The organism is Dickeya ananatis (assembly GCF_019464615.1).
Taxonomy (GTDB): domain Bacteria; phylum Pseudomonadota; class Gammaproteobacteria; order Enterobacterales; family Enterobacteriaceae; genus Dickeya; species Dickeya oryzae.
The window spans coordinates 2,187,319-2,244,989 of record NZ_CP040816.1 but is presented as its reverse complement, the minus strand read 5'-3'; the positions used below and the strand labels follow the sequence as shown (position 1 = coordinate 2,244,989).

The 57,671-nt window shown below is 53.0% G+C and carries 52 protein-coding genes (2 of these 52 only partly in view); 28 read left to right on the top strand and 24 right to left on the bottom strand.

Features of this window, described 5'->3' with window-relative positions:
• Positions 1-416, bottom strand: partial view of a CobW family GTP-binding protein gene (locus tag FGI04_RS09885; RefSeq protein WP_407273565.1) — the 5' end (the start) only. The gene continues 562 nt to the left of window position 1, outside the view; the window shows 416 of its 978 coding nt (coding positions 1-416); its start codon is at positions 414-416; its stop codon lies off the left edge, out of view.
• Positions 417-495: 79 nt separating this feature from the next.
• A complete protein-coding gene (yeiP, locus tag FGI04_RS09880) occupies positions 496-1,068 on the bottom strand; it encodes an elongation factor P-like protein YeiP (RefSeq protein ID WP_016942532.1) in 573 nt (190 codons plus the stop codon).
• A gap of 284 nt (positions 1,069-1,352) precedes the next feature.
• Here yeiP and FGI04_RS09875 point away from each other — a divergent pair, with 284 nt between their 5' ends.
• Complete coding sequence (locus FGI04_RS09875) at positions 1,353-1,607, top strand: YkgJ family cysteine cluster protein (protein ID WP_153508731.1); 255 nt, start codon at positions 1,353-1,355, stop codon at positions 1,605-1,607.
• A 50-nt stretch (positions 1,608-1,657) separates the two neighbouring features.
• On the opposite strand, the gene FGI04_RS09870 is transcribed toward FGI04_RS09875, so the two are convergent.
• Positions 1,658-2,839, bottom strand: coding sequence for a sugar efflux transporter (locus FGI04_RS09870; RefSeq protein ID WP_407336651.1), 1,182 nt, complete (start codon positions 2,837-2,839; stop codon positions 1,658-1,660).
• Between the two features lie 335 nt (positions 2,840-3,174).
• Between FGI04_RS09870 and fruB the strand changes: the two genes are divergently transcribed.
• The 4 genes from fruB (at position 3,175) to FGI04_RS09850 (ending at position 7,817) form a co-directional block, all read left to right on the top strand.
• Positions 3,175-4,320 carry a fused PTS fructose transporter subunit IIA/HPr protein gene (gene fruB, locus FGI04_RS09865; protein WP_342700593.1) on the top strand — a complete coding sequence of 382 codons (1,146 nt, stop codon included), beginning with the start codon at positions 3,175-3,177 and terminating at the stop codon, positions 4,318-4,320.
• Positions 4,317-5,255: a 1-phosphofructokinase gene (gene fruK, locus FGI04_RS09860; protein WP_016942527.1), complete on the top strand. Its 939-nt coding sequence runs from the start codon at positions 4,317-4,319 to the stop codon at positions 5,253-5,255. Before fruB ends, fruK begins: the two co-directional genes overlap by 4 nt.
• 16 nt (positions 5,256-5,271) lie before the next feature.
• A complete protein-coding gene (gene fruA, locus FGI04_RS09855) occupies positions 5,272-6,957 on the top strand; it encodes a PTS fructose transporter subunit IIBC (protein ID WP_342700595.1) in 1,686 nt (561 codons plus the stop codon).
• A 149-nt stretch (positions 6,958-7,106) separates the two neighbouring features.
• The gene (locus FGI04_RS09850) at positions 7,107-7,817 is read left to right on the top strand and encodes a hypothetical protein (RefSeq protein WP_342700596.1); all 711 of its coding nucleotides are present in this window, start codon (positions 7,107-7,109) and stop codon (positions 7,815-7,817) included.
• Positions 7,818-7,858: 41 nt separating this feature from the next.
• Here the strand turns inward: FGI04_RS09850 and nfo are convergent, their stop codons facing one another.
• Both nfo and FGI04_RS09840 read right to left on the bottom strand, forming a co-directional pair.
• A complete protein-coding gene (gene nfo, locus FGI04_RS09845; RefSeq protein WP_342700597.1) occupies positions 7,859-8,719 on the bottom strand; it encodes a deoxyribonuclease IV in 861 nt (286 codons plus the stop codon).
• A gap of 96 nt (positions 8,720-8,815) precedes the next feature.
• Positions 8,816-9,898 (bottom strand): YeiH family protein, encoded by a 1,083-nt coding sequence (locus tag FGI04_RS09840; RefSeq protein ID WP_407273562.1) that lies wholly within the window; start codon positions 9,896-9,898, stop codon positions 8,816-8,818.
• Positions 9,899-10,003: 105 nt separating this feature from the next.
• Between FGI04_RS09840 and yieE the strand changes: the two genes are divergently transcribed.
• Together yieE and FGI04_RS09830 are read left to right on the top strand one after the other, a co-directional pair.
• A complete protein-coding gene (gene yieE, locus FGI04_RS09835; RefSeq protein ID WP_168365537.1) occupies positions 10,004-10,882 on the top strand; it encodes a DNA-binding transcriptional regulator YeiE in 879 nt (292 codons plus the stop codon).
• A 163-nt stretch (positions 10,883-11,045) separates the two neighbouring features.
• Positions 11,046-12,518: an amino acid permease gene (locus FGI04_RS09830; RefSeq protein WP_342700599.1), complete on the top strand. Its 1,473-nt coding sequence runs from the start codon at positions 11,046-11,048 to the stop codon at positions 12,516-12,518.
• A 69-nt stretch (positions 12,519-12,587) separates the two neighbouring features.
• Here the strand turns inward: FGI04_RS09830 and FGI04_RS09825 are convergent, their stop codons facing one another.
• A complete protein-coding gene (locus FGI04_RS09825; RefSeq protein WP_342700600.1) occupies positions 12,588-13,775 on the bottom strand; it encodes a sugar transporter in 1,188 nt (395 codons plus the stop codon).
• A 184-nt stretch (positions 13,776-13,959) separates the two neighbouring features.
• Between FGI04_RS09825 and FGI04_RS09820 the strand changes: the two genes are divergently transcribed.
• Entirely contained in the window at positions 13,960-14,433 is a 474-nt protein-coding gene (locus tag FGI04_RS09820) for a 2-oxo acid dehydrogenase subunit E2 (protein WP_407273560.1), read from the top strand.
• Positions 14,430-15,503 (top strand): alpha/beta hydrolase, encoded by a 1,074-nt coding sequence (locus FGI04_RS09815; protein WP_407273559.1) that lies wholly within the window; start codon positions 14,430-14,432, stop codon positions 15,501-15,503. The genes FGI04_RS09820 and FGI04_RS09815 overlap by 4 nt, the downstream gene beginning before the upstream one ends.
• A gap of 170 nt (positions 15,504-15,673) precedes the next feature.
• On the opposite strand, the gene FGI04_RS09810 is transcribed toward FGI04_RS09815, so the two are convergent.
• Both FGI04_RS09810 and FGI04_RS09805 read right to left on the bottom strand, forming a co-directional pair.
• Positions 15,674-16,594 carry an ABC transporter permease gene (locus tag FGI04_RS09810; protein ID WP_407274762.1) on the bottom strand — a complete coding sequence of 307 codons (921 nt, stop codon included), beginning with the start codon at positions 16,592-16,594 and terminating at the stop codon, positions 15,674-15,676.
• 83 nt (positions 16,595-16,677) lie between these two features.
• Complete coding sequence (locus FGI04_RS09805; protein ID WP_407273558.1) at positions 16,678-18,189, bottom strand: sugar ABC transporter ATP-binding protein; 1,512 nt, start codon at positions 18,187-18,189, stop codon at positions 16,678-16,680.
• A 260-nt stretch (positions 18,190-18,449) separates the two neighbouring features.
• Here FGI04_RS09805 and FGI04_RS09800 point away from each other — a divergent pair, with 260 nt between their 5' ends.
• Positions 18,450-19,538 (top strand): oxidoreductase, encoded by a 1,089-nt coding sequence (locus FGI04_RS09800; protein WP_407273557.1) that lies wholly within the window; start codon positions 18,450-18,452, stop codon positions 19,536-19,538.
• A gap of 59 nt (positions 19,539-19,597) precedes the next feature.
• Here the strand turns inward: FGI04_RS09800 and FGI04_RS09795 are convergent, their stop codons facing one another.
• From FGI04_RS09795 to FGI04_RS09780, 4 genes are all read right to left on the bottom strand, one after another.
• Complete coding sequence (locus FGI04_RS09795) at positions 19,598-19,810, bottom strand: KTSC domain-containing protein (protein WP_342700607.1); 213 nt, start codon at positions 19,808-19,810, stop codon at positions 19,598-19,600.
• A gap of 360 nt (positions 19,811-20,170) precedes the next feature.
• Positions 20,171-21,016, bottom strand: a complete 846-nt coding sequence (gene fghA, locus FGI04_RS09790; RefSeq protein ID WP_342700608.1) for an S-formylglutathione hydrolase — start codon at positions 21,014-21,016, stop codon at positions 20,171-20,173.
• Positions 21,017-21,036: 20 nt separating this feature from the next.
• Positions 21,037-22,158: an S-(hydroxymethyl)glutathione dehydrogenase/class III alcohol dehydrogenase gene (locus FGI04_RS09785; RefSeq protein ID WP_342700609.1), complete on the bottom strand. Its 1,122-nt coding sequence runs from the start codon at positions 22,156-22,158 to the stop codon at positions 21,037-21,039.
• A gap of 101 nt (positions 22,159-22,259) precedes the next feature.
• Positions 22,260-23,123 carry a LysR family transcriptional regulator gene (locus FGI04_RS09780; protein WP_342700610.1) on the bottom strand — a complete coding sequence of 288 codons (864 nt, stop codon included), beginning with the start codon at positions 23,121-23,123 and terminating at the stop codon, positions 22,260-22,262.
• A 602-nt stretch (positions 23,124-23,725) separates the two neighbouring features.
• Between FGI04_RS09780 and FGI04_RS09775 the strand changes: the two genes are divergently transcribed.
• The 5 genes from FGI04_RS09775 (at position 23,726) to folE (ending at position 32,746) form a co-directional block, all read left to right on the top strand.
• On the top strand, positions 23,726-25,345 hold the full coding sequence (locus FGI04_RS09775) for a methyl-accepting chemotaxis protein (protein WP_407336650.1): 1,620 nt from the start codon (positions 23,726-23,728) through the stop codon (positions 25,343-25,345).
• A 602-nt stretch (positions 25,346-25,947) separates the two neighbouring features.
• Entirely contained in the window at positions 25,948-27,612 is a 1,665-nt protein-coding gene (locus tag FGI04_RS09770; RefSeq protein ID WP_407273555.1) for a methyl-accepting chemotaxis protein, read from the top strand.
• Between the two features lie 511 nt (positions 27,613-28,123).
• Complete coding sequence (locus tag FGI04_RS09765; RefSeq protein WP_407273554.1) at positions 28,124-29,788, top strand: methyl-accepting chemotaxis protein; 1,665 nt, start codon at positions 28,124-28,126, stop codon at positions 29,786-29,788.
• A 390-nt stretch (positions 29,789-30,178) separates the two neighbouring features.
• Positions 30,179-31,864, top strand: coding sequence for a methyl-accepting chemotaxis protein (locus FGI04_RS09760; protein WP_407336649.1), 1,686 nt, complete (start codon positions 30,179-30,181; stop codon positions 31,862-31,864).
• Positions 31,865-32,077: 213 nt separating this feature from the next.
• Positions 32,078-32,746, top strand: a complete 669-nt coding sequence (gene folE / locus FGI04_RS09755) for a GTP cyclohydrolase I FolE (RefSeq protein ID WP_012885004.1) — start codon at positions 32,078-32,080, stop codon at positions 32,744-32,746.
• Here the strand turns inward: folE and FGI04_RS09750 are convergent.
• The gene (locus FGI04_RS09750) at positions 32,737-32,883 is read right to left on the bottom strand and encodes a hypothetical protein (RefSeq protein WP_342700614.1); all 147 of its coding nucleotides are present in this window, start codon (positions 32,881-32,883) and stop codon (positions 32,737-32,739) included. The genes folE and FGI04_RS09750 overlap by 10 nt on opposite strands.
• Between FGI04_RS09750 and yeiB the strand changes: the two genes are divergently transcribed.
• Positions 32,859-34,040, top strand: coding sequence for a DUF418 domain-containing protein YeiB (yeiB, locus tag FGI04_RS09745; RefSeq protein WP_496111672.1), 1,182 nt, complete (start codon positions 32,859-32,861; stop codon positions 34,038-34,040). The genes FGI04_RS09750 and yeiB overlap by 25 nt on opposite strands.
• A 3-nt stretch (positions 34,041-34,043) precedes the next feature.
• On the opposite strand, the gene sanA is transcribed toward yeiB, so the two are convergent.
• On the bottom strand, positions 34,044-34,799 hold the full coding sequence (gene sanA, locus FGI04_RS09740; protein ID WP_342700616.1) for an outer membrane permeability protein SanA: 756 nt from the start codon (positions 34,797-34,799) through the stop codon (positions 34,044-34,046).
• 188 nt (positions 34,800-34,987) lie between these two features.
• Positions 34,988-36,391, bottom strand: coding sequence for a 30S ribosomal protein S12 methylthiotransferase RimO (gene rimO / locus FGI04_RS09735; protein ID WP_342700617.1), 1,404 nt, complete (start codon positions 36,389-36,391; stop codon positions 34,988-34,990).
• Between the two features lie 269 nt (positions 36,392-36,660).
• On the opposite strand from rimO, the gene FGI04_RS09730 reads away from it, so the two are divergent.
• Entirely contained in the window at positions 36,661-37,788 is a 1,128-nt protein-coding gene (locus FGI04_RS09730; protein ID WP_407336647.1) for a PQQ-dependent sugar dehydrogenase, read from the top strand.
• A 69-nt stretch (positions 37,789-37,857) separates the two neighbouring features.
• Here the strand turns inward: FGI04_RS09730 and FGI04_RS09725 are convergent, their stop codons facing one another.
• A complete protein-coding gene (locus tag FGI04_RS09725) occupies positions 37,858-38,475 on the bottom strand; it encodes a glutathione S-transferase family protein (protein ID WP_342700619.1) in 618 nt (205 codons plus the stop codon).
• Positions 38,476-38,762: 287 nt separating this feature from the next.
• On the bottom strand, positions 38,763-39,581 hold the full coding sequence (locus FGI04_RS09720; protein ID WP_342700620.1) for an alpha/beta fold hydrolase: 819 nt from the start codon (positions 39,579-39,581) through the stop codon (positions 38,763-38,765).
• A gap of 520 nt (positions 39,582-40,101) precedes the next feature.
• On the opposite strand from FGI04_RS09720, the gene FGI04_RS09715 reads away from it, so the two are divergent.
• Positions 40,102-41,310 (top strand): serine hydrolase, encoded by a 1,209-nt coding sequence (locus FGI04_RS09715; protein ID WP_342700621.1) that lies wholly within the window; start codon positions 40,102-40,104, stop codon positions 41,308-41,310.
• A gap of 49 nt (positions 41,311-41,359) precedes the next feature.
• Here FGI04_RS09715 and deoR read toward each other — a convergent pair whose 3' ends face one another.
• Positions 41,360-42,130 carry a DNA-binding transcriptional repressor DeoR gene (deoR, locus tag FGI04_RS09710; RefSeq protein WP_342700622.1) on the bottom strand — a complete coding sequence of 257 codons (771 nt, stop codon included), beginning with the start codon at positions 42,128-42,130 and terminating at the stop codon, positions 41,360-41,362.
• 533 nt (positions 42,131-42,663) lie between these two features.
• Positions 42,664-44,352, bottom strand: a complete 1,689-nt coding sequence (locus tag FGI04_RS09705) for an aspartate:alanine antiporter (protein ID WP_342700623.1) — start codon at positions 44,350-44,352, stop codon at positions 42,664-42,666.
• Positions 44,353-44,697: 345 nt separating this feature from the next.
• Here FGI04_RS09705 and FGI04_RS09700 point away from each other — a divergent pair, with 345 nt between their 5' ends.
• Positions 44,698-45,069 (top strand): inner membrane protein YbjM, encoded by a 372-nt coding sequence (locus FGI04_RS09700; protein ID WP_342700624.1) that lies wholly within the window; start codon positions 44,698-44,700, stop codon positions 45,067-45,069.
• A gap of 80 nt (positions 45,070-45,149) precedes the next feature.
• Here FGI04_RS09700 and FGI04_RS09695 read toward each other — a convergent pair whose 3' ends face one another.
• Positions 45,150-45,407 (bottom strand): GrxA family glutaredoxin, encoded by a 258-nt coding sequence (locus FGI04_RS09695; protein ID WP_012884992.1) that lies wholly within the window; start codon positions 45,405-45,407, stop codon positions 45,150-45,152.
• Positions 45,408-45,905: 498 nt separating this feature from the next.
• Here FGI04_RS09695 and nfsA point away from each other — a divergent pair, with 498 nt between their 5' ends.
• The 9 genes from nfsA to rlmC all read left to right on the top strand — a co-directional run bounded on the left by nfsA (position 45,906) and on the right by rlmC (position 54,501).
• Positions 45,906-46,628: an oxygen-insensitive NADPH nitroreductase gene (gene nfsA / locus FGI04_RS09690; RefSeq protein ID WP_407321323.1), complete on the top strand. Its 723-nt coding sequence runs from the start codon at positions 45,906-45,908 to the stop codon at positions 46,626-46,628.
• Between the two features lie 12 nt (positions 46,629-46,640).
• A complete protein-coding gene (rimK, locus tag FGI04_RS09685) occupies positions 46,641-47,543 on the top strand; it encodes a 30S ribosomal protein S6--L-glutamate ligase (protein ID WP_012884990.1) in 903 nt (300 codons plus the stop codon).
• 151 nt (positions 47,544-47,694) lie between these two features.
• Positions 47,695-48,174 (top strand): YbjN domain-containing protein, encoded by a 480-nt coding sequence (locus FGI04_RS09680; RefSeq protein WP_012884989.1) that lies wholly within the window; start codon positions 47,695-47,697, stop codon positions 48,172-48,174.
• Between the two features lie 401 nt (positions 48,175-48,575).
• Positions 48,576-49,685, top strand: coding sequence for a spermidine/putrescine ABC transporter substrate-binding protein PotF (gene potF, locus FGI04_RS09675; RefSeq protein ID WP_342700626.1), 1,110 nt, complete (start codon positions 48,576-48,578; stop codon positions 49,683-49,685).
• A gap of 116 nt (positions 49,686-49,801) precedes the next feature.
• Entirely contained in the window at positions 49,802-50,929 is a 1,128-nt protein-coding gene (potG, locus tag FGI04_RS09670; RefSeq protein ID WP_023639861.1) for a putrescine ABC transporter ATP-binding subunit PotG, read from the top strand.
• A 14-nt stretch (positions 50,930-50,943) separates the two neighbouring features.
• Entirely contained in the window at positions 50,944-51,903 is a 960-nt protein-coding gene (gene potH / locus FGI04_RS09665; protein ID WP_407273551.1) for a putrescine ABC transporter permease PotH, read from the top strand.
• The gene (gene potI / locus FGI04_RS09660) at positions 51,900-52,745 is read left to right on the top strand and encodes a putrescine ABC transporter permease PotI (RefSeq protein WP_012884985.1); all 846 of its coding nucleotides are present in this window, start codon (positions 51,900-51,902) and stop codon (positions 52,743-52,745) included. Before potH ends, potI begins: the two co-directional genes overlap by 4 nt.
• Positions 52,746-52,853: 108 nt before the next feature.
• Positions 52,854-53,306, top strand: a complete 453-nt coding sequence (locus FGI04_RS09655; RefSeq protein ID WP_038906371.1) for a YbjO family protein — start codon at positions 52,854-52,856, stop codon at positions 53,304-53,306.
• Positions 53,307-53,370: 64 nt separating this feature from the next.
• Positions 53,371-54,501 carry a 23S rRNA (uracil(747)-C(5))-methyltransferase RlmC gene (rlmC, locus tag FGI04_RS09650; protein ID WP_407321324.1) on the top strand — a complete coding sequence of 377 codons (1,131 nt, stop codon included), beginning with the start codon at positions 53,371-53,373 and terminating at the stop codon, positions 54,499-54,501.
• 124 nt (positions 54,502-54,625) lie between these two features.
• Here rlmC and artJ (FGI04_RS09645) read toward each other — a convergent pair whose 3' ends face one another.
• The 4 genes from artJ (FGI04_RS09645) to artJ (FGI04_RS09630) form a co-directional block, all read right to left on the bottom strand.
• On the bottom strand, positions 54,626-55,360 hold the full coding sequence (gene artJ / locus FGI04_RS09645) for an arginine ABC transporter substrate-binding protein (protein ID WP_407336646.1): 735 nt from the start codon (positions 55,358-55,360) through the stop codon (positions 54,626-54,628).
• A 276-nt stretch (positions 55,361-55,636) separates the two neighbouring features.
• Entirely contained in the window at positions 55,637-56,308 is a 672-nt protein-coding gene (gene artM / locus FGI04_RS09640; RefSeq protein ID WP_210175797.1) for an arginine ABC transporter permease ArtM, read from the bottom strand.
• On the bottom strand, positions 56,308-57,024 hold the full coding sequence (gene artQ / locus FGI04_RS09635) for an arginine ABC transporter permease ArtQ (protein WP_016943735.1): 717 nt from the start codon (positions 57,022-57,024) through the stop codon (positions 56,308-56,310). Before artQ ends, artM begins: the two co-directional genes overlap by 1 nt.
• A gap of 15 nt (positions 57,025-57,039) precedes the next feature.
• Positions 57,040-57,671, bottom strand: the 3' portion of a protein-coding gene (artJ, locus tag FGI04_RS09630; protein WP_023639856.1) for an arginine ABC transporter substrate-binding protein. The gene runs 100 nt beyond the window's last position; 632 of the gene's 732 nt are visible here — the last part of the coding sequence; its start codon lies beyond the right edge, outside the window — the gene reads right to left on this strand; the stop codon is at positions 57,040-57,042.

Sequence of the window (57,671 nt, the reverse complement as noted above, 5' to 3'; positions counted from 1 at the left end):
AAGTTTTCATTGTCGGTATAACGGCTGTCGCCGAGCTGGCGTGGATCCAGTAAACACAAGGTGGCCTGTAGCTGGAGCCATGACTGGTAGGCTTCAGAGGTCAGCAGTGTCAGAATTTGCTTCGGGTGACCCAGGCCGGTTGGTTCAATCAGTAACCGATGTGGTTTTTTCTGCAACAGCATGTTGAGCCCGACTTGCATCGGCAGGCCGTTGACACAGCACATGCAACCGCCAGGGATCTCTTTGAGCAGTGCGCCAGTGTTGCTTAACAGCGCGCCGTCGATACCGATTTCACCAAACTCATTAACCAGCACCGCCCAGGTTTCGCCTTCGGGTTTATGAGAGAGCAGGTGCCTGATGGTGGTGGTTTTGCCGCTACCGAGGAAGCCGGTAATCAGGTTTACTTTCGTCAACACAGGAGTCTCCTTGCGTGTGCGGGAAGCGTCTGACATCGCCTGCCAGACGCGGGGAAGGGGCTTGGTTTGGCTAACTCATTCAGTCCGCACGACCCATATAGCGGCGCTCAGGGATGTGAATACGGATTTTTTCACCTGCACTCAGGTATTCCGGCACCTGAATCACCAGACCAGTAGTCAGTGTGGCCGGTTTGTTGCGGGCGCTGGCTGAAGCCCCTTTGATGCCCGGTGCGGTTTCGACAATTTCCAGATCGACAGTCTGCGGCAGTTCCAGCGCCAGCAACTGACCCTCCATCGTCAATACCTGAATACCCGGCATGCCGCCTTCCGGGATAAACAGCAGTTCGTCTTCGATCTGCTCTTTTTTGAAGGTATACGGGGTGTAATCTTCCTCGTCCATAAAGATGTATTCGTCGCCATCAATATAAGAGAAGGTGACAGAGCGACGGGTCAGGGTGATGGTGTCCAGAATGTCATCACCTTTGAAGCGCTCTTCTACTTTCAGTCCGGTGCGAACGTCAGCGAAACGCATTTTGTACAGTGTGCTGGCACCACGGGCGCTGGGGCTTTGGATATCAATGTCTTTTACCAGCAGCAGTTTACCGTTGTAGTTAACGGCCATGCCGCGTTTGATCTCATTCGCTCTTGCCATGAAATGTACCTTAAATAAAGAAGAGAAATTTTTGTGGCGACACGTTACTCGTCAGGATGGGTTCAGGCAAGAGGGATTTGTGGCTGTCTGGCACCAGACAAATTACCTGAGGGATAAACACAGCAGAAATGAAAACGATGCTAAACCGGCCGCGAATGGCACGGATAGCACGAATAGAGGCACGAATAGAGAGAATAACGATAATAGAGAGTAGTAGCCTTGCGGCCGCCAGCCTGTTAGGCTCTGCGGCCAGCAATAGCGAGGGGAATCCCCGGAGGTCACTGATGGAATGTCGTTCTGATTGTGGAGCCTGCTGTACCGCACCGTCTATCTCCAGCCCGATCCCCGGCATGCCGCAGGGAAAACCCGCCAATACGCCCTGTATTCATCTTGATGAGCGTATGCGTTGCGGCCTGTTCTTTTCGCCCTTACGTCCGGCGGTGTGTCGTGGGTTGCAACCCAGTTGTGACATGTGCCGCAACAGTCGTGATGAGGCGATGCAGTACCTTATCGAGCTGGAAGACGCCACCGCGCCCTGAGTGCACCAAACGCCTGTGCATCCATCCTCTATATACTAAACAGCGCTGCCTCAAACGTCGCGGATGCGCCACATGCAGACGGCAGCGCCAGCCAGCATCGCGATAGCGATGACAAAACCAGCATGATAACTCCAGACTTCGGCCACCATCCCAGCCAGTGAGCCGGAAATGATCCAGCCAACCCGGGTGGTATTGGTAAATAGCGTTGTGGCGGCACCGGCCTGACCTGGCATCAGATCCTGAAAATACAGCATGCCCATTCCGGCCAGAATACCGATGAAAATCGCATTCAGCAGTTGCAGCGCCAGCAATGCCCAGCCACTGTTCAGCAACGTCAGGCCGGTATAGAAAACCAACCCGGCTATCACCGCTAAACGCATCAGCAGGCGTTTTCCCAATCGACTGGCCAGATACCCTGCCAGCAGCATCACCGGAATTTCCAGCCCGGCGGCGGTCCCCATCATCACCCCGGCCAGTTTCTCCGGTAACTGTAATTCATGCACCAGATATAACGGCATATTGATCAGATAAATACCGTTGCAGGTCCACATCAGGGTACAGGCACTAAACAGTAAGAGCGTATCGCGCCGGTTTTGCCGCGGCGATTCCAGCGTAGCGGCGGATTTAACCCGGGTCTTCGGCATAGAGGGCAGTAACAGCCATACCAACACCCCACATAAGACGAACACCGCTGCTGCCGTCAGGTACATTACCGGGAACCCGAATCCCAACACTAACGCGAAAGCAACCGGCGGCCCGATGACCCATGACAGCGAAATCTGCGCTCGCATCACGGAGCTGAACATGGCCGCGCCCCGGCCGGTGCGATCAGCGTGTTCCCTTGCCAGCGCAAACAGCTGTGGGTTGGCGGTGGAACCAAAGCTCGACAGCAATACGCCGATGAACAGTAAAACAAAGTAGTTGCGGTTCCAGGCATACAGCAGGCAGGAAAGCGCACCCAGCAGGCAACATTGCAGGATCAGCGTTTTGCGGTCGCCCTGGCGATCGGAATAGGTTGCTAAAACCTGGCTGACGACGATGCCGATCACCGCGCTGCCGGTATAAAACAGCCCCACCATGACGGGGCGAACCTGGACTTCTGTTGACAAAAACAGGCTCAGTGTGGGGAGTTGCAGCGCACCGGCAATCCCGGTCAGGAAGGCAATCATCAGGAATGCCGAGGATGTCAGGTCGGGCAGACGCCGGGCTACACGGGTGGAAGAAAATGTCATGCTGAATTCAGGTCAAAAAAAGAACAGAAAGAAAACTGAACGCGCTATCTTACGCTGATAGGGTAGAAACGAAAGCCCGTTTCAACTTTTTTTCTTCAGCACCTATTCAGCACAAGTGTGACAACCTGTTAATGCGCACTGAATTTTCGAGTGAAAATGTGCGTGACCTCTAAGATCTGTTATTTCATCCATGCAGAATGCTTGCATCGCCATAATGAAAAACGCAGAATTTTTGAAACGTTTCAGCGAGGTTTTGCTGAAATTACCCTGAGCGAGTCAGCAAATTATTTCTCATAAAAGCTGAAACGATTCAAGTTCAGCAAGAGAGGAGCATTATGTTTCAGTTGTCACAGCACGACATTCATTTAGGTGCTTCCGCCGGTACGAAAGAGGAGGCCATCCGTCAGGTGGCCGCCGCTCTGACCGAAGCGGGTTGCGTGAGCGAGGGCTATGTCGCGGGGATGCTGCAGCGTGAGCAGCAGACATCGACCTATCTTGGCAGTGGTATCGCCATCCCGCATGGCACGACCGATACGCGAGATCTGGTGAAGAAAACCGGTGTTCAGGTATTCCAGTTCCCGCAGGGCATTGCGTGGGGGGAAGACCAGACCGCCTATGTGGTGCTGGGCATCGCTGCCCGTTCTGACGAACACCTGGCGCTGTTACGTCAACTGACCCATGTGCTGAGCGATGACCGCGTTGCGGCCCGTTTGGCCAGTACCACCTCCGCTGACGAACTGCGTGGGTTGCTGATGGGTGAACAACTGGCGGGTGCGTTCCGCTTTGATACGTCGCTGATTAACCTGAATGTGGCGACGGATAACCTGATGACCTTGCAGGCGCTGAACGCTGGTCGTTTGCAGCAGATTGGCGCAGTTGACGCTAGTTTCGTCAGCCATGTTGTCGCCACTAAACCGACCCATCTGGGGCAGGGTATTTGGCTGAGCGATAGTCTGAACGGCAACCTGGTGAGCGCGCTGGCGGTAAGCCGCCCAGCCCAGCCATTCGCACTAGACGGTGAAACCGTTGCGCTGTTGCTGACCGTGTCGGCTGCCGACGAGCAAGTATTTGCATCGCTGGATTATCTCAGCAATTTGTTGATTGCTGGTAAAGCTGACAGCCTGCTGTCTGCTGACGAAGCCACGTTGTTGGCGTTGTTGACCAGTGATGAGGCAACCGAAGGTGAAGCCGAGAGCGACGCACTGGAAGCCGAATTTACTGTACGCAATGAGCATGGCCTGCATGCCCGTCCCGGCGCGATGCTGGTCAACGTGATTAAACAGTTCTCCAGCGAGATAACGGTGACGAATCTTGACGGCACCGGTAAACCCGCCAACGGCCGCAGTCTGATGAAAGTGGTGGCGCTGGGGGTTAAAAGCGGCCACCGTCTGCGCTTTACCGCCCGTGGCGAAGATGCTGAAGCGGCGCTGAAAGCGATTGGCGAGGCCATTCAGTCTGGTCTTGGGGAGGGCGCAGCATGAGCAGACGCGTTGCCACCATTACCCTGAATCCCGCCTATGATTTAGTAGGGTATTGCCCGGAAATTGAACGGGGTGAGGTGAATCTGGTCCAGACTACGGGGCTGCATGCCGCAGGTAAAGGCATCAACGTTGCTAAGGTACTCAAAGACCTCGGCATTGATGTCACCGTCGGTGGGTTCCTGGGCAAAGATAATCAGGACGGCTTTCAACAGTTGTTCAGCGAGTTGGGCATCGCCAACCGTTTCCAGGTGGTGTCGGGGCGTACCCGTATTAATGTCAAACTCACCGAGCAGAATGGCGATGTGACCGACCTGAATTTCTCCGGTTTTGAAGTGACCCAGCAAGACTGGCAGCGTTTCGTGAACGATTCGCTGAGCTGGTTGGGGCAGTTTGACATGGTAGCTGTCAGTGGCAGCCTGCCGAGTGGTGTTGACCCGGATGCGTTTACCGACTGGATGTCGCGTCTGCGTAGCCAGTGTCCGTGCATTATTTTCGACAGCAGCCGCGAAGCGCTGGTAGCAGGCCTGAAAGCCTCGCCGTGGTTGGTGAAACCTAACCGCCGTGAGCTGGAAATTTGGGCCGGGCGTAAATTACCTACGCTGGCGGATGTGGTAGATGCAGCGCATGCGTTGCGTGAACAGGGTATTGCTCATGTCGTGATTTCGCTGGGAGCGGAAGGCGCGCTGTGGGTCAATGCGTCCGGTGCCTGGCGTGCAATGCCGCCAGCCTGTGAAGTGATCAGTACGGTAGGTGCGGGTGACTCCATGGTGGGGGGATTGATTTATGGCTTATTGATGCGTGAGTCCAGTGAACATACGTTGCGTTTGGCCACTGCGGTAGCAGCACTGGCCGTTAGCCAGAGTAACGTTGGCATTAGCGATCGTCCGCAGCTGGCTGCGATGATGGCGCGTGTTGATCTACAACCCTTTAATTGACAGCAGGAGATAAACAATGAAAACGCTGCTGATACTCGATAAATCACTGGGACTGGCGAAAAGCCGTCTGGTGAAGAATTTGCTCGGTGCTGCCGCAGCTAACGCAGGACTTACCCTCACTGAGCAACTTGCTGATGCGGAGCTGGCGATCGTGCTGGGTGCTTCCGTACAGGCAGACAGTGGATTGAATGGCAAGAACGTGTTTGCCGGGGATGTGGAGTTGGCGTTGAGTCAGCCTGCTCAGTTCCTGGAAAAAGCGAAAGCTGAGGCGAAGCCGTATCAGGCTCCGGCAACGGCAGCTCCAGCGGCTGCGCCGACTACGGCCAAGCGTATTGTGGCGGTGACAGCCTGCCCGACCGGGGTGGCTCACACCTTCATGGCGGCTGAAGCAATTGAAAGTGAAGCGAAAAAACGTGGCTGGTGGGTGAAAGTGGAAACCCGCGGCTCCGTAGGTGCAGGTAACCCGATTAGCCAGGAAGAAGTCGAACAGGCGGATTTGGTTATCGTGGCGGCGGACATTGAAGTTGACCTCAGTAAGTTCGCCGGTAAAAAAATGTATCGCACCTCGACAGGTCTGGCGTTGAAGAAGACGGCGCAAGAGTTTGATAAAGCGCTGTCTGAAGCGGTGGTCTTCCAGCCCTCTGCCCAAAGTGGCGCGGCGGCTGACTCGGCTAAAAAAGGCGGCACAGGTCCGTATCGTCACTTGCTGACCGGCGTGTCGTACATGTTGCCGATGGTGGTGGCAGGTGGTCTGTGTATTGCCTTGTCGTTCGTATTCGGGATTACCGCGTTCAAGGAAGAAGGGACGCTGGCCGCGGCGCTGATGAAGATCGGTGGCGGTTCTGCGTTTGCACTGATGGTGCCGGTATTGGCGGGTTACATTGCGTTCTCCATTGCTGACCGTCCGGGTCTGACTCCGGGTCTGGTTGGCGGTATGCTGGCTGTCAGCACCGGCGCGGGTTTCCTTGGCGGTATCATCGCCGGGTTCCTGGCAGGTTATCTGGCGCGTGCCATCAGCAACCATGTGACGTTGCCGCAGAGTATGTCGGCGCTAAAACCGATTCTGATTATTCCGCTCTTCGCGACGCTGATAACCGGTCTTATCATGATTTACGTGGTCGGTACCCCGGTTGCGAAAATCCTGACTGGCCTGACGGGCTGGCTGCAATCCATGGGTACGGCGAATGCGGTCATTCTGGGTGCCATTCTGGGCGGCATGATGTGTACCGATATGGGTGGCCCGGTAAACAAAGTGGCGTATGTGTTTGGTACCACGCTGCTCAGTAGCCAGGTGTATGCGCCAATGGCTGCCGTTATGGCTGCTGGTATGGTGCCGCCGCTGGCGATGGGACTGGCGACTTTCATTGCTGCTAAGAAATTCACGGCCAACGAACGTGAAGGTGGTAAAGCGGCGGTGGTGCTGGGACTGTGCTTCATCTCCGAAGGGGCCATTCCTTATGCTGCCCGTGACCCGATGCGTGTACTGCCGTGCTGTATTCTGGGTGGTGCGTTGACAGGTGCCATTTCTATGGCGATTGGCGCTAAGCTGATGGCTCCGCACGGTGGTCTGTTCGTCCTGCTGATTCCAGGTGCGATCACACCGGTACTGGGCTACCTGCTTTCCATCGTGGCAGGTACGGTTGTGGCTGGCGTGCTGTACGCTGTGCTGAAACGTCCGGAAGAGCAACTGGCTAAAGCCTGACACGTAATGATAATGCAGTGATAAAAACGCCGGTGCGATGTACCGGCGTTTTTTTACGTTTTTTCCGCGAGTTTAGTTTTTCCCGTGAGATAGTGCACTCAACAGCGGTATGATTTCGTCATGCTAGGGTCGCTGAGAAGGAGAATGCCATGCCGCGTCATCATGCCAGCCGGGGGATTTTGGTGCTGGAGTCGCCTTGGGAACTGGATGCGCTTGATGCCAACCGCTCATCCGTCGTGCCGTTCATTGAAGGTATTGCCAAGGTCGCCGGTGACACCGAGGTGTATTGCGCCAATTTCTACGACAAGACCAGTTTTCGCACCGCGTTACAGTGTTTGTGCAAGATCTCATTCAAAAACATCATTATTTATGTCGCCGCGCACGGTCAGGGGAAAAGAGTAGGGGGCACGCACATTCGGGATGTACTGCTACCTATCGGCGAATTGTCGCATCAGTTCAATATTACCGGATTGCTGCTCGGTGCCTGTTTTGTGGGGGCACATACCGAGTTAATCGAAACCTTTACTCGCGGCAACCAGTTACGCTGGTGTGCCGGGTATGCCTGTGAAACCGAATGGCTCACTGGTACTTTGATCGACTGCGCTATCATCAATCAGATGCTGTCGGTAAAGAAGAACGCCTTCTCTTATCGCGATACGATTATTGATAATCTGGCGCTGGCGATTTCGCCCTTTCACGATAAATACGCTATCGGGCGTGATGAGCAGGGAAAAGCAATGCAACTGCGTGATGCATTTCAGTGCGTTGTGCAGCCTGACGGGCAGGGGCATAAACCACGCACGGTATCAAACCGAATATTCGAGCGGGCAGCGCAATTACGGCGGGAGGAAACGGCCTGATTACGCCGTGTAGCGGCCAGTATCTGGCCGCGATTTCTGTGTCAGCAAACGATGTTGACTGGCGATTGTTGTGATTTGAGCCAGGCGATTTCCTGCGCCCAGATATCTGGATTGATGGTTTCCAGAATCAGTGGAATGCCGTCAAAGCGCGAGTCGCGCATAATATAGCTGAACACGGTTTTGCCGATGTTGCCTTCACCCAGACTGTGGTGACGGTCCACCCGGCTATTAAACTCGCTTTTGGCGTCATTCAGGTGCATGCCGCGCAAATAGCGGAAACCGACGATTCGCTCCAGTTCAGCAAAGGTCCGCTCACAGTCGGCCTCGGTGCGCAGGTCATAACCGCCTGCGAACGCATGGCAGGTATCGATACAGACGCCGACCCGACTTTTGTCTTCCACCTGACTGATGATTTCTGCCAGATGCTCAAACCGAAATCCCAGGTTGCTACCCTGACCGGCGGTGTTTTCTATCACTGCGGTGACGCCGCTGGTTGCTTCCAGCGCCAGATTGATGGACTGGGCGATGCGGCGCAGGCAGGTGCTTTCGTCTATCTGACGCAGGTGGCTACCGGGATGAAAATTCAGTAATGTCAGCCCCAGTTGCTGGCAACGCGTCATTTCGTCGATAAATGCCGCCTGCGATTTGCCTAAAGCCTCGTCATCCGGATGACCCAGATTGATCAGATAGCTGTCGTGCGGCAGTATCTGCGCCGGGGTAAATTGATACCGGGCACAGGCAGCCTGAAAACGGTCAATCACCTCTGCCGTTAATGGCGCAGCCTGCCACTGGCGCTGGTTTTTGGTAAACAGCGCGAACGCGGTGGCACCGATGTCGTGGGCGCGGGCAACCGCCTGATCCACACCGCCAGATGCGCTGACGTGGGCTCCGACATATTTCATGGTTTTCTCCTTTTTATGCCCGCGCATTATGACATTACCGCGTCACGGTCTGTAGTCCTGTTTCACCCAGACGTTATTTCATCCTGATGGGTTCATTCAGGCAAAAAGATGCTGTATCGCCAGATTGATAGCCGCACCGCCTGCCACCAGCCAGATGAACAGCACTGCCGCCAGCAGTAAGGGTTTGACCCCCGCCTGTCGCAGCGTGCTCAGGCGGGTGGCTATCCCCAGTGCGACCATCGCCATGGTCAACAGCACGTTATCCAGTTGCGTGATCAGGGCGACCCAACGAGCGGGCAGCCAGTTCAGCGAATTAAAGCCACACATCAATACGAAGCCCAACGCAAACCACGGATAACCGGCGGTAGCGGATGTCGCAGTCTGGTGGGCAGGCTGACGTTGCTTGACCCACAAGCCAAGCAGGAACAGGAACGGTGCCAGCATCATGACGCGTAACATTTTACCGATGACCGCCGTATTCTCCGTCTCCGGGCTGATAGCGTGACCCGCGGCGACCACTTGCGCCACTTCATGCACGGTGGAACCGAGGTAGAGTCCGAAAGTCTGCGGGGTAAATAACCAGCCGCTATACTGGATAAAATGTTGGTACATCCATGGGTAAAGAAACATGGCGGTGGTACCGAACAGGACGACGGTGGATACCGCAACCGCGACTTTATCGGCGGTACTTTTCAGTACCGGGGCGGTGGCCAGTACCGCTGCGGCGCCGCAAATGCTGCTGCCTGCGCCAATCAGCAAAGCGGTATGTCCGTCCAGTTGAAACCAGCGCCGCCCCAGCCAATAGGCGAGCAACAAGGTAGAGGTCAGCGTCAGCACATCGATAACCAGACCGGCGCTACCGACGGCGGTGAGTTGCTGGAAGCTCAGTCGGAAGCCGTACAGGATGATGCCCCAGCGCAGCAGGTAATGCCGAGACCACTGGACGCCGGCATCACACCAGGGTTGCAGGTGAGAATAAGCCGTATTGCCCAGTATCATGCCAACCAGTATCGCCAACGTCAGGGAACCGAACCCCAATCCGGCAATGGCTGGCAGGCCGGATAACCATAAGATGCCACGGGTCAGCAGGCCAATCAGGATGATGCCAGTCAACAGATGGCCCACCGAGGATAAAGGGGAAAGTCGTTGTACCCTGGAAGAAAATAAAAACATAGCCATACCCGCTATCAATGTAAGGTTGAGGGCACAGCCTATGATCAGCGCGCTTAAAATAGAAATTGATTATATATTTATAACCTATAGATATTTACGATAAGAGCCCCTATGCACATTACGTTACGTCAACTGGAAGTGTTTACCGAAGTCCTGAAAAGCGGTTCAACCACACAGGCATCGGTGGTGTTGTCGCTGTCACAGTCCGCCGTCAGCGCGGCGTTGGCTGACCTCGAAAGCCAACTGGGGGTACAGCTGTTTGATCGTGTGGGTAAACGGCTGGTGGTCAATGAACACGGTCGCCTTTTATACCCTAAAGCGTTGGCTTTGCTGGAACAGTCAGCGGAAATTGAACAGCTTTTCCGGCGTGATAACGGCGCGCTGCGCATTTATGCCAGCAGTACCATCGGTAATTATTTGATGCCGGCGATGATTGCCCGCTATCGTCAGGATTTCCCAGCCATTCCGCTGGAGCTGTATGTGGGTAATACCCAGGATGTGGTCAATGCGGTGTCTGAGTTTCGGGTTGATTTGGGCCTGATAGAAGGGCCGTGTCATCACCCGGACTTGGTCACCCAACCCTGGCGGGAAGATGAACTGGTGGTGTTTTGCGCCCCCGGCAATCCGCTGATTGACCATGATTTTTCGTTACAGACGCTGGCGGATGCGCCGTGGATCCTGCGTGAGCACGGCTCAGGTACGCGTGAAGTGCTGGATCATTTGCTGCTGGCTCGTCTGCCGCATTTCCGGCTGGTGATGGAGCTTGGCAACTCAGAGGCCATCAAGCACGCGGTACGACATGGCATTGGGATCAGCTGCCTGTCGCGTCATGTGATAGCCGAGCAGCTCGCTACCGGGGTGTTGGTGGAGTTACCGGTGCCCTTACCGAGACTGAGCCGCACGTTATACCTGGTACACCATCGCCAAAAGCACTTATCGGGCGTGCTGCAATGTTTTCTGGAGTATTGTCGGGGAGAGGAACGTCCTTAACAGCCCGGCAACATCAATGTTGCAAACCTGGCGTGTGTTCCAGAGGGATTACTTATGATTCCGGGCGAGTTATGAAGGTCTCTTATAATCCGCGCTATGCGCTATTCAGCAGGTAGCAGATTGCCTACAATCCGCCCTCAAATTTTCAAGGGCATGGATTGTAATGGCTCAACATGATACTGACCTCGCGCAATCGCGGGGAACCACGCTACGCCGTGAGCTGAAAGCGCGGCATTTGACGATGATCGCCATCGGCGGTTCTATCGGTACCGGGTTATTTGTCGCTTCTGGTGCGACGGTATCGCAAGCCGGGCCGGGCGGGGCGCTGTTGTCGTATGCGCTGATCGGCCTGATGGTCTATTTCCTGATGACCAGTCTTGGCGAGCTGGCGGCATTTATGCCGGTGTCTGGTTCGTTCTCCACCTATGGCGCACGTTACGTGGAAGAGGGATTCGGTTTCGCGCTGGGGTGGAACTATTGGTACAACTGGGCGGTTACCATCGCCGTTGACCTGGTGGCGGCACAACTGGTCATGGGATACTGGTTCCCATCGGTGCCCGGTTGGGTCTGGAGTGCGTTGTTCCTGTCGCTGATGTTTTTGCTGAATTACATTTCGGTGAAAGGCTTTGGTGAAGCAGAATACTGGTTCTCGCTAATTAAGGTGACCACCGTGATTCTGTTTATTGCCGTTGGGGTGCTGATGATTATCGGTATTCTGCGCGGTGGTGAACATGCAGGCTGGCATAACTGGCAGATTGGCGATGCGCCGTTTGCTGGCGGATTCTCCGCGATGATCGGTGTCGCCATGATCGTCGGCTTCTCGTTTCAGGGCACCGAATTGATTGGTGTGGCGGCGGGGGAATCGAAAGATCCGCAGACTAACATTCCGCGTGCTATTCGTCAGGTATTCTGGCGTATCCTGCTGTTTTATATCTTCGCGATTCTGATAATCAGCCTGCTGGTGCCTTATACCGACCCTAATCTGCTGCGTAACGATGTGAAAGATATCAGCGTTAGCCCGTTCACGCTGGTGTTTGAGAATGCAGGCTTGCTGTCGGCTGCTGCCGTCATGAATGCGGTTATCCTGACGGCGGTGTTGTCGGCAGGTAACTCCGGTATGTATGCCTCTACCCGCATGTTGTTCACGTTGGCGCAGGAAGGGAAGGCACCGGCGTGCTTTGGCAAACTCTCACAAGGCGGGGTACCACGTAATGCGTTGTACGCAACGACGGTGGTCGCAGGGTTGTGTTTCCTGTCGTCGATGTTCGGCAATCAGACGGTGTACCTGTGGTTGCTGAATACCTCCGGTATGACCGGGTTTATCGCCTGGCTGGGCATTGCCATCAGCCACTACCGTTTCCGCCGCGGTTATGTCGCACAAGGGCATGACTTGAAGGCACTGCCGTACCGCTCTGGCTTTTTCCCATTAGGGCCTATCTTTGCTTTCATACTCTGCCTGGTGATTACGTTGGGGCAGAATTATCAGGCGTTTCTGGCTGATAAGATTGACTGGTATGCCGTGACGGCGACGTACATCGGTATTCCACTGTTTCTGGCTATCTGGCTGGGCTATCGTCTGGTGAAAAAATCACGGGTAGTGAAATACAGTGAGATGACCTTCCCGGAATACAAGTAACGGTTTTATAGACAAAAAAGCCAGTCGGTAACCCGACTGGCTTTTTTTTACGCCTAAAAGAAGTCGTATTTAAATGCGGGAATGCACCAGTCTCACATTGCGATAAACCGTGAGCAGCAGCGCGACCAGTGCGAACAGCACCAGCGGTGCGCCGACATAACCGATTTTATCCATGCCCAGATGCAGACTCACCTGGCTCCCCAACAGTGCGCCCCCGCCGATACCGAGGTTGAACAAGCCGGAGAAAATCGACATGGCGACATCGCTGGCATCCGGCGCCAGTGACAATACTTTGGCTTGCATCGCCAGACCAATCGCCATCATCGCCAGTCCCCAGACCAGACACAGCAGCGTCAGGCTGAAGGGGTGAGCAGACAGCGGCATCAGCAGTGTCAGACAGCCTAGCAACAACAACATGGCCGTCACCAGAAACGCCAGCGGGAAACGCTCGCTGTAGCGGCTGTAGAGCATACTGCCCACAATGCCGGCACACCCGAATAGCAACAGAATCAGGGTAGTGAAGTTTTCCGGCAGACCGGCCACGGTCTGGATAAAGGGTTCAATATAGCTGTAAGCCGTGAAGTGTGCCGTCACGACCACCACCGTTAGCAGGTAGATACCGACCAACGCCGGGCGGCGGAACAGTTTCGGCACACTGGACAACGAACCGGAATGCTCGCTCGGCAGTAATGGCAGCAAACGCGCCAGCAGGATCATGGCAACGGTCGCGCCTGCGGCGATGGTCAGGAAGGTGATTCGCCAGCCGAGGTATTGACCGATAACCCGTCCCAGCGGCAGCCCCAGAACCATCGCCAGTGACGAGCCGGTGGCGATGAGCCCCAATGCCTGCGCCCGCTTGCCGTGGGGGGCCATTCGAATCGCCAGGGAGGCGGTAATAGACCAGAATACCGAGTGCGCCAGCGCGACACCGGCTCGGGAAAGGACCAGCACGGTAAAGTTCCAGGCAACGGCAGACAGCAAATGGCTGAGAATAAACAGACTGAACAGCCCGATCAGTAACTTGCGGCGCTCAATGCCGCTGGTCAGCAACATGCAGATCAGCGAGGCGAGCGCCACTATCCAGGCATAAATGGTGATCATCAGCCCAACATCTTCGGTTTTCATGGCAAAGGTATTGGCGATGTCACTCAGCAGCCCCACCGGAATAAACTCCGTGGTGTTAAAAATAAACGCGGCCACGGCCAGCGTCACCACGCGTAACCAGGCGGTGGCGCGTGAAGGGGAAGCGGATGTCATAGCAGGATCCTGAACGGGGGTGACGAGCATGCTATTGTAGTGAAGTGTGGGTAAAAATGCGATTACGATCACATTTCAGTCAGAAGACAGCATCGTGCAGCGCAGGCGCGCCTCGTGATAACGCACTGGCCGCACATCATGCAGACACTGTGGTAAAAGCACCCGGGTCACGCTGGAAAAGACGTTGAACGGCGTATCCGGGGTCTATTCCCGGGTCATCAAGCATACCGAAAAGCTGTCTGTTGCCGATATCGGGCGGACGCTGCAACAGTTCAAGCAAGAGGACGCGGCGACCAGCGAGCATTACAAAAAAATTCGTTTTATTCAGCGTTTGCCGACGTGGCTCGCCGGTTTGCTGCTGCGTTTGGCCATGTTGTCGCCAAAACTGCAGGCGGAGACCTGGGGGAGCTTTACCGTGACATCGCTGGGGAAAAACGGCCCTGATGCCTGTATCCCGATTTCCGGTTCCACGTTCACATTCACGGTGGGAGTGATCAACGAAAGGGTGTCGCGGCCTTCACATGACATGGCGGTGTCACAGGTGGTGAACCTGACCATGGTTTTCGACCACCGGGTACTGGACGGCAGACTGGCATCGGAATTTCTGACACGGATAAAAAGCAACATGGAAGGTTTTGCACTGGAGTCATCATCATGATGCTTGATGAACTCAAAAATTTTGTACTGCTACACAGCTATGTGTTGAACGTCGGTGCGGAAACTCGCGCCATTCTGCCAGATATTCATCATCTGGGTGATGATGCGCCGCATAGCTGGAGCCAGATGTTTTACCATCAGGCGCAACAGCATGAAAAGCAAGGCGAGTGGCTCAAGGCCTGTTCGCTTTACAATCTGGCGCGTTTTCCCTATCCAGAAACACCACTTCAGCATGAATGCAACCAGCATTGCCAGCGGTTGTTTCATCAGCAGTATATCGAGAGTGGTGTGGTAACGCGGGTCAGCCTGTCGCAGGGACGGCAGGTGTGCTACGTCAGGAAAAAGAACACCAATAACGTCATCATTATCAATGGGGGCATCATCTCGCTAAAAGAGCAGTGGGTGAATCTGGTGGGGCTGTTCGAGCGTTTCGACGTGACCGTGGTGCTGACAGAAATGCCGGGGGTGGGAGAAAACCAACTGCCGTATAACGAACAGTCTTTTCGCATGTACAGCGATGTGCTGGATTATCTCGCACAGGATCGCGCGGACATACGCTGCCATATTTTCGGCCTGAGCTTCAGTGGGTTTATCGCCTACAAAAACAGCCTGACCGACAATCGTATCGTGGGCATCACCATGGCTGGCACACCGCTGGATTCGTTGTACCACGACAGGGAGGTCTATCGGCGGTTGCCTTACGTGACACGGTTGGTCATCGGGCACAACGTGGGGAAAACACACCCGGAACTCGATGATGACGACAAGATATTTCAGTATCTCGATAGCACCTTCGTGATGCATCCGGGGGATATTAATCACGGAGTCAGGCTGTATTACGTTCAGAGTCTGCGTGATGAGGTGATCCCAAATATGGAAGCAGACACTATCCGCCGCTTATCCAACAGGACTCATATTTTGTCGCTGGATGATGTCCATGGTTCACCCAGTTACGGCAAAACCGTGCGGGTGTATCTACTGTGGTCACTGCTGAATTCACTGAATCTGTCCCAACTGCTGTCCGGCGTCGCCAGGCTGGGGGTCAGTGTTCTGCGGCGTTTGAAGCGTTAGACGATGTCTGGCTACACAGTGCGTTAGCGTGTAAGCGGTTTAGCCCTTTGCCTTTTTGGGGCGGTGATCCCAGCCCCATTTTTTTTTATATGCAGCGCTGTGGTGTCGAACAGCGTGAAGGAAGAACGTGACCGATACAAACAAACGTCAGCGTCTATGAGGTACAAGCGTTAGCGTTTATGAAAATAAGTCATCGCCAGCGCCAGTGCCAGTACTGAGCCTTTGATGATGTCCATCGCGTAGTAGGGCACGGACAGCATGACCAGCCCGTTTTGCAATACACCGAGGATCACGGCACCCACCAGCGTACCTAATGCATTCGGTTTACCGGAGCCCGCCAGCGAAAAGCCAATATAAGCCGCCGCGACGGCGTCCATCAGATAACCGCCCCCCGCGTTGACCTGCGATGAACCGATACGGGATGCCAGCAAAATACCGCCCAGTGCCGCTAACAGCGATGAAAGCAGATAGGCCAGCACCCGATAACGCGCGGTGCGGATCCCAGCCAGACGTGCCGCCTCCGGGTTGCCACCAATGGCATACATACGTCGGCCGTGTTTGGTGAGCGACATATATAACTGCACCAGAATGGTTACAGCTAGCATGATCACCACAATCACCGGTACATGGCCAAGGGTGGAGAATACCTCGGGGATCACGCCGTCTGCTATCTCACCGCTCGGCAACAGCATATTCTGGGTGATGGAGCCGCCGTAACTGTAGGTCATGGCGACTCCCTGAATCACAAAGAGGCTCGCCAGTGTTGCCAGCATGTCCGGAATACGCAGAATCACGATTAAAAAGGCATTAAACAGCCCGACTAACAAACACAAGGCCAGCGTCAGAACGATAGCGCCGGTGGTGCTAAAGCCGTGCCAGACGAACAGCGATATCACCAGCGCATTCGCCAGCGAGGCGGTCGACCCGACCGACAGATCAAATCCACCCACTGACAGCGAAATGGACACCGCTATCGCTATCACCGTGACGATGGCGATAGAGCGCAGGATGTTGATGATGTTGTTCGGATCCAGAAAGTTGTCCGATGCCAGCCCAAACAGGGCAATCAACAAGACGACGGTAATCAGCATTCCCCATTTATAAAACAGGTCGAACAGACGATGGTGAAAGGGGATCGCGTCCTTAGGGGCGCTGTTGGATACGATTGGCTGACTCACGCGGGAGTTCCTCCGGTTGAATAAAGTAACAACGTTTCTTCGTCGGCATCGGCACCGTCGAGTTCAGCGACGATGCGTCCATCCCACAGTACACAAATGCGATCGCACAGCCCGACCAGTTCGGAGAACTCGCCGGAAGCATAAATCACGCCTTTGCCCTGTCGGGCCAGGGAGTCGATCAGGGTGAACAAGTCCTGCTTGGCTTTGATATCCACGCCTTTAGTGGGCTCATCCAAAATCAACACTTGCATGTCGCTGCGTAACCATTTGCCGATAGCGACCTTTTGCTGGTTGCCGCCGGACAGGCGTCGCAAGCGCTGTTGTGGCCCGCTGGTACGGATGGTCAACCGCTGGATCAGGGAGCGGGCCCAGGCCAGCGCCTGACCGTGTCCGAATAGCCCGTAGCGGGAAAAACTGTCGCAGTCGCTGATGCTGAGATTCATGGTGACGGAATCGTCAATAAAAATACCTTCTTTGCGCCGTTCTTCTGGTACCAGCGCAATCCCCTGCTGCACCGCGTCAGCCGGTGAGGTGGGGCGCCAGGGCTGGCCCAGATAGTACCCGGCGTCAACCCGACTACGGGTTGCACCGAATAGCGCTTTGCACAATTCCGTCTTGCCGGCACCGGCGAGACCGGCGATGCCAAGGATTTCCCCCTTGCGCAGCCGCAGCGAAATGTTGTGCAACAAAGTGTCATCGTGTAGGCCGTCTACCTGCAACAACACACTGCCGTCATGCTGCTGGCGACGTGGTGGGAAAATATCATCCAACTGATGGCCCAGCATGCGCTCAACAATTTCTTCACCGCTGAGTCCTTGCATCGGACTGCAACTGACGAACTGCCCGTCACGCAGCACCGTCAATGTGTCGCAGATAGCGCTCAGCTCATGAATGCGATGTGAAATGAAGACGATGCCGATACCGTCTTGTTGCAGGCGACGAACCACCGCAAACAAACGCGCGCTTTCTTCCTGATCAAGCGGTGCGGTGGGTTCATCAAGAATTAAAAAGCGGCAACGATGAGAGAGGGCACGCGCCAGCAGGATTTGCTGCTTTTCCGCCAGCGTGCAGCGTTCCAGCCGCTGGCGAACGTTGATACTGACCCCTAACTGTGTCAGCAGCGCCTGTGCCTGTTGATAGAGCGCAGGCCAGTTGAGTACATGGCCGCTTTGCGCCAACCGGTCCAGCATAATGTTCTCCGCGACCGACAACGTCGGCACCAGTGCGGCGTCCACTTCTTGCTGTACCAGATGAATGCCGTAGCGTTTGGCATCTCGTGGAGAATGAATTGCGACTTTTTCGCCATCCAGCAGAATATCTCCACTGTAATGGTCATAAGCACCAGAAAGAATCGCCATCAGTGTGGATTTTCCCGCGCCATTAGCGCCAGTCAACGCATGGATAGAACCGCCTTCCAGCGTGAAATTCACCTGTCTGAGGGCCGGGAATCCGGCAAAAGAGATGGAAATGTAGCGCATTTCCAGACGCGAACGCGGGTTTATGGACATAATTGACAACAACGTGTTCTTAATAGCGATAATGACGAGATGTCGACGTTGAAAAATATCACATTAACCGCAGAATGGAATGCCTGAATGGCGCTCCAGACGTCTTAAGACAGAAATGAAAAAGCATAACTTAAGCAAAAACGTTATTAACACGGTGATCCGTTATCCCTAAATATGGTTTTCAATGTGTTATCTCCGAACAGGGTTTCCGGGTAAACCGGGCGTTTATCCCTCACTAGTCGAACAGGAACGTATCCGTAATGAGTACAACTGATATCCGCGTCCAGGTAGGGCCGGCCAACTATTTTTCTTTTCCAGGGGCGATTGACCAACTCAGCGAATTTTATCCACACGAGAGACTGTCGCGTGCATTTTGGATTCACGGTGAGCGTGCACTGGCGGCAGCCCGGCCTTATTTGCCAGCAGCGTTTTCTGCGCCGACGTCTCGCACGGCCTGCTTTTCCGCGCATTGCAGCGAAAATGAAGTTGCGCGATTAACTGCGGCGGCGGGCGATGATCGCACGGTGGTGATTGGTGTGGGGGGCGGAGCGGTATTGGATACCGCCAAGGTGGTGGCGCGTCGTCTGGGCTTGCCGCTGGTGGCGATACCGACTATCGCAGCGACCTGTGCCGCCTGGACGCCGCTGTCTGTCTGGTATAACGAAGCCGGGCAGGCGCTGCGGTTTGAGATTTTTACTGATGCCAATCATCTGGTACTGGTGGAGCCGCGCATTCTGCTGGCGGCACCGGCGGCGTATCTGTTGGCGGGCATTGGTGACACGCTGGCCAAGTGGTATGAGGCGGTGGTGCTCAGCCCCGAGCCACAGACGTTATCGCTGACTGTGCGGCTCGGGTTGCAAACCGCACAGGACATCCGTGATGTGCTGCTGCGCCAGAGTGAATCGGCGCTGAAGGCGGTGAATGCGGCCACGCTGAATCAGGATTTTCTGGATGTTGTCGACGCGATTATTGCCGGGGGCGGAATGGTCGGGGGGCTGGGCGAGCGTTATACCCGGGTGGCGGCGGCGCATGCGGTGCACAATGGGCTGACAGTGTTGCCGCAAACAGAGCCATTTCTGCATGGGACCAAGGTGGCATACGGTATTCTGGTGCAATGCGCGTTGCTGGAGCAGTTTGATACGCTGCGCCAGTTGAAAACGGCGTTCCGGGTGTTCGGGTTGCCGGTGTCGCTGGCGGAGTTGGGCGTGGATATTGAAGATAACGCGTCAATCCAGGCGGCTATCACGCGAACATTGCAGGCAGGCGAATCCATTCATTATTTACCCGGTGTGCTAGATGCCGGTACGCTGCTGGCGGCGTTTCACGCGGTAGAACAGACAGACGCGTGACGTGATAAAACAACGGGGCGGTTTACTCCCTCGCCCCGTTGGTGTGGTGTCTGGCAGGGTTACTGCAACTTGTCATACGGAAAGGAGTTCCTGATGTAACGTGCGTAGTACCGTGCTTTGGCGTTAGATGCCATCAGCTCTTCATAAATCATCCGTGCCACGTTTTTGTACTGATACAGACTACCGTTCAGTAATTCTACTTCTAATATGCGGTTTTCCGAATCGTACCCCACGGCAAACAGCTCGGTGGAAGATACTCGTTTGCGTTCCAAAACAAATTACTCCCTGTTAGTGGTTGCAATATAACGTTAAATACAACAGTGATGTTACACGCTGTGGTGTTTTGATCAGTTCCGGCCTCCAAAGGGCCGGTATGCACCATAAAAACAGACAAAAAATGAGAAAAATATCTCCTTGTTTTTTTAATCTGTACTCCGACACTGCACGCTAGCAGAGGATGCCACAGCGACAGGCATCTATACCGACGTCAATGATGACCTTCAGAGTAGATTCCCATCAATCAGTGGCGATCACACTGATTAAATACTACATCTTAATACTACATCACCACAGATCGCGATAGCCCACGATAAACCGTCCCGTGCTGTGGTGGTGTTATTAAACAACTCCGTTTAGTTTTCATGCAAGTGTTTTGCATGAAAACGCAGATGATCTTCAATAAAACTCGCGATGAAATAATAACTATGGTCGTAATCTGGCTGTATACGCAGCGTCAACGGCCACTGACGGGCATGGGCGATGGTCTCTAGCTGCTCGGGCTGAAGTTGCACAGGCAAGAAACTGTCACCATCGCCTTGATCGATAAGCGTGGGTAGTGGCGAGTCGCTGTGGGCGAGCAAGTGACAACTGTCATAGTCCAACCAATGCTGCGGGTCATCCCCCAGATAAGCGCTGAAGGCTTTTTGACCCCATGGCACCTGCGTTGGGTTGACGATAGGGGCAAAAGCCGATACGGAACGAAACCGGCCGGGATGGCGCAGTGCCATCATCAGTGCACCGTGCCCACCCATCGAATGACCGCTGATGGAAAGCCTGCCGCTGGCGCTGATGTGTTGACGTACCAGAGCAGGTAATTCATCGCTGATATAGTCGAACATACGGAAGTGTCGATCCCAGGGCGCCTGGGTAGCATTGACGTAAAAGCCTGCGCCTTTACCCAGGTCATACTGCGCATCGTCCGGTACGTTGTCGCCGCGGGGGCTGGTGTCCGGCATAATCAGCACCAGCCCCAGCTCGGCTGCGAAGCGCTGAGCACCGGACTTGGTGGTAAAGTTCTCGTCGTTGCAGGTAAGCCCCGACAGCCAGTACAACACGGGCGGCGGGGTATCTCCGGCCAGAGGCGGATAAAACACGCCGAAGGTCATGTCACAATTCAGCGTGGTGGAAGCATGGCGATAGCGCCGTTGCCAGCCGCCGAATAACCGGTGTTCTTCCAACAATTCCAGTGATGTTGTCATGGCGAGTGAGTTCTCCGTCGTCAGTTGAAATGCACCACAGAACGGATGGATTTGCCTTCGTGCATCAGATCAAATGCCTCATTGATTTGCTCAAGTGGCATGGTGTGAGTAATAAAGTCGTTGAGCTGGAACTCGCCATCCAGATAGCGTTGGACAATCCCCGGTAGTTGGCTGCGACCTTTGACGCCGCCAAACGCAGAGCCGCGCCATACACGCCCGGTCACCAGTTGGAATGGTCGGGTTGCGATCTCTTCGCCTGCGCCTGCCACACCGATAATCACCGATTCCCCCCAGCCTTTGTGACAACACTCCAGCGCGGAGCGCATCACGTTGACATTGCCGATACACTCGAAAGAGAAATCCACGCCGCCGTCGGTCATCTCGACAATCACTTCCTGAATCGGCTTGTCGTAGTCATTCGGGTTGATGAGATCGGTCGCGCCCAGTTTGCGTGCCAGATCAAATTTGCTGGTGTTGATATCGATACCGATAATACGCCCGGCTCCGGCCATTTTAGCGCCAATAATGGCAGACAGCCCGATCCCCCCGAGACCAAATACCGCTACCGTATCACCGGCTTTCACTTTAGCGGTATTGGTCACCGCGCCCATCCCGGTCGTGACGCCGCAACCTAACAGACAGACTTCTTCCAGCGGAGCGTCTTTGCTGATTTTTGCCACCGAGATTTCCGCCACGACGGTACGTTCTGCAAACGTTGATGTCCCCATGTAGTGGAAAATCGGTTTGCCGTCTTTAAAGAAACGGTGGGTGCCGTCAGGCATCAGGCCTTTACCCTGTGTGGCGCGAATAGCCTGACACAGGTTGGTTTTACCTGAGCGGCAGAATTTGCATTCCCCACATTCAGGGGTATAGAGCGGGATAACGTGATCACCGACAGCGACACTGGTGACGCCTTCTCCTACTGCTTCGACGATGCCAGCACCCTCATGACCGAGGATCACCGGGAACACGCCTTCCGGGTCTTTGCCGGATAACGTGTAGGCATCGGTATGACAGACACCGCTGGCGAGGATGCGCACCAGGACTTCACCTTTTTGTGGCGGCATCAGGTCCACTTCTTCGATTGACAACGGTTGGTTGGGGCCCCAGGCGACAGCGGCACGGGTTTTGATCATTTGCATGGTGAAGCTCCTTGTTCAGGTATAGTGAGGTATATAAACAGTATTCAATATAGAGATATCGCTCAGAGAGATATCACGTCGTGTCTGCCATCACTCAGCTCTCAGGTGCCGAGTTCAATCATCAGTTTTTTCAGTGCCTCGACGTTGGGGCCAAACGCGTCCCGTCGCCAAATAAGCCAGGTAGTGACCGACGCAACGTCTCCCGGTAATTGGTGGGGCTGAACCTGCTGTCCGGCAGGCAGTGCGTCCAGAACGTCGATCGGTACCATCGCCACGCCACTTCCTACTGCTACGCTTGCCAACAGCGCGCTATACGATGGCATTTCCACGATAGCGACCGGGGTGATGCCTTGCCCACGAAACCAGCCTTCCAGTCGCTGTCGGTAGCCGCACCCGGCGGAGAATGTCAGCAAAGGCAGGTGTTTGACCTGTGAGGCCTGGGACACGGGAGGAATGCCTGCCGCGGTAATCAGCACTAACTGCTGTGAAAAGATGCGGCAACTGTTGATGGCATCATGGGTGACCGGGCCGGTGATCAGCGCGGTTGCCAGATCGCCCGCATTCACGGCTTCCAGCAATGCACTACAGGTATCGCTACGCAGTGCTACCTGAACCTGGGGGTAACGGCGATGGTATAGCGCCAGTAGTCCAGGTAGCGCTGTGATAAGCAGGCTTTCTACCACCCCCAACGCAAACAGACCGGCAGGTTCACTGGTGTGCGCCATGGCTAACGCTTCATCACTGAGTGACAGTATACGTTGGGCATAACACAGAAAATTATGGCCTGCCGGTGAAAGACGGACACGTTGGCGTTCACGAATAAACAGATCGGTCCCCAGTTCTTGTTCCAACTGGCGCAGTCGGGTGGTGAGGTTAGACGGCACGCGTCCAAGCTGGGCGGCAGCACGCACCAGAGAACCGGTTTCCGCCACCAGACAGAACATACGCAGTTGAGTCAGGTCCATGTATTCTCTTTTCGTGAACAAGTTGTATTAAGTTGTTTATTTCTATTGAGTGTAGCGGTTGTGACGGCGGCTGACAACCCGGGTATGTGCTAGCCTGCTGATATACACACCCAGGCGTTTTATTGGAATCGATTCTGTGAGCACGGCATATTTTTAATAACGTAAGTGATTACCCGATTAATGCCCCTGACATGTAGAGGGTAAATAACCGATGTGAGCCGCTCATATTTATTTTTTGTGACATTTAAATTCGCCACAAGGTAACAGGACGGCTTTTTTTTTATCACAAAGTGAGGATAAGATGAGATCCGGGTTTTGGCATGGAGCCTGGTTACCGCTCTTTATTTCTTATGACATCCTATGGACGGCTTGGCAGTTAGTATTGACTGCTTTCCTACCCGTTATACCCCCCTATTTCAGGTCGCAGATGCATGATGCAGTCTTGGCTGCTTACCCATGTAAGTGACTGGAAAATCATGCAATCGCTTGCTTGATGCGACCCGGATTATTCAAGGGAAATACCTTATCCATATTCGCGCCATCGCGTTTTCCTGCGTTGTGGATAGGTCATTATTCAAACTACACATAATTATCTGGATATCATGATGAGCATTTTAAAAAATATCACTATCAGGGCTATGTTATTAATCATACTCACCGGATTTACTTTAATCTGGGGAGGTAGTGCGATTACGACGATCATGTCGCTCAATAAAGTCGAATCATTATTGGATACGAATCAGACTGAGAAAAAAAACTACACTATTCTGGCTAATGGTCGGGAGGCTTTTACCCAGTCAATCGCGTTACTTAATCGCAGTACATTATTCCAGCAACGAGGAGATACGGCGCAAGTTCAGGCTTTATTGCAAAAGGTGCAGAGTAACCTCGATACGACCCGCTCGCTGCTGAGTACTTTTCGTGCCGCCAGTCAGGACGGCATCAACCCTACACTGGCGGGGAAAATCAGCGATTCCTGGGAAAACGCGATTTCCCAGGCGCTGATTCCGATGCTCAATGCCAGTCGGGCAGGGCACTTTGACGAATACCAACATGACTATCTGGATGTTTATCCCGCGCTGGCGCTGGCATTTGGCAATAATGTGGCGCAGTACGGCGAAACGATACAGGTTGATAACTCATTAGAGAAAGCAAACCATCTGGCGGCTATCAGTCGAAATGTGCTAAGTACGGCACTGGTGCTGGGGATTCTGATGCTGCTGTTGTGCGATCGTTATTTGGTTAACTATCTGGTTAAACCGATAGGCGACATCAAACGTCATATGACCGCGTTGACGCAAGGGCGTCTTGGCGTTGAGTTGCAAGAGTTCGGCCGTAATTGTATCGGGCAATTGATCCCATACGTCCGTCATATGCAAAGCAATCTGCGCGACACGGTGAGCGTTATTCGTGATAACTCGGCGGCATTGTATGTTGGGGCAAGTGAAATCAAAAGCGGTAACGATGAACTCGCCAGCCGTACAGAGCAGCAGGCCGCTTCATTACAACAAACGGCGGCTAGCATGGAGCAATTGAGCGCTACCGTTATCCACAACGCAGATAATCTGAAACAAGCCAGCCAACTGGCACAGGATGCGACGAAACGGGCCGTTACCGGCGGTGAGGTTGGAAAAGCGCTGGAAGCGATGATGGCAGGGATATCCAGCAGTTCCCGTCAGATTAGCGACATTATTACCCTTATCAACGGTATCGCTTTTCAGACCAATATCCTGGCGCTGAATGCGGCGGTGGAGGCCGCTCGGGCTGGTGAGTCTGGCCGAGGGTTTGCCGTGGTGGCAGGTGAAGTGCGTAATTTGGCGCAACGTAGCGCTCAGGCCGCCAAAGATATCAGTGCGCTGATCAGCGATTCCGTTCAGCGTGTGGAGAAGGGTTCTGCGCAATTGGCGCAGGCGGGAGCGGCGATGGGAGATATCATCAGCGGCATTATGGGTGTGGATGCGTTGATCCGGGATATTGCGTCAGCATCAGAAGAGCAAAAGCGTGGCATCGTGCAGATCGGTCAGGCCGTGACGGAAATGGACAGTGTGACGCAGCAGAATGCCTCACTGGTGGAGGAAGCGGCATCGGCCGCCGCCTCGCTGGAGCAACAGGCAGGGCAACTGGCCGATGCCGTCGCTGTGTTCAGCTTGTCGGAAGAGGATGGTCACTCGTATTACGCGCCGTCATCACCTCTGGCATTGAAGGCGCTGTCATCCCGGTAAACTCGCAATACCAGCCATCACCGCGTTATGCGGTGATGGCTGGTCTATGGCATTGCATAGACACTCCGTCCGTTTCTCTTCTTCTTATTATTATGACGGCTGCGGTACCGCTTGCTCGATTTCCCCTCATTGCCACAGCACCACGAGCGATAATGTCCTTACGCATTTTAATTTAACGGGAATAGCGATTGCAGTAATCGGTATGACCGATGAAATTAAAAAATCAATGATATTAATGAGATAAAAATAAGACCGTTAGAGATCACCATTTTTATGTTGATAATTATTGATGTTAAGGCTCGCTTAATTTTCATTGTTTACTCTTTAAAGTGAAAATTGTCGAGATTCGAATTTTTTTTTCGAGTGACAAAATAGATAAGTCAGACTTTTTATTTGTCATTATTGGCAATGATTCATAAAAGAGCGGTAAGCGTTATGGCTGTAAAAAAGCCATTGTTGTCCACTCTACCAGGGATTTTCTTATCACTATGCGAGTGCAAGCAAGTAATGTGTGCTGAAGATTTTTTGCATGCATTCAGCATAGCTGGCGTGGGTGATGATGAAAATACGTGCTGAGCGTAAAAAATAATTCGGAGCCTGCCATGATGTTTTTGAAAAATATTACCGTCAGAAGAATGATGTTAATCATTCTTGCCTTATTCAGTATTGTGTGGGGAATTGCCTCTTCTTTTACATTATATTCGTTGGGTAATGTCAGCCGATTATTAAACGATAATCAGGATCAGAAAAGAAGTTATTCCATTCTGGTTAAAGGTAATGACCAATATTTTCGCGCGGTAACGCGTATGTCGCGTGTACCGGAGTTTATCCAGCAGGGTGAACTGGATAACGCACAAAAAACACTGGTGAGTGCGGCAGAGGCACTTAAAAATACCCAAGATGCGTTGGCGCAATTCAAAAATAGTCGGCAGATAGGCGTTGGCAATGAACAGGTTCAGAAATTAGTGACATCGTGGGAGCAGATTCTTGCTAATGCGGTAGAACCGATGATAGCAGCGTTGCAAGCGGGACGAACAGACGAATTTAAGCGAATCTATCTGAAGCAATATCCGCCAATGAGTGTGGAACTCAGCGAGTTGACTGAAAAATATGCTGCGGCCATTCAGGCTGATAATACCATTATCGATGTAGAGCATTATATTGCCATGAGCAAAAGTACGTTGCTGGTTGCGTTGATCATTGGCATTGCTGTGTTGTTCCTGAGCGACCGTTATCTGGTGAACTATCTGGTGAAACCGATTGGTCAGATCAAACGGCATCTGGAACTGCTGACCAGTGGCAAACTGGGTGTGGAACTGGAAGAGTTCGGCCGTAACTGCGCCGGTCAGTTGATCCCCTACATCCGGGCGATGCAGCACAGCCTGCGAGATACGGTGCAGACCATTCACGACAGCTCGGCGGTGATTTATACCGGTACCAGTGAAATCCGCCAGGGGAATGACGAACTGTCACGCCGTACCGACCAGCAGGCGGCTGCGCTGCAGGAAACCGCCGCCAGCATGGAAGAACTGACATCAACGGTAAGAAATAACGCCGATAACGTGCGTCAGGCGCGGCAGATTTCGGAAGAAGCACAGCAGATGGCACGCCAGGGCGGGAACATTACCGACAGCGTGGTCACCACCATGCAGGGCATTTCGGACAGTTCCCGCAAGATAGCCGATATCACCAGCGTCATTAACGGCATTGCCTTCCAGACCAACATTCTGGCGCTGAACGCGGCGGTGGAAGCGGCGCGGGCTGGCGAGCAGGGGCGTGGTTTCGCGGTGGTGGCGGGTGAAGTGAGAAATCTGGCGCAGCGCAGTGCGCAGGCGGCGAAAGAGATTGAAACGCTGATTGGCGAATCGGTCAGCCGGGTAGATACGGGTTCGACACTGGTACGCGAGGCGGGCAGCGCGATGGAGGGGATTATCTCCTCAGTCTCCCGGGTGCATGACCTGATGGGTGAGATTTCGGCGGCGTCAGACGAGCAGAGCCGGGGTATCGAGCAAATCGGTCAGGCAGTGACGGAAATGGACGGTGTGACGCAACAGAACGCGGCGTTGGTGCAGGAAGCCTCTGCGGCGGCGGCCTCGCTGGATGAGCAGGCGCAGAGTCTGGCGACAGCAGTGGCGTCGTTTGACCTGGGAGCCGCGTCGGCGGCGTTACACACGCCCCGCACTGTGACACCGGCACTGAAACGACCGGCTCCGAAAACGGCGGCGCTGCCAGCCCGGTCATCGCAAGGCGACTGGGAAACCTTCTGAGCCTGCACAGACCCTCCTGTTTGACACGAAAATGCACCGGCAAACCGGTGCATTTGGCTGTTTGTGGGGCAGGTGAGTCACACAGAAACATGTCTCAACCATTTAAGGTTCATTTAAGATTCACAAAAAAGTAACGTGGGAAATTAAAAATAAAATTGTTAAAAGTAAGATAACGTGATCATTGTCATTTTTATTTTATTTATTTAAGGCTCACTTAATTTTTGTCCTGTAACGTTAACCATGAAAACACAGTGAACGTGTTGGCAGACGTGGTAGAATGAAAGTGAATAGATAAAAAGGAAACACGGTTTTATTTAACCGCACTACATGCCGGAATTAAAAAAAGTATCATTCGGTTTTTAAGAAAATTTAGCTGGGGTTTTTCTTGTCACGATACGAGTCAGGTGAACAGCTTAAAAAGTTGCTCATTATTTAAACTGGGGAATAACCAAACACCGGTGGCCATGACTAAGCAAGCGCTAAAGGCGCGACTAATTATCCGGAGTCTATTATGAATATTTTAAGACACATCACTGTCAGAAGAATGTTGTTAATTATCCTGACGCTGTTTACTGTTATCTGGGGAATGGCATCTGTCTATACACTGAGTTCATTTGGCGACATGAATGATCTGCTGAATGACAACATGTCACAAAAAAGAAGTTACTCCATGCTGGTCAAAGGCAACGATCAGTATTTTCGCACCGTCACCCGGATGCTGCGCGCGGTGGACTATCTGCAGTTGGGTGATACGGAGAATGCTCAGAAAACATTGAGTGCCGCTGACACGGCCTTGAAAAATAGCCAAGAGGCGTTGGAGCAGTTTAAGCGCAGCGAGCACATCGGGGTCGACAAAGCGGTCGTACAGCAAATGAACGAGGTCTGGGGCCGGTTATTGCAAAGCGCGGTAGAACCGATGCTGACGGCGATTAAAGACGGTCGTATTGAGGAATTTCGCCAGATGTTCCGTAAACAGTATCCGCCATTGAGCGTGGAGTTTGGTGCCATCGCGGAGAAATATGCCACGGCTATTCAGTCTGACGATGTCATCATCCAGGTCTCAAACCATATCACCATTAACAAAAATCTGTTGCTGGCGGCACTGATTCTGGGGGTTATCGTGCTGTTCCTGAGCGACCGTTATCTGGTGAACTATCTGGTGAAACCGATTGGTCAGATCAAACGGCATCTGGAACTGCTGACCAGTGGCAAACTGGGTGTGGAACTGGAAGAGTTCGGCCGTAACTGCGCCGGTCAGTTGATCCCCTACATCCGGGCGATGCAGCACAGCCTGCGAGATACGGTGCAGACCATTCACGACAGCTCGGCGGTGATTTATACCGGTACCAGTGAAATCCGCCAGGGGAATGACGAACTGTCACGCCGTACCGACCAGCAGGCGGCTGCGCTGCAGGAAACCGCCGCCAGCATGGAAGAACTGACATCAACGGTAAGAAATAACGCCGATAACGTGCGTCAGGCGCGGCAGATTTCGGAAGAAGCACAGCAGATGGCACGCCAGGGCGGGAACATTACCGACAGCGTGGTCACCACCATGCAGGGCATTTCGGACAGTTCCCGCAAGATAGCCGATATCACCAGCGTCATTAACGGCATTGCCTTCCAGACCAACATTCTGGCGCTGAACGCGGCGGTGGAAGCGGCGCGGGCTGGCGAGCAGGGGCGTGGTTTCGCGGTGGTGGCGGGTGAAGTGAGAAATCTGGCGCAGCGCAGTGCGCAGGCGGCGAAAGAGATTGAAACGCTGATTGGCGAATCGGTCAGCCGGGTAGATACGGGTTCGACACTGGTACGCGAGGCGGGCAGCGCGATGGAGGGGATTATCTCCTCAGTCTCCCGGGTGCATGACCTGATGGGTGAGATTTCGGCGGCGTCAGACGAGCAGAGCCGGGGTATCGAGCAAATCGGTCAGGCGGTAACGGAAATGGACGGTGTGACGCAACAGAACGCGGCGTTGGTGCAGGAAGCCTCTGCGGCGGCGGCCTCGCTGGATGAGCAGGCGCAGAGTCTGGCGACAGCAGTGGCGTCGTTTGACCTGGGAGCCGCGTCGGCGGCGTTACACACGCCCCGCACTGTGACACCGGCACTGAAACGACCGGCTCCGAAAACGGCGGCGCTGCCAGCCCGGTCATCGCAGGGCGACTGGGAAACCTTCTGAGTCTGTACAGACCCTCCTGTTTGACACGAAAATGCACCGGACTACCGGTGCATTTTTTTATTGAAGATGAATACATGATAAATAAATAGCGAGAGTGTGACTGTCGCGTGATATTGCTGTTTTTCTGACGTGGTTTTTATACGAATAACCGGTTGCGCCATCTCATTTTTTCTATCCCTGCCTATACTTGCTGATAAATCAGAACGTGTGTGCACATAGTGCTCATCCTGCTTATAACTACCAACCGGTATCATTTGCGCTATATGACGAACCGCGTGGTGATATTTGGTGCCGTGCGTTCTGATAGAGCGACTGTCGTATTAATGAGTAAAGGACACTCTGCTACTCAGCGAACCCTGGAAAACGTCAAATAACATTCGGGAGTTAATTATGTCTTTTCTAAGAAATATCCGTATAAGAGTCATGATGTTATTTATTATGGGATTTTTTGTGGTGCTCTGGGGGAGTGTATCCGGTTACAGCCTGTACTCGTTAAAGCAGGTCACGTTGCTGTTAAATGATAACTCGACCCAAAGTAAAACCCAGAGCTATCTCACCTACGGCAATGACCAATATTTCCGCTCTGTTACCCGAATGGCGCGGGTGATGGATTATCTGCAATTCAGCGATACAGAGAATGCTAAAAAGACATTGGATATGGCGTTCACAGCCATAAATAATAGCAAAGATGCACTGGGGAAATTTAAGACGGCACCACAAATTGGTGTGGATAAAAAAATTACTGATGACATGGTATCAAGCTGGTCGGCATTGATTTCGACGGCGATCGATCCGATGTATACCGCGCTGCAGAAAAATGATCTGGAGGCGTTTCGCAGTATATTTCGCAAAGTGTATCCGCCAGCCAGTTGGGCATTTGGTGATGCGGCACAGAAATACACGGCGGCGGTGACGAATACGGATTTTCTGGGGGCAGTGAATATCCATAACGACTGGACCCGAAATACCCTAATACTGGCGCTGATTATCAGTGTGATCATTTTCCTGGTCAGTGAACGCTACCTGACCCGGTATCTGGTAAACCCTCTCTCTGTCATTCAGGCGCACCTTGGGAAACTGATCGCGGGTCGACTTGATCAGCATCTGGATGAATTCGGCCGTAACTGTGCCGGGCGTATGATTCCCGACATCAAAAAACTGCAACTGAGTTTGAAAGATACCGTCTCGTTGATTCGTGATACCGCCGAGGCGATTTATCAGAGGGCGACCGAAATCCGGCAAGGCAATAATGATCTATCCGGACGAACTGAGCAGCAAGCATCGGCATTGCAGGAAACTGCTGCCAGCATGGAGCAACTGAGCTCTACCGTGCAGCACAACGCAGAAAACGTCCATCAGGCCACCAAGCTGGCGCAGGAGGCCTCCAACGCCGCGATACAAGGCGGGAAAATCACCAATAATGTGGTGGAAACGATGGATAGTATTACCGCCAGCTCCCGCAAGATTGCCGATATTACCTCGGTCATTAACGGTATTGCCTTCCAGACCAATATTCTGGCGCTGAACGCGGCGGTGGAAGCGGCCCGTGCTGGCGAGCAGGGGCGGGGGTTCGCTGTGGTCGCGGGCGAAGTGCGCAGTCTGGCGCAGCGCAGCGCTCAGGCAGCCAAAGAGATTGAAGGCTTGATTGCAGAGTCGGTATCCCGGGTGGATGTGGGCTCAACACAGGTCAAGCAAGCCGGGGAAGCGATGCAGACGATTATCAACACGGTATCGCACGTCAGTAATCTGATTGGTGAGATTGCCTCTGCGTCAGATGAACAGAGCCGCGGGATTTCGCAAATTGGTCAGGCAGTCAATGAAATGGATGGTGTGACCCAGCAGAATGCGACCCTGGTGCAACAGGCGATGGCGGCGATTGCCTCACTGGAAGAGCAGGCCCGGCAACTGACGCAGGCGGTGGAAGTCTTCCATCTTGGCACCGAGTACCGCTCAGCGGCGAGAAATCAGGGGCAGGCCGACAACCTGGCACTCAAACGCCCGTCACTTAAAGCAACGACACCGGCTTTGCCACCAGCCGGTAAAAGCGGTGGGCAGGATAACTGGGAGAAATTCTAACGTCACCATGGGTCAACGTCTGCCGCATTCATCCGTGTGAATGCGTCAGGACATGTCACGATGGCAGAGGAGCGTGATGGCTGGATGGCAAGTTGAAGTCTTTTCATCAGCCATGACACACAATCGCTGGATAATCATCAGGCACTCCATTAGAGTTGTGGCCGACGTTGGCCTCAGGCGACGTAAGAGTGAGAACACCTGCTGGAGAAAAACATGTCGGCTGTATTAACAAAAGAAGCGGCCCTGGTTCACGAGGCGTTACTGGCGCGTGGACTGGAAACCCCACTACGCGGCGAAATGCTGGAACGTGAAACCCGTAAGCGCCTGATTGCTGAGCACATGACGGAAATCATGAACCTGCTGAACCTCGATCTGGAGGATGATAGTCTGGCTGAGACCCCTCACCGCATCGCCAAAATGTATGTGGAAGAGATCTTTTCCGGCCTGGATTACGCCAATTTCCCGAAGATCACTATCATCGAAAATAAGATGAAAGTCGATGAAATGGTGACGGTACGTGACATCACACTGACCAGTACATGCGAGCACCATTTTGTGACGATTGATGGCAAAGCCACCGTGGCATACATCCCGAAAGACGGTGTGATTGGGTTGTCTAAGATCAATCGGATCGTACAGTTTTTCTCTCAGCGCCCACAGGTTCAGGAACGTCTGACGCAGCAAATTCTGGTTGCGTTGCAGACACTGCTTGGCACCAATAACGTGGCGGTATCGATTGACGCGGTACATTATTGTGTTAAAGCACGCGGAATTCGTGATGCCACCAGTGCCACCACGACAACGTCGTTGGGTGGTCTGTTTAAATCCAGTCAGAATACCCGTCAGGAATTTCTGCGCGCGGTGCGCCACCATCATAATTGATCGGCATTGCCGATGTTTTTCTGGCGGTTAATCGCCATCGCCAGAAAAGCGTGGGCATTTGTTGTCCCAGTCACTACAATTTGCGCACACGTCCCGGTATTTGCTGAAAACCATGTCGCCAACGCCGCCTTCTTCATCTCGTATCCCTATGCTGGACTTCGCCCGTGGGCTGGCGATGCTTGGCATTCTATTGATGAACATCGTTTCATTCGGTTTGCCCCATGCGGCTTATCTTAACCCGGCATGGCAGGGGCCGCCTGCTACGGCGGATGTCTGGGCGTGGGCGTTGATGGACATGCTGGCGCAGGGAAAATTTCTCACGGTGTTTGCCCTGTTGTTTGGTGCCGGGTTGCAACTGTTGCTAAGGCGCGGTAAGCGCTGGATTCATGCCAGATTGTTTTGGCTGATGGTTTTCGGCCTGTTACATGCGATTTTCATGTGGGACGGCGACATTCTGCTGGATTATGGCCTGATTGGGCTGGTGTGTTACGGCATGCTGCGTCATGCCGACAGCACCCGCATGCTACTGCATACCGGTGGGGTGCTGTATCTGATGGGGCTGGCGATGCTGGTGGTCTTGAGTCAGGTGCTGAGCCAGGATGGTGGCAGTTTCTGGCAACCTGGGGTTGCCGAGGTGAATTATGAAGCCTGGTGGTTAATACAGGGCGGGCCGGAGGCCTGGCGCAACCGTCTGTCATTACTGAATGAAAGCCTGCTGTCGTTGGGGATTCAGTATGGCTGGTTGCTGGCCGGATCGATGTTGCTGGGGGCCGCGTTAATGCGCAGCGGTTGGTTGCGAGGCCAGTTTAGCCTGCGGCATTATCGGCGCGTTGCCCTGTGGTTGTTGCCGCTGGCGCTGCTGATTAATGGGGCTGGTGTGATCGCGCAGTGGCAACTGCAGTGGGACTATCGCTGGTGTGGTCTGTTGCTGCAAATTCCGCGAGAGACTGGCGCGCCGCTACAGGCGATTGCCTATCTGGCGTTGTGCTACGGATATTGGCCGACGTTGACGAACTGGCGGCTTACCCGCTGGATAGCCAGTGTCGGGCGTATGGCGCTCAGTAGCTATTTGCTGCAAACCCTGATTTGTACCACGCTGTTTAATCGCCTGGGCGGGTTCATGCACTTTGATCGCTGGCAGCTGCTGCTGCTGGTACCGCCCGTCTGGCTGTGTAATCTGCTGGTCGCGCGCCTTTGGTTGGGCACGTTCCGACAAGGGCCAATTGAGTGGTTGTGGCACTGGCTGACGGCCAAAGTCGCCGGTCCGGTTTCAGCGCAGTCAGCCAATGAGTGATGACTAGCGGGAAGGGGATGTTGTTGGCTTCTGGCGTAGCGGCGGTTCTACTTTCGACTCCTGGTCGGTCATGAATTCTGGTGGCACCGCCGGGTAGCTGGGTTCGTCATGCGAAATTTTGTATTCGGACGGAATCGGCACTTGTGGCCCCAGGAAGCGGGGTTCACGTTTTAGAATATACAAATCAAACAAGGTGCCAAGCCGGGCACCAAATTCCCGTAATCGTACCTGCCAGATATCCTTCGGCGAGGGGACCGCAAAACATTGTGCCTGAATGCCCTTGTGCAGCGCGATAAATAGCGCGCGCTCGCAATGAAAGCGCTGAGTAATGATCGTGAAATCGTTGGTATCGAATACCTTGCGGGTTCTGACGATAGAATCCAGCGTGCGAAACCCGGCATAGTCCAGCACGATGCTGGCAGGGGGAACCCCGGCGGCGATCAGATCGCGCCGCATGGTCATCGGCTCGTTATAGCTTTGCTGGGCATTGTCGCCACTGAGTAGCAAATAACTGACTTTGCCGCTGTTAAAGGCGTTGAGCGCGCCTTGAATACGAAACAGGTAATACTGGTTGATAACACCCGCGCGATAGTACTTGGCCGTACCCAAGACTACCCCAACCTGGCGTGGCGGCAAATCCTCTACATCCTCGTAGATATAAGGTGCGGTGCGCCAGCTGATACAGCGATCAAGCAGAAAAGCACTGCAGGCTAACACCAGAATGGTGGCGAAAAGACCGAATATCAGGCGTTTCCACATGCTGCTGCCTTCGTCCGTATGGAGTAAAGAGTCATTATGGCGTCGGTAATCATCAGGCAAGGCTACTTGAGGTACTGAAACGACGCAAGGCGAACTGTCTGGAAGCAGTCAGTTACGCTGTTTTTTTGAGCAGAGTCAGGGGGGAATGCATGACTGGCCGAGTGATCCCCGGCCAGTTGTAGAGACGATTAGACCAGTGAACCCCACAGGTCGTATTCATCGGCATGTTCAATTTTGACCGTCACCAGATCGCCCACCTTGACCCGGTTTTCACCGTTCAGATAGACCGCCCCATCGATCTCCGGCGCATCCGCCATGCTGCGACCGATAGCACCTTCTTCATCCACCTCATCGATCAACACTTTCAATTCCCGGCCGACTTTGGCCTGCAGACGCTGGCTGGAAATCTGCTGCTGTACCTGCATGAAACGATGGTAACGCGCTTCTTTCACGTCTTCAGGTACCTGATCCGGCAGGTTGTTCGCCGCGGCACCTTCAACCGGGCTATACCGGAAACACCCTACGCGATCCAACTGCGCTTCTTGCAGGAAATCCAGCAGCATCTGGAAGTCCTCTTCCGTTTCACCGGGGAAGCCAACGATAAACGTTGAACGCAAGGTGAGGTCCGGGCAGATCTCGCGCCAGCGCTTGATGCGCTCCAGCGTCCGTTCTACCGCGCCGGGGCGCTTCATCAGCTTGAGGATTTTCGGGCTGGCGTGTTGCAGCGGGATATCCAGATACGGCAACACTTTGCCTGCTGCCATTAGTGGGATCACATCATCCACGTGCGGGTAGGGATACACGTAGTGCAGACGGACCCATAGCCCCAGTGTCGATAATTGCTCACACAGACTGACCATACTGGTTTTCACCGGCTGACCGTTCCAGAACCCGGTGCGGTGTTTGACGTCAGCGCCGTAGGCAGAGGTGTCTTGAGAGATGACCAACAGTTCTTTCACACCAGCTTCCGCCAGTCGCTTGGCTTCATCCAGCACTGAACCGATAGGACGGCTATCCAAATCACCACGCATCGACGGAATAATACAGAAGGTACAACGATGATCGCAGCCTTCGGAAATCTTCAGGTAAGCGTAGTGGCGCGGCGTCAGTTTGACCCCCTGAGCCGGTACCAGACTGGTAAACGGGTCATGTTCCGGTTTGGGAACATAATGATGTACGTGGTTGAGCACCTGCTCGTAGCTATGTGGGCCGGTGATTTCCAATACTTTGGGGTGAACCTCACGGATCTGATTCTCTTTCGCCCCCAGACAGCCGGTCACAATGACTTTGCCATTTTCATTGAGTGCTTCGCCAATCGCTTCCAGCGACTCCTGTACTGCGCTATCGATGAAACCGCAGGTATTGACGATAACCAGATCGGCATCGTTGTAGCTCGGCACCACCTGATACCCTTCGGTACGCAGTTCGGTCAGAATTCGCTCCGAATCCACCAGATTTTTTGGGCAACCGAGGCTGACAAAGCCAATTTTGCGGGACAAATCTTTGCTGGTGTCAGTGGATTGATCATTCAGCGCTTTTTGCGGTGCCGACAGTGTGGTGGTTTGTGTGGGATCGAAGGTGTTAACAGTCATAGCGTCTCATACATCGGGTTGGGGCGGAAAAATGCGGCGGATTATACCTGAATCGCCGTCAGGAAACAGTCTTGTGTGATTATAAAACAATCAGTGCTCAAGTGTGCGTCAGTTCGGGTGGCAGCGATAGGCAGGATGCAAATTTGAGTAAATTCTGCCTGATAGCTGAGGCCAGCATGCTATTAATTTACCGTCTGCTAATTTTACCGTCTGCATCGTTTTTCATGTGGTTAGCGTATCGCCACCACCAATAACTGGGAGAACCTGGCATGTTGTTGCCCCGCTTTCGTTTTTTTACCTTGCCGGTACTGGCGGCAAGCTGGCTGTTTTCTGCAGGGCTACTGGCTGCGCCGATCGTTACCGTGTTGCAGGATAATCTTGACCACCCTTGGTCGCTGGCATTTTTGCCGGACGATCAAGGCTTGTTGCTGACGGAGCGTTCAGGTCAGTTGCGGCGTTGGCAGGCCGGTAAGGGGCTTTCTGCGCCGATAGGCGGCGTTCCGGCTGTGTTTGCACATTCGCAAGGTGGTTTGCTGGATGTGGTGTTGTCGCCGAATTTCCGTCAGGATCGCCGGGTCTACCTGAGTTATGCCGAAGCCGGACCGGAAGGGCTGGCGGGAACCACAGTAGGATTTGGCGTGCTGTCGGATGATATGCAGCGGCTGAATCATTTTACGGTGATCTTCAGACAACTGCCGAAGCGCTCGACCGGTGCCCATTTTGGCGGGCGGATGGTGTTTGATAAACAAGGTCATTTGTTTATCGCACTCGGCGAGAACCAGCAACGGATGCTGGCTCAGGATTTAGGAAGCCTGCAGGGTAAACTGGTGCGCCTTACGCCGGATGGGCGTGTTCCCATCGATAATCCCTTTGTGAATCACTCCGGTGCCCGGCCGGAAATCTGGGCCTACGGATTGCGAAATCCACAAGGGCTGGCGCTTAATCCGTGGTCTGGCGATGTGTGGGAAAGCGAACACGGGCCGCGTGGCGGCGATGAGATCAATATCCCCCAACCGGGAGAGAATGATGGTTGGCCATTGGCGACCTATGGTATCGACTACTCTGGGCAAAAGATCCCGGAATTTCAAGGGGCGGAAGTGGCTGGCACGACCCAGCCTGTCTATTATTGGAAAGTCTCGCCAGCTATCAGCGGTATGGCATTTTATAACAGCAGTCGTTTTCCTGCCTGGCGTCATTCGCTATTTATCGGTGCACTGGCGGGAACCAGCCTGATTCGCTTATCACTGGAAGGCGATCGCATTGTTTCACAAGAACGTCTGCTGACGGAACTGGGGGAACGTATCCGCGACGTACGGGTAGGGCCAGACGGCTATCTTTATGTGTTGACCGATCAGGATAATGGCAAGTTGCTGAAGGTGGGGCTGTCGGATTCCTGACTGCGGATGTGCGCCCGGTTTGGGGCGCACGGCAAGCGATGACGTCAGGCGAGATGTTAAGAAGAGACGTTACGTTAACGGCAGCATGACGGTCTGACGGAAGGCTTCCCGTTCAGTCAGTTGCTGATACCAGCGCTCCAGATGTGGCCGAGGCTGACGTTCAATCGGCAGGTTGAACCAGCTATACGCGATGCACCCGGTCGGGATATCGCCGATGCCGAACTCTTTGCCGGAAAGCCAGCGCTGTGTCGCCAGTACGCTATCCGCGATAGCAAATAGTTTTTCACAACCGGCGATACCGGCTTCGACGCTCTTCATGTCGCGCTTGTCCGGCGCTGTGCGGATCAGATTGATGAATACCTGTTTGTAGGGCTCGGAGAACCCTGCCGCCCAATCCAGCCATTTGTCGATGCCAGCCTGAGTTTTCGCATTGGCATGATAAAAACGCCCCTGGCCGTACTGTGCCGCCAGATAACGCACGATAGCGTGTGATTCCCATAGCACCAGATCGTCGTCCTGCAGGCAGGGTACCAGCCCGTTAGGATTCATGGACAGATAGTCCGCGTCATGGTTACGACCGAATTGCCCGCCTGCTGGCACCAGCTCATACGCCAGTCCAAGTTCTGCCGCGCACCAGCGTGCTTTCTTCACGTTGGTCGAGTTTTCACGACCCCAGATTTTCAACATGGCACTACTCTCCTTTGAGTTGATGGTTGGCGCAATAAAGCGGTGTGGGAATGCCGCACGCTGCTCATGCCAATGTCAGACTATTGCCACTATATCTACAGCAAGGGTTTGATGTCACCGGTTGTTCTAAGGCCGTGGTTGTTCTGAAGCCGAGGATGCTAACGTCAGATGATTGGGGGGAGCAGGCGCTAAGATGCGGGAATATCAACAATAAGTTTGTGTTATTTGACTATACACTCAGTGATTAGGCTGCTGGACGTTATCCAGCAGCCTGGCGGGTAGGTGCGTTATGCGAAAAATGAGATTATTTTCTCTGCGACTTGCTTTGCTGCTTTCCTGTTCTCAAGGTCAAGGAAGTGACCTGCTTCAGGAATGGTACTGAATTCACAGCTATGGATGTATTTTTCCATTTTTTTGATATCGTCAGCGGTGGTGTACTCGTCATTTTCACCATTCAAAAAAAGTATATCAGCGTTAATATCCTTGAATATTTCGATATAATTTTCTTCTTTGAGTGTGAGTACCTGATCTATATGAAAATTAACTTGCTGAAAAGCAAATTCACTCATCGAGGAGATATGTTTTAAATTAATATGCTTTAATAAAGGTGGTAAAAATTTACCTACTTCATTATTGAGCAACTCTGCTGCTCTTTCGAATTCTTTTGAGTGAATATAATACCTGGCACGTTGGATGTAATCGCGCATTTTATCGTTAAGATGTGCCGAAAATGACGCGATCACCGCTTTCTTGATATGCTTGGGTTTGTTTGACAATGCCAGCATAGAAGACAGCCCGCCCCATGAGATCGACAGTATGTGGTCTGGTTCAAAGGTATCGATGAGATGGAGCAGGATGTTGACCTCATCGTTTTTGGTTATGACTCTGTCCAGCGTGTTGTGGGGCAATGATTCACCAATAAACGGTAAATCAAAAAGAATGATATTAAACCTACCAGACAGATTTTTGACGGTATTCTTGAACGCTGCCGTTGTCGATAGTGCTCCGTTAACCATAATGATGGTTTCATGTGCAGGATCGGAAATATGCCTTTCAACATATATTTTCCATGAGTCATATGTGACAATGCATTTTTCTATTGACATGATAAAGTCCCTTTTGTTTGCCCGACAGGGCATGGCGCTATCGTTGGATTGTTTTTCGTCGTGAAATTTAACCGAATTAATAACGCTCCCGCTTAAAAAAGCCGAAGAAATCTTCCTTCCATCGTTTTTGTTAATATATTGACATGATTAATTTAACACATTATTCGGGATGAGATAAATGCCAGTTAATTTATTTGCACTATTAAACTTCCGAAGTAAAAATAACAGAATAAAAATGTTGGCCTAAGCAGTATGTGAAGACTATTTTATAAAAAATTTTAATCATTTCGATAGATATGTGGGACGACTGAGTCATCGGTGGTGTAATCAAGGGGTTTTTCACCTTTCCACAGTGGCTGTGACTGAGCCCGTCGACAGATTCCGCTGATTTTTTCTTTTTCTTTGATGAACTTTACAGTGTGGTCGGTTTTATTCTCAGATATGTCAGGCTACCTTGTACCCGTTAGGCCCAGTAAACTGTTTGATACTCCTCATTTTTAACAATTTATGGACAGCGCGCATGAAGATAGTGACACCTCGCATTTCCTGGCGGCGCATCGTTGCCGCCGCTACCGGGATGTTGATGGCGGTTTCGCCGGTACTTCAGGCCGAGCAGATGCCGCCTCCGCCACAAATTGACGCCAAAGCGTTTATCTTGATCGATTACGCCAGTGGTCGGGTGCTGGCCGAGTCGAATGCAGACACCAGACTCGATCCCGCCAGCCTGACCAAGATCATGTCGAGTTACGTAATCGGTCAGGCCATCAAAGTGGGTAAGATCACGCCAGAAGATAAAGTGACGGTTGGAAAAGACGCCTGGGCTGGCGGTAATCCGACGTTACGTGGGTCGTCGCTGATGTTCCTTAAGCCGGGTGATCAGATTTCGGTGTCCGATCTTAATAAAGGGATAGTGATTCAGTCGGGTAATGATGCCAGTATCGCACTGGCGGATTATGTCGCCGGAAGCCAGAACGCGTTTGTCAGCTTGATGAACCAGTACGCCGCGACGTTGGGGTTGACGAATACCCATTTTCTGACGGTACATGGTCTGGATACACCAGGGCAGTACAGTACGGCCCGTGACATGGCGCGGCTGACACAGGCGTTGATTCGCGATGTACCGAGCGAATACGCCTTACATAGCGAGAAAGAGTTCACGTTCAATAATATCCGCCAGCCAAACCGTAACCGTTTGCTGTGGAGCAGCAACTTGCGGGTGGATGGGGTGAAAACCGGCTATACCGATGGTGCTGGCCACAGTCTGGTGGCCTCGGCTGTCGATGGTGACATGCGGCTGATTTCGGTGGTACTGGGTGCGCCTTCCGACGCTATCCGTTTCCGGGAAAGTGAAAAATTGCTGACCTGGGGGTTTCGTTTCTTCGAAACTGCGACGCTGATACGCAGCGACACCCCGTTTACGACTCAGCGGGTATGGCTTGGTAGCGAAAAACAAGTCAGGTTAGGGGTAGCGCAGGATGCCGCGATGACGGTGCCGAAAGGGCAGGCTAAAAACCTGAAAGCCAGCTTTACGTTGGCGCAGCGGCAGTTGCAAGCCCCGCTGAAAAAAGGGCAGGTTGTCGGCACGATTGATTTTCAACTCGATGGCAACAGCATCGGCCAACGCCCACTGGTGGTGATGGATGATATACCGCAAGCGGGCTTTTTTGGCCGGTTGTGGGATACCATTTTGATGACGCTGTCCGGCTGGTTTGGCGGATTATTTGGCTGACAGGAATAAGGCGCTGCAGTGGGCTTAAAACGCCGACTGCAGCGAAGGGCTAAGGGGTCAATAACTCGATGTTGTTGGCTTTGAGGTAGTGGAGATAGTCATTATCTGGCACACGGTTAGTGATAATCGTATCAAATAACGTCAGCGCACCAATGCGGGCGGGTTTACGTTTGCCGAATTTGCTACTGTCCGCCGCCAGAATGACCCGCTGAGAGAGCGCCATGGCACGATGCTTTATCGCCAGCTCGGCGAAGCTAAAGCAGGTGGCTCCGGCTTGTGTATCAATGCCACCTGCTGAAATAAAGGCCTTGGTTGGACAGATCTGATCCAGTTCGTGCTGGTGCCCCAACGGGGTAAAAATAGCATTGTCGGGATGGAACTCCCCGCCGCACAAAATCACCCGACCATTCGGTTTGTCCTGCAATGCCATAAACGTATTGAGCGAATAACAAATCGCGGTAAACGGCAGGTCGTCTGGAATGGCGGCAATAATAAACGGGATGGTCGTGCCGCAGTCGAAGAAGAGCGTATCGTTGGGTTCGATGCAGGCAGCCGCCAGTTCACCCACAAGGTTCTTTTCCACCACGTGCTTGGTTTGCTGATCGGAGACAAAATAACTGGTAGCACCGTTGTTTTTCGGGTCACAAACGACATAACCGCCCAACAGCACAACAGACGCATCGGGGCGTGCGTTCAGGTCACGCCGGACCGTCATTTCAGATACGCCGAGCAGTTGTGCTGCATCCTTCAGGTGCAGTTTATCGGCCTTTTTTAAAGCCTGAGCCAGTTTATTAAGCCTTGCTGCGCGACGCGTTTCCATGTTTTCCTCAATAAGACCGGTCCAACGCGTTCCAATGCAGGATCACCCCACACTGTACCATCGTTCATGGCTACACCTGAATCAGGATAAAAATGGGGTAAAAGGAAATGCACCGGGAATGGTTAACCGCAGGCAATGTGTGCTGATTACTCAGCAGACGGAGCATTAATATAACCTTCATGAAATGCAAGGCGCAAATCTATCGTGCAAATGTTATAACGCGGCGGCGCTTATTAGACCGGCTTATTAACGTAACGCATTTGCTGTTTACAGTGAGTGTGAAGATAAGAGGATAAGACAGGAAGCATCAGGGCGGCGCACATGGCGTAAGGTGCAGAAGGGACTCTTGGGCCATACATAACGGGGCATACATAAAAGAAAATGCCCGTCGTTCTTGAACCTAACCGGCGTGAACGACGGGCTCCTCAATTCAGGGATATCAAAGAAAAGCAGTGGCATTAACTCAGACTTTACCCCTGGAAAAAAGTTCTGCGTAATTTGAAAAAAAATTGACGTTGCTTTACAAAATCACCTCAGCCGGGCAATTGCGGCCAGATAACCACAATCAACGAGCCGGCCAGTGTCAGCAGTACGTTGGCGATGGCATAGGTTCCGGCATAGCCCAACGCCGGGATATTACTGCGGGCGGTATCGCTGATAATCTCCATGGCGGGTGCACAGGTGCGGGCGCCCATGATGGCACCAAACAGCAACGCCCGATTCATGCGCAGTACATAGGCACCAAACAGGAAACAGACCACGACCGGCAGCAGGCTGACAATCAACCCGGACAGCACCATCTGAATGCCGACATCGCCAAAGCTATGATTGATGGTGCTACCTGCGCTGAGTCCCACCCCAGCCATGAACACCATCAACCCGAACTCTTTCACCATATTCAATGCGCCTTGGGGGATATAACCGAATGTCGGATGGTTGGCGCGTAAAAAACCGAGCATGATGCCGGAAAACAGTAAACCGGCGGCGTTGCCGATGCCGAAAGAAAAATTGCGGAACTGGAAAGTAATCAACCCGACCATAATACCGATGATGAAAAAGGCGCAAAACGCCAGCAGGTCGGTGACCTGGCTGTGGATGGAAATAAAGCCAATGCGATCCGCAATGCTTTTTACCCGGCGAGCGTCGCCGCTGACTTGCAGGACATCGCCTTTGTTCAGTACCACGCCGTCATCAATCGGCATCTCGATTTGGCTGCGGACGATGCGGTTGAGGAAGCAGCCGTGATCGGTCAATTTCAACTGGCTTAAACGCTTACCTACGGCGTTGTGGTTTTTCACCACAATCTCCTCGGTCACTATCCGCATATCCAGCAGTTCGCGCTCGAACACTTCTTTGCCATCGCGGAAGTTGGGATTCAGGCGGGCGTGCGCGTCGGGATATCCCACCAGTGCAATTTCGTCCCCTAATTGCAGTACTGCGTCGCCGTCCGGTGTCGCCAGAATGCCATTACGCCGGATACGTTCGATATAACATCCGGTCTGGCGATAAATGCCCAGTTCGCGCAGGTTTTTACCATCAGCCCAGGCCACCAGTTCAGGGCCGACGCGATAAGCACGAATGATCGGCAGATAGATTTTGCGCTGACTATCGGTGTCCAGCCCGCGTTCACGGGCAATTTGCTGGGCGCTGGTCGGCAAATCCTGATGTTGTAATTTAGGCAGATAGCGGGCGCCGAATATCAGGCTGACCAGACCAATCAGATAGGTCAGAGCGTAACCGAGGCTCAACTGCTCTTGCGTTATCGACAACTGTGGCCCAAGGCTAATGGTATTACGCAGCGTATCGCCCGCCCCCACCAGTACTGGCGTTGATGTCATGGCACCAGCCAGCATACCGGCGGTCAGACCGATCCCCCAACCGAATACCTTACCCAGCACCAGCGCTATCAGCAATGCACTACTGACCATCACCATCGCCAGCATCAGGTAATTTTTACCGTCCCGGAAAAAAATCGAGAAAAAATTGGGACCGGCTTCAACACCTACGCAAAAGATAAACAGCATAAAACCGAGATTCAGCGCCTCGGTATTAATAGCGAAATGTTGTTGTCCCAGTAACAGCGACACCACCAGAACGCCAATAGAATTGCCAAGTTGAACCGAGCCGAGCCGCAGTTTCCCCAGACAAAGCCCTAAACAGAGAACGACGAATAACAGCAGAATGTAATTCCCGTTTAACAAATCAGCGACGTTTATATTCATGGAATGTAACTTGTTGTTTACTGGTAAATTATTGATATAAAAAATAATTTAGACTAAATTTACCCCATTAAAGGGGCGCTGACCATGTCTGGACGACACTATGATGATAAGAAAGGAGCGGACCCCATGTTTTTTATCTGGCAACGTCTCAAAAGACGGGAAATACCGTCTGGCATGACGCAGCCATTTTAGTGATTTCTCCGGCGGACAACCAGCCGGTGATGCTGATAAATCACCGAGAAGCTGGCTTTTCGTCCCATCAGGGATACCTGCTGCGCATGATGGTGGTGGGCGACAACCGTTGCTCCGTCATGCGCAGGTTTAGTCTATTTCGGGGAGGCTCACATGACAGGCAATAGAGGGTGGCTGGGCGTAGTCAGCTGTTTTGTCTTGTTTACGTTAGTATTTTTAAGTCAAAAGATGCGTATCGTGGGGACATCGCTGGAAGACGGCTTTCATGGTGATCCGGGGATGCTGTTGTTTTTATTGCCGGGAATGGCATCAAGCTACTTGTCGCGTAATCGGCGATTGCGTTATCCCCTCATGGGGGCGGTGCTGGCGATGCCTGTTTGTCTGTTGGTGCTGCAACTGTGGTATTTTCCTAGTCTGTCGTTCTGGCAGGAACTGGCTTATCTCTGCAGTGCCGTGTTCTGGTGTCTGATGGGGGCGCTAGCGTTTCTCTTCTTACGGGCGGTGAGTCTGCATTATTTACGTTAAGCACTGATATACCCGCACGGAAGTCACAATCACCAGGGCACTCTCGGTGCCTTGGTGATGAGCAGATAAACGGTGCAGGATTAATTAAACAGATGCTCTCTGGCATAGGCTTCAAAGTCAGTGCAGCCGCCAATGTGTTTTTCATCCAGGAAAATCTGAGGTACGGTCTCTACCGGTTTGCCCACCGTTTTAGACAAATCCGCTTTGCTGATGCCTTCTGCATGAATATCAACGTAACGGTAGTTGAAATCGTCGCGCTCTTCGGTCAATTTTTCAGCCAGTTCTTTGGCTCGGACACAATAAGGACAACCAGGACGACCAAAAATAACTGCGTACATGTAAACTCCTTAACATCTCTATGTTATCTGGGTATCTCTACTATCAGGACCTACCCATAATTGTAAATGATTTTCGCCAACCGCGTTACTATGCCCGCAATCCGCGGTGATCTGAAGTAGTCATTGCCTGTTATAACGATTAGCGTCATCTATGTCTTGTTCTGTTTGCCTGTATTCATCTTGTGCAGTGGAGCGTCGCATCAATTGACAACGGTTGACTAAAATCGCGTGCAACGTTGGTCTAGCGACTGGTCTGACATATACTCACTGATGTTCTTGATGGCGTGAGGCTGCTGTGGTGTCAGGGCGTGGCCTGATTGATGCGTGGCATTGATGGGCAACATGGGTGGGCAATGAATCAAGCCGACGCCTTTGCACGTGACGTATGGCGGATACAGGTCGTTTATCGCCAAACGATGCGCCCCAAAGCCCTATAGTTTGTACAGCCTACGTTGTCAGAGTGTGTCATCTCACCATTGTTTTTCAGGGATATTCAACGTGACGCCAACCATTTCACTGTTACGCCAGCACCGTTCCATCCGATCGTTTACCGACCAGCCGCTTAGCGATGAGCAGCGGACCGCGATTATTGCCGCCGCGCAAAGTGCGTCGACGTCCAGCTTTCTGCAGTGCAGTTCGATAATTCGTATTACTGATCAGGCGTTGCGCTCGCAACTGGTACACCTGACCGGCGAACAGCCGTGGGTGGGGCAGGCCGCGGAGTTTTGGGTATTCTGCGCCGATTTTTATCGGCATCAGCAAATCTACCCGCAGGCCGAGCTGGGCCTGGCCGAACAATTGCTGCTTGGCAGCGTTGATACGGCGCTGATGGGACAAAACGCGCTGGTGGCAGCAGAATCGCTGGGGTTGGGCGGTGTTTTCATTGGCGGCATCCGTAATCAGATAGCTGAAGTCACGCGCCTGCTGGCGCTACCACAGCAGGTTTTGCCGCTGTTTGGGCTATGCCTTGGGTATCCAGCTGTGCAGCCTGACCTCAAACCGCGCTTACCGGCAGCGCTGGTCGTGCATGAAAATCGCTATCAACCGTTGGATAGCGCCTTACTGGCACAATACGATCAGCATATCGTTGAGTATTATCGCCATCGCGACAGTAATCAGCGTATGGAGAGCTGGAGCGACCAAATTCGGCGCACCTTGAGCAAAGAGCGCCGTCCGTTCATGCTGGACTACCTGCACCAGCAGGGCTGGGCCACCCGGTAGTACTGGAGCGCTATGAAAATCGCCATTTTGTCACAGGACGGTTCTCTCTATTCTTGCAAGCGGCTATGCGAGGCGGCGGAAGAGCGGCAGCATGATATTGAAGTGCTCAATCCGCTGTCGTGTTACATGAACATTAATTCTGCCGCGCCATCAGTGCATTACCGTGGGCGTCATCTCGGGCACTATGACGCCGTGATCCCGCGCATCGGTGCCGCCATTACTTTTTATGGCACGGCGGTGTTACGCCAGTTCGAAATGCTGGGCAGCATGGTGCTGAATAATGCGATGTCGGTCATCCGTGCCCGCGACAAACTGCACTCATTGCAACTGCTGGCACGCCAGGGTATTGACTTACCGATCACCGGATTTGCTCATTCACCGGATGACACCGCGGATCTGATCAAAATGGTCGGTGGGGCACCGCTGGTAGTGAAACTGGTGGAAGGTACGCAGGGTATTGGTGTAGTACTGGCGGAAACCCAGCAGGCGGCGGAAAGCGTCATTGATGCTTTTCGCGGCCTTAATGCGCATATCCTGGTACAGGAATATGTGCGTGAGGCACAAGGGAAAGACATTCGTTGTCTGGTGATCGGCGATCGCGTGGTGGCGGCTATCGAGCGGCAGGCTAAACCGGGCGATTTTCGTTCCAATCTGCACCGGGGGGGAACGGCCAGCCGGGTACGCATCACGCCGCAAGAGCGTGCAACTGCGGTAAAGGCCGCAAAAACATTGGGACTGAATGTGGCGGGTGTTGATATACTGCGTTCGGCGCGGGGGCCTCTGGTCATGGAGGTCAACGCCTCACCCGGGCTGGAAGGTATCGAAACCGCTACCGGGCTGGATATCGCAGGGATGATGATCGAATATATTGAACAACATCATCGTTCCGTATCACGCGTAGCCAGAACCGGGTGAGGGTATTACGAGCAAGAGATGTTGCGCCCATTCGTTTTTTAGCGCGTCGGCGCGCTGTGATGGCCAGTCCGTGATGACATTGGCCGGCTATTCCTGAGTTAGGCATTGCGTAGGTCAGGTTTTTATCTCCATGAAATATGAGGCGGTCAAGATGGATTCAATCATCGTCCCTGATTTGAATTTGCTTCGGCGGTGGCTGGATCAACTGGGCATTATTTACTTCGAATGTGACTCTTGTCAGGCGTTGCATTTGCCGCACATGCAGAATTTTGACGGTGTGTTTGACGCCAAGGTTGATATGGCGGACAGCGTCATCCTGTTTTCCGCGCTGGCGGAAGTGAAACCCACCGCCCTGATCCCGTTGATGAGTAATCTGAGCCAGATCAACGCCAGCTCACTGACGGCTAAAGCGTTTCTTGATATTCAGGACGATAACCTGCCCAAACTGATCGTTTGCCAGACATTCAGCGCAGGTGCGGGGATGACACTGGAACAGTTCCGCCATTTCATGGAGCAGGCTGAGCAGCAGGTTTCCATGGTTATTATGGAAGCCAGTGCCAATAATCTGCTGTTTTTGGGTGATGAGGAAGAGAGCCCTGCTGAGCGATTTAACACCTCAAGCCTGCATTGATTACGTTATGGATCAATAGCTGGTCATCAGCTTTGCTTATTTATTCAAACCGCATTTAATGCGGTTTTTTATTATCTAAACCATATGTTTTTCTGCCTTTGCCGTTTCAGGGCGTAGCACATAGATAAATTGTGAATAAATAATCGATAAAACCTGTTTTTTCCTTTCTGGTATGGTACGGGCGGAATAGTGCGGTTATGCTTTATTTCTGTATGGTTCAGATAATAACGTCGAAGCAGATTACGTGTTAATGATGAAAAACACGGGTGCATAGCCATGCATCATCGTTGTTATTCAGAGCCTGTTGTTATTCTGAGCATGAAGAAACACAGAACGGTGTTATTTGCTGACACTGTGCATTCACCCCCCTGTATTTACCCCTGGTATGGAGGAAGGAACGGATGTTCACCCAACGTAAAAAATGGCTTTCGGGTGTTTTAGCCGGCTTAATGGTGGCCGCGTCCGTCACCGCATCGGCGGAAGAGAAAACGCTGCACGTCTATAACTGGTCTGATTATATTGCGCCGGACACGCTGGAAAACTTCCAGAAAGAGAGCGGCATTAAAGTCGTGTATGACGTGTTTGACTCCAACGAAGTGCTGGAAGGCAAACTGATGGCCGGCAGCACAGGGTTCGACCTGGTGGTGCCTTCTGCCAGTTTCCTGGGGCGCCAGATCAGTGCCGGTGTCTTTCAGCCATTGGATAAGAGCAAACTGCCGAACTACAAAAATCTTGATCCTGAGCTGATGAAGCTCATCGAAGAACACGATCCGGGTCATAAATACGCGGTGCCGTATCTGTGGGCAACCACCGGTATTGGTTATAACGTCGATAAGGTTAAGGCTGTACTGGGTAAAGACGCGCCGGTTAACAGCTGGGACTTGGTGTTGAAACCGGAGAACCTGGAGAAGCTCAAGAGCTGTGGCGTATCCTTCCTTGACGCACCGGCTGAGATTTATGCCACGGTGCTGAACTATCAGGGTAAAAATCCGAACAGTACCAATGAATCGGATTACACCAAAGACGCTACGGATTTACTGCTGAAACTGCGTCCGAGCATCCGTTATTTCCATTCATCCCAGTACATTAACGATCTGGCCAACGGCGATATTTGTGTGGCGATCGGCTGGGCTGGCGACGTCCTGCAGGCCGCCAACCGGGCGAAAGAGGCGAAAAATGGCGTGAATATCAGCTACAGCATTCCGAAGGAAGGCGCGCTGGCATTCTTTGACGTCTTCGCTATTCCGAAAGATGCCAAGAATCTGGATTCAGCCTATCAGTTCCTCAACTATCTGCTGAAACCTGAGGTGATTGCCAACATCAGTAACCATGTGTATTACGCCAACCCCAATAAAGAGGCGACAGCACTGGTGAAAGATGAAGTGCGTAATAATCCGAATATTTATCCGCCAGCGGATATTCGCGCCAAGTTGTTTACGCTTAAGGTGCAATCACCCAAGATTGACCGCGTGATTACGCGCTCGTGGACCAAGGTAAAAAGCGGGAAATAATCGCTGTCCTTGATTCCACTTTCATGCAACAGGCGGCTTACCCCGCCTGTTTGTGCTATTTGTGTCGCAGTCATGTGGCTGCGATTTTGTTCTGCTTTTGCCGGAGAGCAAATTAAGTGAACGAAGCGATCCCCCGCCCTAAACCCCAGAAAGCGGCCACGCCGTTGCTGGAAGTGCGTAACCTGACCAAAGCGTATGACGGTCAGTTTGCGGTTGATGACGTCAGCCTGACCATCTATAAAGGCGAAATTTTCGCCCTGTTGGGGGCTTCAGGGTGTGGTAAATCCACGCTGCTGCGTATGCTGGCGGGTTTTGAGCAGCCTACCCAGGGACAAATTGTGCTGGATGGACAGGACCTGTCTTTGGTGCCGCCTTACCAGCGCCCGATCAACATGATGTTTCAGTCCTATGCGTTATTTCCGCACATGACGGTGGAGAAAAATATCGCTTTTGGCCTGAAGCAGGACAAGTTATCGCGCGGTGAAATCAACGATCGCGTAGAAGAGATGCTGACGCTGGTGCACATGCAGGAATTCGCCGGGCGCAAACCGCATCAGCTTTCTGGTGGTCAGCGTCAGCGTGTGGCGCTGGCGCGCAGTCTGGCGAAGCGTCCGAAATTGCTGTTGCTGGACGAGCCGATGGGTGCACTGGATAAAAAATTGCGCGATCGCATGCAACTGGAAGTGGTCGACATTCTGGAACGGGTAGGGGTGACCTGCGTGATGGTGACCCACGATCAGGAAGAAGCCATGACCATGGCAGGCCGTATCGCTATCATGAATCGTGGTAAATTTGTGCAGATTGGCGAGCCGGAAGAAATATACGAAAACCCGAATACACGCTTTAGTGCCGAATTCATCGGTTCAGTCAATATGTTCGAAGGGCTGTTGAAAGAGCGTCAGGACGATGCGCTCATTGTGCAAAGTCCGGGGTTGGTGCATCCGCTGAAGGTCAATTCCGATGTGTCCGTGGTAGACGGCGTGCCGGTCTATATTGCGCTGCGCCCGGAAAAAATCATGTTGTGCGACGATGTCCCGGCTGATGGGTGTAACTTTGCCGTGGGCGAGGTGGTGCACATCGCTTATCTGGGTGATCTGTCTATTTACCATGTCCGGTTAACCAGTGGGCAGACGATCAGTGCCCAGTTGCAAAATGCCGACCGTTTCCGCAAAGGCTCGCCCACCTGGGGAGATGAAGTGCGCCTGTGCTGGGATGCGGACAGTTGCGTGGTGTTGACGGTATAACGGGAGAAGACGCAATGGCGATGTTATCTGAACAACATGAACCGCCGGGCCAGCCGATGAGCCCGTTGCGCGCGACGCTGGCGCGCCTGCGTCTGGCGCATGGCCGCAAACTGGTGATCGCGCTGCCTTATCTGTGGCTGTTGTGCCTGTTTATGCTGCCGTTTCTGATTGTCTTTAAGATCAGTTTTGCGGAAATGGCGCGTACGGTACCACCGTATACGGATCTGATCGCATGGGCGGAAGATCGACTGCAAATCAGTCTGAATATCGGCAACTACCTGCAATTGTTGTCTGACCCGTTATATATCGATGCTTATCTGCAATCGCTGAAAGTCGCGGCGGTCTCAACGTTGTGTTGTCTGGTGGTCGGGTATCCGATGGCCTGGGCAGTGGCGCACAGTAAGTCGTCTACCCGCAACATTCTGTTGTTGCTGGTGATCCTGCCATCGTGGACTTCGTTCCTGATTCGCGTGTACGCGTGGATGGGGATTTTGAAAGATAACGGTATCCTGAATAATTTCCTGCTTTGGCTTGGGGTCATCGATCAGCCACTGGTGATTTTGCACACCAATCTGGCCGTATATATCGGCGTGGTTTATTCGTATTTACCGTTTATGGTCTTGCCGATTTATACCGCGCTGACCCGACTGGATTATTCGCTGGTGGAAGCCTCGCTGGATTTGGGGGCTCGGCCGGTCAAAACCTTTTTTAGCGTCATTGTGCCGCTGACCAAAGGCGGCATTATTGCCGGGTCGATGCTGGTGTTTATCCCGACCGTAGGGGAATACGTGATCCCTGAGCTGTTAGGCGGGCCGGATAGCATCATGATTGGTCGTATTCTGTGGCAGGAGTTTTTCAACAACCGCGACTGGCCGGTCGCGTCGGCGGTAGCGATGGTGATGCTGTTCCTGCTGATTATTCCGATCATCTGGTTCCACAAACACCAGAATAAAGTCGCGGAGGATCAGGCATGAACAATTTACCGGTTGTGCGTTCACCGTGGCGGACGCTGATTTTGGTGTTGGGATACAGTTTTCTGTATGCCCCGATGCTGATGTTGGTTATCTACTCCTTCAACAGTTCCCGGCTGGTGACGGTGTGGGCTGGGTGGTCTACCCAGTGGTATAGCGCGCTGTTTGAAGATTCAGCCATGATAAGCGCGGTGGCGCTGAGCCTGACTATCGCGGCGGCCTCGGCCACCATGGCGGTGGTATTGGGCACGCTAGCGGCGGTGGTGATGGTCCGTTTTGGCAATTTCCGTGGTTCTAACGGGTTTGCTTTTATGCTGACCGCACCGCTGGTGATGCCGGATGTCATCACCGGGCTGTCGTTATTACTGCTGTTTGTGTCGCTGGCGCAAGCCATTGGCTGGCCTGCAGAGCGCGGAATGCTGACCATCTGGCTGGCGCACGTCACCTTCTGTTCGGCGTATGTCACTGTGGTGATCAGTGCCCGCTTGCGCGAGTTGGATCATTCGATTGAAGAAGCGGCAATGGATTTAGGCGCAACGCCACTGAAGGTCTTTTTCATCATTACCGTACCGATGATTGCTCCGGCACTGGTGTCGGGTTGGTTGCTGGCCTTTACCCTGTCGCTGGATGATTTGGTGATTGCCAGCTTTGTTTCCGGCCCTGGTGCTACGACCCTGCCGATGCTGGTGTTTTCCAGCGTAAGAATGGGCGTTAACCCGCAGATTAACGCACTGGCATCTCTGATATTGTTGGTGGTAGGCATTATCGGTTTGATTGCCTGGTGGTTTATGGCTCGGGCGGAAAAGCAACGCCAGCGTGATTTGCAAAAAGCGAGGCGTGGCTGACAGCATTTTGCTTTCCTCCTGAACTTGCCAATTCTCACCACGCCGCCATACTTTTGGTGGCGTGGTCATTTCAGGGGGAATGCAATCATACTGTACGGCAAACGGGAACTGTTGCAGCGTGGCGTATTCGCACCTGTCGCGGTGATGGTGGCGGGATGGGCGATTATCGCCACCCGGTGTCTGGGTATCGTCCTGACCATCAGTGAACTGGGCTGGAGCGGCTTTGGTGGCTGGCTTAGCAGTAGCGCAAAGCAGTGGGACAGTACGCTGGTGCTGCTGGCTGCCCTGCTGGTGGTATGCCTTGAAATCCGCTGTGGGTTCGCGGTTCTCAGCGGGCTGAACTGGGGGCGCTGGTGTTTTCTGATAACCCAGTGTCTGGTCACGGTTTATATGCTGACGGCGTCGTTAGTGGAGTTTTTGCCACCGATTTTTCACGTCAGCGGCGACGGTGTCGGAGAAATCCTTCACCATTTATTGATGCAGCGATTGCCGGATTTTCTGCTGATTTTGCTGTTGTTCCTGCCCCGACGTAGCCAGCGTTTTTTTACTCGCCATCCCTAACTTTCCCGCGTGGGGGTGATACAATCGGCCCCCTTTGATGTTAACGACAGATTTCAGATTTTCCATGCAATGTTCCCGCTATACCGACGGTTCGTGCCGTTCCTGCCAATGGCTGGAAACCGACTACCCACAGCAGATAATTGATAAGCAACAGCACTTGTCGAAGCTGCTGGCCGATCACCCAGTTCAACGCTGGCTGACGCCGTTCACCTCGGCACAGACCGCGTTTCGCAATAAAGCCAAGATGGTGGTCAGCGGCAGTGTGGAACGTCCGCTATTGGGGATGTTGCACCGTGATGGTTCGGCGGTGGATTTGTGTGACTGCCCGCTCTATCCCGACAGTTTTGCGCCGGTGTTTAGCGTGTTAAAAGTCTTTATCGCCCGTGCCGGTTTGACGCCTTATAACGTCGCCCGGCGTCGGGGAGAGCTGAAATACCTGTTGCTGACGCAAAGTACCCTGAGCGGTTGTTTTATGCTGCGGCTGGTTTTACGTTCCGAAACGAAACTGGCACAACTGCGCGCCGCGTTACCGTGGTTACAACAGCAGTTGCCGCAGTTGACGGTGATATCGGCGAATATCCAGCCCGTTCATCAGGCGATACTGGAAGGGGAGCAGGAGATTCCGTTAACGCCAGCACAGGCGTTGGAAGAGCGCTTTAACCAGGTGCCGTTGTCTATTCGGCCGCAAAGTTTCTTCCAGACTAACCCGGTGGTTGCCGCCGCATTGTATGATACGGCACGGCAGTGGGTGTCGACGTTACCGATACGCAGCCTGTGGGATCTCTTTTGTGGCGTGGGGGGATTCGGTTTGCATTGCGCCGGGCCAGATAGCGCGCTCACCGGTATTGAAATTAGCCCGGAAGCGATTGCCTGTGCGAAGCACTCGGCGACAAAACTGGGGCTTCATAATGTCAGTTTTGCCGCGCTTGATTCCACCCGCTTTGCGGTTGGTGAAATGCAGACGCCGGATCTGGTGATCGTTAACCCACCGCGGCGGGGGATTGGTGCTGAACTGTGCGACTACCTGAGTCGCATGGCGCCGCCGTATCTGTTGTATTCCAGTTGTAATGCAGAAAGTATGGCGAAAGATATCGCACGTTTGCCTGCCTACCAGATACAGCAGGTGCAGTTGTTCGATATGTTCCCGCATACCGCGCATTATGAGGTACTGACATTACTGCAACGGCGTGCCTAATCCAGAGAGATACGCCAGAGATGGGCGTTTGCAGATGTAACCGTTGTCTTTAGTCCTTCTTCTCTCCATCGTTTTTTCCTCAGTACGCTGCCGGCAGCTACCGGCAGCGTGAGGGTTATCGGTTTTACTGCTGCGGGAACCACTTGTCGTTGATGGCTTTGTAGGTGCCATTAGCCTTGATGGCGTTCAGCGCGCCATTCAGTTTTTCCAGTAACGCCTGATTATCCGGGCGAACAGCAATACCTAACCCAATGCCGAAATAGGCTGGATCAGTGATCTTCTCGCCGACGGTGGCTAAGTCCGGATTGTTCTTCAGCCATTCGTTGACCACGGCAGTATCACCGAATACGCCGTCAAGGCGGCCGTTTTTCAGGTCGATCAGCGCATTCTGATAGCTGTCGTACGGGACGGTTGTCACTTCCGGGTGTTTTTCCTGCAGGAATTTCTGGTGGGTAGTCCCATTTTCCATACCGATACGCTTACCTTTCAGATCAGCCAGTGAATGGAACTTGCCTTTCTGGGCGATGACGATAGCCGAGTTAGCGTAGTAAGGCTGGGTAAACGCCACCTGTTTGCTGCGTTCTGGGGTGATATCCATACCGGAAATAATCGCGTCGTACCGACGGAATTTCAGCGCCGGAATCAGGCTGTCAAATGCCTGATTGGTGAAGCTACAGGTCGCCTGTAATTGTTTACACAGCGCATTGGCGAGGTCGATATCAAACCCGACGATCTGGTTGTTGGCATCCAGCGATTCGAACGGTGGATAGGTAGCTGATGCAGCAAAACGAATGGATTCTGTTGCCAGTGCGCTAAAGGTGGTGCTGGCCAGCAGTGCGGCAAGAATAAGTTTTTTCATGAGTTACTCCAGATTATTTTATATATACCAACATAATAACCGTTGGTAAGGATGCCGATACCATGCCATTAAATGTATTTATATGCAAATAACATGACTATAAATTCATTTTATTTTGCGTGTTACTGGCTTGGATGCCACAATTAGGGACTAATCTGAGTAAAAATAAAGCATAATTTACATTGGTTTTTTCCCGGCAGGGATATTCTTTGTGCATAAAAAAATGCCAGCGTAAACGCTGGCGTAATCAGTCATTGCGTTAATTTATCTGATGATTCAGATGTTGCGTTGTTCAAACCGCAATGCGCGTCGTTCGATCAGACGCATCAATAGCGTCAGCAGGCCATTGACGCACAGATAGACGATGCCTGCCGCGCCAAACACCAATACATCGTAAGTGCGACCATACAGCAACTGGCCGTAACCCATCACTTCCATCAGGGTAATGGTGTAAGCCAGCGATGTCCCCTTGAATACCAACACCACTTCGTTGGAATACGAGGAGAGCGCGCGTTTAAACGCAAACGGCAGCAGGATACGCAACGTCTGGCGCTGATTCATCCCCAGCGCGGCACAAGACTGCCATTGGCCGGATGGAATCGCCCGCACGGCACCATAAAACAGCTGTGTGGTATACGCGGCGCTGTTCAACGCCAGCGCACTGACCGCACACAACCACGGCTGCGATAACAGATTCCATAGCCAGTCTATATGGCGAATCGACTCAAACTGACCCGGACCGTAATAAATCAGGAATATCTGCACCAGCAACGGGGTACCGGTAAACAAGGTGATATAGCCTTTAGCCAGAACGGACAGTACCGGGGTTTTTAGCGTCAGAATCACTGTCAGCACTAGCGAGAGCACTAATGCTAGCAGTAACGACGCCAGCGTCAGCATCAGACTGGTGTGCAACCCTTTAAGCAATTCGGGAATGTAACCCAGCATCAGGACGGCCTCCGTTCAAAGCGTGTGGCGCGTGTTTCAATTTTCTTCAGGATCACCTGACTTAACAGCGTAATCGCCAGATAGATAGCGGCTGCAATCATGTACCAGGTAAAGGGTTCCTGCGTGCGGGTGGCGATACTTTTGGTTTGCAGCATCAGGTCATTCACGCTGATAAGTGAAACCAGCGCGGTGTCTTTGAGCAGCACCAGCCACTGGTTGCCTAATCCAGGCAGGGCATGACGCCACATCTGTGGCATGATCAGACGGCGGAAAATCACGCCTTTGCTCATGCCCAGAGCCTGACCAGACTCCCATTGCCCTTGTGGCACCGCTTTCAGCGCGCCACGCAGCGTTTGCGATGCATAGGCGGCATACAGCAGCGACAAGGCAATGACACCACACAGAAACGGGCTGACTTCAAAGTTATCTATCGCCAGTTTAACGGGGATCTGTACCACACCGAGATTGAGCGTAAAGCCATCTGACAGCATCAGCATCAATTGCGATGAGCCAAAATAGATAAACAGCACCACCAGGATTTCTGGCAAACCGCGCAGTAACGTGACGACGGCGGTGCCGCAGGCGCTGATCACTTTCCAGCGCGCGGTTTCCCACAGGGCAAACAGCATTGCCAGCAGTAGCCCCAGCACCAGAGCGCAAACGGCAAGGCCGACGGTCATCCCGGCGGCGCTTGCTAGAGGTTGAAATTCAATCATTGATTTTCTATCGGATTACTGCTGGAACCATTTCTTGTAGATGGTCTGGTAGGTGCCATCCTGCTTGATGTTGTTCAGCGCATCGTTGAATTTTTTCACCAGTTCATCATTGTTCTGGCGAACCGCAATACCCAAACCGATGCCGAAGTAGTCTTTATCGGTCACTTTAGTGCCGACAGATGCCAGGTTCGGGTTCTCTTTCAACCACTCATTCACGACGGCGGTGTCGCCAAAGACGGCATCCAGACGGCCATTTTTCAGGTCCAGTACGGCATTCTGGTAGCTGTCATACGGCACAACGGTGATGTCTTTGTGTTTATCCAGCAGGTATTTCTGGTGTGTGGTGCCATTCTGCACGCCGACGCGTTTGCCTTTGAGCGCGGCGATGTCAGCCAGCTTGTCTTTCTGGGCGATGAACAGCGCTGAGTTCTCATAGTACGGCTGTGTAAATGACACCTGCTGCTGGCGTTCCGGGGTGATGTCCATACCGGCGATGACCGCATCGTAGCGACGGAATTTCAAGCCCGGGATCAGGCTATCGAATGCCTGATTGCTGAAAGTACAAGTAGCCTGAATCTGTTTACACAGTGCGTTAGCAAGATCGATATCAAAACCGACGATCTGGTTGCTGGCGTCTACCGACTCAA

Excerpts from the sequence above, each read along its gene's own strand:
- yeiP (WP_016942532.1), bottom strand. The coding sequence starts at position 1,068 with ATGGCAAGAGCGAATGAGATCAAACGCGGCATGGCCGTTAACTACAAC.
- FGI04_RS09875 (WP_153508731.1), top strand. The coding sequence starts at position 1,353 with ATGGAATGTCGTTCTGATTGTGGAGCCTGCTGTACCGCACCGTCTATC.
- FGI04_RS09870 (WP_407336651.1), bottom strand. The coding sequence starts at position 2,839 with ATGACATTTTCTTCCACCCGTGTAGCCCGGCGTCTGCCCGACCTGACA.
- fruB (WP_342700593.1), top strand. The coding sequence starts at position 3,175 with ATGTTTCAGTTGTCACAGCACGACATTCATTTAGGTGCTTCCGCCGGT.
- fruK (WP_016942527.1), top strand. The coding sequence starts at position 4,317 with ATGAGCAGACGCGTTGCCACCATTACCCTGAATCCCGCCTATGATTTA.
- fruA (WP_342700595.1), top strand. The coding sequence starts at position 5,272 with ATGAAAACGCTGCTGATACTCGATAAATCACTGGGACTGGCGAAAAGC.
- FGI04_RS09850 (WP_342700596.1), top strand. The coding sequence starts at position 7,107 with ATGCCGCGTCATCATGCCAGCCGGGGGATTTTGGTGCTGGAGTCGCCT.
- nfo (WP_342700597.1), bottom strand. The coding sequence starts at position 8,719 with ATGAAATATGTCGGAGCCCACGTCAGCGCATCTGGCGGTGTGGATCAG.
- FGI04_RS09840 (WP_407273562.1), bottom strand. The coding sequence starts at position 9,898 with ATGGCTATGTTTTTATTTTCTTCCAGGGTACAACGACTTTCCCCTTTA.
- yieE (WP_168365537.1), top strand. The coding sequence starts at position 10,004 with ATGCACATTACGTTACGTCAACTGGAAGTGTTTACCGAAGTCCTGAAA.
- FGI04_RS09830 (WP_342700599.1), top strand. The coding sequence starts at position 11,046 with ATGGCTCAACATGATACTGACCTCGCGCAATCGCGGGGAACCACGCTA.
- FGI04_RS09825 (WP_342700600.1), bottom strand. The coding sequence starts at position 13,775 with ATGACATCCGCTTCCCCTTCACGCGCCACCGCCTGGTTACGCGTGGTG.
- FGI04_RS09815 (WP_407273559.1), top strand. The coding sequence starts at position 14,430 with ATGATGCTTGATGAACTCAAAAATTTTGTACTGCTACACAGCTATGTG.
- FGI04_RS09810 (WP_407274762.1), bottom strand. The coding sequence starts at position 16,594 with ATGCTGATTACCGTCGTCTTGTTGATTGCCCTGTTTGGGCTGGCATCG.
- FGI04_RS09805 (WP_407273558.1), bottom strand. The coding sequence starts at position 18,189 with ATGTCCATAAACCCGCGTTCGCGTCTGGAAATGCGCTACATTTCCATC.
- FGI04_RS09800 (WP_407273557.1), top strand. The coding sequence starts at position 18,450 with ATGAGTACAACTGATATCCGCGTCCAGGTAGGGCCGGCCAACTATTTT.
- fghA (WP_342700608.1), bottom strand. The coding sequence starts at position 21,016 with ATGACAACATCACTGGAATTGTTGGAAGAACACCGGTTATTCGGCGGC.
- FGI04_RS09785 (WP_342700609.1), bottom strand. The coding sequence starts at position 22,158 with ATGCAAATGATCAAAACCCGTGCCGCTGTCGCCTGGGGCCCCAACCAA.
- FGI04_RS09780 (WP_342700610.1), bottom strand. The coding sequence starts at position 23,123 with ATGGACCTGACTCAACTGCGTATGTTCTGTCTGGTGGCGGAAACCGGT.
- FGI04_RS09775 (WP_407336650.1), top strand. The coding sequence starts at position 23,726 with ATGATGAGCATTTTAAAAAATATCACTATCAGGGCTATGTTATTAATC.
- FGI04_RS09770 (WP_407273555.1), top strand. The coding sequence starts at position 25,948 with ATGATGTTTTTGAAAAATATTACCGTCAGAAGAATGATGTTAATCATT.
- FGI04_RS09765 (WP_407273554.1), top strand. The coding sequence starts at position 28,124 with ATGAATATTTTAAGACACATCACTGTCAGAAGAATGTTGTTAATTATC.
- FGI04_RS09760 (WP_407336649.1), top strand. The coding sequence starts at position 30,179 with ATGTCTTTTCTAAGAAATATCCGTATAAGAGTCATGATGTTATTTATT.
- folE (WP_012885004.1), top strand. The coding sequence starts at position 32,078 with ATGTCGGCTGTATTAACAAAAGAAGCGGCCCTGGTTCACGAGGCGTTA.
- yeiB (WP_496111672.1), top strand. The coding sequence starts at position 32,859 with ATGTCGCCAACGCCGCCTTCTTCATCTCGTATCCCTATGCTGGACTTC.
- FGI04_RS09750 (WP_342700614.1), bottom strand. The coding sequence starts at position 32,883 with ATGAAGAAGGCGGCGTTGGCGACATGGTTTTCAGCAAATACCGGGACG.
- sanA (WP_342700616.1), bottom strand. The coding sequence starts at position 34,799 with ATGTGGAAACGCCTGATATTCGGTCTTTTCGCCACCATTCTGGTGTTA.
- rimO (WP_342700617.1), bottom strand. The coding sequence starts at position 36,391 with ATGACTGTTAACACCTTCGATCCCACACAAACCACCACACTGTCGGCA.
- FGI04_RS09730 (WP_407336647.1), top strand. The coding sequence starts at position 36,661 with ATGTTGTTGCCCCGCTTTCGTTTTTTTACCTTGCCGGTACTGGCGGCA.
- FGI04_RS09725 (WP_342700619.1), bottom strand. The coding sequence starts at position 38,475 with ATGTTGAAAATCTGGGGTCGTGAAAACTCGACCAACGTGAAGAAAGCA.
- FGI04_RS09720 (WP_342700620.1), bottom strand. The coding sequence starts at position 39,581 with ATGTCAATAGAAAAATGCATTGTCACATATGACTCATGGAAAATATAT.
- FGI04_RS09715 (WP_342700621.1), top strand. The coding sequence starts at position 40,102 with ATGAAGATAGTGACACCTCGCATTTCCTGGCGGCGCATCGTTGCCGCC.
- deoR (WP_342700622.1), bottom strand. The coding sequence starts at position 42,130 with ATGGAAACGCGTCGCGCAGCAAGGCTTAATAAACTGGCTCAGGCTTTA.
- FGI04_RS09705 (WP_342700623.1), bottom strand. The coding sequence starts at position 44,352 with ATGAATATAAACGTCGCTGATTTGTTAAACGGGAATTACATTCTGCTG.
- FGI04_RS09700 (WP_342700624.1), top strand. The coding sequence starts at position 44,698 with ATGACAGGCAATAGAGGGTGGCTGGGCGTAGTCAGCTGTTTTGTCTTG.
- FGI04_RS09695 (WP_012884992.1), bottom strand. The coding sequence starts at position 45,407 with ATGTACGCAGTTATTTTTGGTCGTCCTGGTTGTCCTTATTGTGTCCGA.
- rimK (WP_012884990.1), top strand. The coding sequence starts at position 46,641 with ATGAAAATCGCCATTTTGTCACAGGACGGTTCTCTCTATTCTTGCAAG.
- FGI04_RS09680 (WP_012884989.1), top strand. The coding sequence starts at position 47,695 with ATGGATTCAATCATCGTCCCTGATTTGAATTTGCTTCGGCGGTGGCTG.
- potF (WP_342700626.1), top strand. The coding sequence starts at position 48,576 with ATGTTCACCCAACGTAAAAAATGGCTTTCGGGTGTTTTAGCCGGCTTA.
- potH (WP_407273551.1), top strand. The coding sequence starts at position 50,944 with ATGGCGATGTTATCTGAACAACATGAACCGCCGGGCCAGCCGATGAGC.
- potI (WP_012884985.1), top strand. The coding sequence starts at position 51,900 with ATGAACAATTTACCGGTTGTGCGTTCACCGTGGCGGACGCTGATTTTG.
- rlmC (WP_407321324.1), top strand. The coding sequence starts at position 53,371 with ATGCAATGTTCCCGCTATACCGACGGTTCGTGCCGTTCCTGCCAATGG.
- artJ (WP_407336646.1), bottom strand. The coding sequence starts at position 55,360 with ATGAAAAAACTTATTCTTGCCGCACTGCTGGCCAGCACCACCTTTAGC.
- artM (WP_210175797.1), bottom strand. The coding sequence starts at position 56,308 with ATGCTGGGTTACATTCCCGAATTGCTTAAAGGGTTGCACACCAGTCTG.
- artQ (WP_016943735.1), bottom strand. The coding sequence starts at position 57,024 with ATGATTGAATTTCAACCTCTAGCAAGCGCCGCCGGGATGACCGTCGGC.